The 57,671-nt window shown below is 38.9% G+C and carries 54 protein-coding genes (1 of these 54 running past the window's edge); 25 read left to right on the top strand and 29 right to left on the bottom strand.

The genetic code is table 11. From position 1 onward, the window contains the following. Both ACIQXP_RS02905 and ACIQXP_RS02900 read right to left on the bottom strand, forming a co-directional pair. Positions 1-591, bottom strand: the 5' portion of a protein-coding gene (locus tag ACIQXP_RS02905) for a glycosyltransferase family 4 protein (protein WP_387504095.1). Its footprint begins 519 nt before the window's first position; the window shows 591 of its 1,110 coding nt (coding positions 1-591); the start codon lies at positions 589-591; its stop codon lies beyond the left edge, outside the window. A gap of 78 nt (positions 592-669) precedes the next feature. Then, positions 670-1,488: a 2,3,4,5-tetrahydropyridine-2,6-dicarboxylate N-succinyltransferase gene (locus ACIQXP_RS02900; protein WP_186462435.1), complete on the bottom strand. Its 819-nt coding sequence runs from the start codon at positions 1,486-1,488 to the stop codon at positions 670-672. Between the two features lie 184 nt (positions 1,489-1,672). Here ACIQXP_RS02900 and ACIQXP_RS02895 point away from each other — a divergent pair, with 184 nt between their 5' ends. Beyond that, positions 1,673-2,071 (top strand): RNA-binding S4 domain-containing protein, encoded by a 399-nt coding sequence (locus ACIQXP_RS02895; RefSeq protein ID WP_387504096.1) that lies wholly within the window; start codon positions 1,673-1,675, stop codon positions 2,069-2,071. Here the strand turns inward: ACIQXP_RS02895 and ACIQXP_RS02890 are convergent, their stop codons facing one another. Beyond that, complete coding sequence (locus tag ACIQXP_RS02890; protein WP_387504097.1) at positions 2,072-2,857, bottom strand: EcsC family protein; 786 nt, start codon at positions 2,855-2,857, stop codon at positions 2,072-2,074. Between the two features lie 98 nt (positions 2,858-2,955). Here ACIQXP_RS02890 and ACIQXP_RS02885 point away from each other — a divergent pair, with 98 nt between their 5' ends. Next, complete coding sequence (locus ACIQXP_RS02885; RefSeq protein ID WP_387504098.1) at positions 2,956-4,878, top strand: redoxin domain-containing protein; 1,923 nt, start codon at positions 2,956-2,958, stop codon at positions 4,876-4,878. Between the two features lie 47 nt (positions 4,879-4,925). On the opposite strand, the gene ACIQXP_RS02880 is transcribed toward ACIQXP_RS02885, so the two are convergent. Both ACIQXP_RS02880 and ACIQXP_RS02875 read right to left on the bottom strand, forming a co-directional pair. After that, positions 4,926-5,402: a nucleoside deaminase gene (locus ACIQXP_RS02880; protein WP_293741721.1), complete on the bottom strand. Its 477-nt coding sequence runs from the start codon at positions 5,400-5,402 to the stop codon at positions 4,926-4,928. Positions 5,403-5,504: 102 nt separating this feature from the next. Continuing rightward, positions 5,505-6,104, bottom strand: a complete 600-nt coding sequence (locus ACIQXP_RS02875) for an OmpH/Skp family outer membrane protein (RefSeq protein ID WP_090982809.1) — start codon at positions 6,102-6,104, stop codon at positions 5,505-5,507. 650 nt (positions 6,105-6,754) lie between these two features. Between ACIQXP_RS02875 and gyrB the strand changes: the two genes are divergently transcribed. After that, positions 6,755-8,713 carry a DNA topoisomerase (ATP-hydrolyzing) subunit B gene (gene gyrB / locus ACIQXP_RS02870; RefSeq protein ID WP_293741719.1) on the top strand — a complete coding sequence of 653 codons (1,959 nt, stop codon included), beginning with the start codon at positions 6,755-6,757 and terminating at the stop codon, positions 8,711-8,713. A 338-nt stretch (positions 8,714-9,051) separates the two neighbouring features. On the opposite strand, the gene ACIQXP_RS02865 is transcribed toward gyrB, so the two are convergent. The 11 genes from ACIQXP_RS02865 to mdh form a co-directional block, all read right to left on the bottom strand. Beyond that, positions 9,052-9,978, bottom strand: a complete 927-nt coding sequence (locus ACIQXP_RS02865) for a bestrophin family protein (protein WP_293741718.1) — start codon at positions 9,976-9,978, stop codon at positions 9,052-9,054. 24 nt (positions 9,979-10,002) lie between these two features. Further along, a complete protein-coding gene (locus tag ACIQXP_RS02860; protein WP_293741717.1) occupies positions 10,003-10,500 on the bottom strand; it encodes a hypothetical protein in 498 nt (165 codons plus the stop codon). Between the two features lie 250 nt (positions 10,501-10,750). After that, positions 10,751-12,103, bottom strand: a complete 1,353-nt coding sequence (locus ACIQXP_RS02855) for a sensor histidine kinase (RefSeq protein WP_293741716.1) — start codon at positions 12,101-12,103, stop codon at positions 10,751-10,753. Beyond that, complete coding sequence (locus ACIQXP_RS02850) at positions 12,104-12,781, bottom strand: response regulator transcription factor (RefSeq protein WP_387504099.1); 678 nt, start codon at positions 12,779-12,781, stop codon at positions 12,104-12,106. A 500-nt stretch (positions 12,782-13,281) separates the two neighbouring features. After that, a complete protein-coding gene (locus ACIQXP_RS02845) occupies positions 13,282-13,809 on the bottom strand; it encodes an SRPBCC family protein (protein WP_387504100.1) in 528 nt (175 codons plus the stop codon). Between the two features lie 64 nt (positions 13,810-13,873). Continuing rightward, entirely contained in the window at positions 13,874-14,269 is a 396-nt protein-coding gene (locus ACIQXP_RS02840) for a group III truncated hemoglobin (RefSeq protein ID WP_293741713.1), read from the bottom strand. Then, positions 14,253-14,693, bottom strand: coding sequence for a hypothetical protein (locus ACIQXP_RS02835; protein WP_293741712.1), 441 nt, complete (start codon positions 14,691-14,693; stop codon positions 14,253-14,255). The genes ACIQXP_RS02840 and ACIQXP_RS02835 overlap by 17 nt, the downstream gene beginning before the upstream one ends. 65 nt (positions 14,694-14,758) lie before the next feature. Beyond that, positions 14,759-15,184, bottom strand: coding sequence for a retropepsin-like aspartic protease (locus ACIQXP_RS02830; RefSeq protein WP_293741711.1), 426 nt, complete (start codon positions 15,182-15,184; stop codon positions 14,759-14,761). Between the two features lie 59 nt (positions 15,185-15,243). Then, entirely contained in the window at positions 15,244-17,049 is a 1,806-nt protein-coding gene (locus ACIQXP_RS02825) for a S41 family peptidase (protein ID WP_387504102.1), read from the bottom strand. A 69-nt stretch (positions 17,050-17,118) separates the two neighbouring features. Beyond that, positions 17,119-17,925, bottom strand: coding sequence for a helix-turn-helix domain-containing protein (locus tag ACIQXP_RS02820; protein WP_387504103.1), 807 nt, complete (start codon positions 17,923-17,925; stop codon positions 17,119-17,121). 207 nt (positions 17,926-18,132) lie between these two features. Beyond that, on the bottom strand, positions 18,133-19,071 hold the full coding sequence (gene mdh, locus ACIQXP_RS02815; protein ID WP_387504104.1) for a malate dehydrogenase: 939 nt from the start codon (positions 19,069-19,071) through the stop codon (positions 18,133-18,135). Between the two features lie 143 nt (positions 19,072-19,214). Here mdh and ACIQXP_RS02810 point away from each other — a divergent pair, with 143 nt between their 5' ends. The 9 genes from ACIQXP_RS02810 (at position 19,215) to ACIQXP_RS02770 (ending at position 31,983) form a co-directional block, all read left to right on the top strand. Next, entirely contained in the window at positions 19,215-19,667 is a 453-nt protein-coding gene (locus tag ACIQXP_RS02810; protein WP_293741707.1) for a lipocalin family protein, read from the top strand. A 580-nt stretch (positions 19,668-20,247) separates the two neighbouring features. Then, entirely contained in the window at positions 20,248-24,681 is a 4,434-nt protein-coding gene (dnaE, locus tag ACIQXP_RS02805) for a DNA polymerase III subunit alpha (RefSeq protein ID WP_387504105.1), read from the top strand. 166 nt (positions 24,682-24,847) lie between these two features. Beyond that, positions 24,848-25,168, top strand: coding sequence for a thioredoxin (gene trxA, locus ACIQXP_RS02800; RefSeq protein WP_039482143.1), 321 nt, complete (start codon positions 24,848-24,850; stop codon positions 25,166-25,168). A 126-nt stretch (positions 25,169-25,294) separates the two neighbouring features. Continuing rightward, entirely contained in the window at positions 25,295-26,509 is a 1,215-nt protein-coding gene (locus tag ACIQXP_RS02795) for a PQQ-dependent sugar dehydrogenase (protein ID WP_387504106.1), read from the top strand. Between the two features lie 438 nt (positions 26,510-26,947). Next, the gene (locus ACIQXP_RS02790) at positions 26,948-27,478 is read left to right on the top strand and encodes a hypothetical protein (protein WP_387504107.1); all 531 of its coding nucleotides are present in this window, start codon (positions 26,948-26,950) and stop codon (positions 27,476-27,478) included. A 269-nt stretch (positions 27,479-27,747) separates the two neighbouring features. Continuing rightward, the gene (locus ACIQXP_RS02785) at positions 27,748-28,665 is read left to right on the top strand and encodes a DUF58 domain-containing protein (RefSeq protein ID WP_387504108.1); all 918 of its coding nucleotides are present in this window, start codon (positions 27,748-27,750) and stop codon (positions 28,663-28,665) included. Positions 28,666-28,732: 67 nt separating this feature from the next. Continuing rightward, positions 28,733-29,194, top strand: coding sequence for a redoxin domain-containing protein (locus tag ACIQXP_RS02780; protein WP_387504109.1), 462 nt, complete (start codon positions 28,733-28,735; stop codon positions 29,192-29,194). Between the two features lie 5 nt (positions 29,195-29,199). After that, positions 29,200-29,718, top strand: a complete 519-nt coding sequence (locus tag ACIQXP_RS02775) for a DsbA family protein (RefSeq protein WP_387504110.1) — start codon at positions 29,200-29,202, stop codon at positions 29,716-29,718. Between the two features lie 528 nt (positions 29,719-30,246). Then, on the top strand, positions 30,247-31,983 hold the full coding sequence (locus ACIQXP_RS02770; RefSeq protein WP_387504111.1) for a thiamine pyrophosphate-dependent enzyme: 1,737 nt from the start codon (positions 30,247-30,249) through the stop codon (positions 31,981-31,983). 116 nt (positions 31,984-32,099) lie between these two features. Here ACIQXP_RS02770 and hppD read toward each other — a convergent pair whose 3' ends face one another. Beyond that, complete coding sequence (gene hppD, locus ACIQXP_RS02765) at positions 32,100-33,230, bottom strand: 4-hydroxyphenylpyruvate dioxygenase (protein ID WP_387504112.1); 1,131 nt, start codon at positions 33,228-33,230, stop codon at positions 32,100-32,102. A gap of 227 nt (positions 33,231-33,457) precedes the next feature. Next, entirely contained in the window at positions 33,458-34,618 is a 1,161-nt protein-coding gene (locus ACIQXP_RS02760; protein WP_293741698.1) for a homogentisate 1,2-dioxygenase, read from the bottom strand. 355 nt (positions 34,619-34,973) lie between these two features. Between ACIQXP_RS02760 and ACIQXP_RS02755 the strand changes: the two genes are divergently transcribed. From ACIQXP_RS02755 to ACIQXP_RS02740, 4 genes are all read left to right on the top strand, one after another. Further along, the gene (locus tag ACIQXP_RS02755; RefSeq protein ID WP_387504113.1) at positions 34,974-35,969 is read left to right on the top strand and encodes a fumarylacetoacetate hydrolase family protein; all 996 of its coding nucleotides are present in this window, start codon (positions 34,974-34,976) and stop codon (positions 35,967-35,969) included. A 150-nt stretch (positions 35,970-36,119) separates the two neighbouring features. Next, entirely contained in the window at positions 36,120-36,518 is a 399-nt protein-coding gene (locus tag ACIQXP_RS02750) for a four helix bundle protein (RefSeq protein WP_387504114.1), read from the top strand. A gap of 164 nt (positions 36,519-36,682) precedes the next feature. Beyond that, positions 36,683-37,570 (top strand): flavin reductase family protein, encoded by an 888-nt coding sequence (locus ACIQXP_RS02745; RefSeq protein ID WP_387504115.1) that lies wholly within the window; start codon positions 36,683-36,685, stop codon positions 37,568-37,570. A gap of 23 nt (positions 37,571-37,593) precedes the next feature. Further along, the gene (locus tag ACIQXP_RS02740) at positions 37,594-38,199 is read left to right on the top strand and encodes a YdeI/OmpD-associated family protein (RefSeq protein ID WP_387504116.1); all 606 of its coding nucleotides are present in this window, start codon (positions 37,594-37,596) and stop codon (positions 38,197-38,199) included. Here the strand turns inward: ACIQXP_RS02740 and ACIQXP_RS02735 are convergent, their stop codons facing one another. The 9 genes from ACIQXP_RS02735 to ACIQXP_RS02695 all read right to left on the bottom strand — a co-directional run bounded on the left by ACIQXP_RS02735 (position 38,200) and on the right by ACIQXP_RS02695 (position 47,322). After that, entirely contained in the window at positions 38,200-38,745 is a 546-nt protein-coding gene (locus ACIQXP_RS02735; RefSeq protein WP_387504117.1) for a C40 family peptidase, read from the bottom strand. Positions 38,746-38,863: 118 nt separating this feature from the next. Beyond that, the gene (locus tag ACIQXP_RS02730) at positions 38,864-39,238 is read right to left on the bottom strand and encodes a DUF4870 domain-containing protein (protein WP_145856115.1); all 375 of its coding nucleotides are present in this window, start codon (positions 39,236-39,238) and stop codon (positions 38,864-38,866) included. A gap of 46 nt (positions 39,239-39,284) precedes the next feature. Then, complete coding sequence (locus tag ACIQXP_RS02725) at positions 39,285-39,986, bottom strand: SDR family oxidoreductase (RefSeq protein ID WP_145856113.1); 702 nt, start codon at positions 39,984-39,986, stop codon at positions 39,285-39,287. A 185-nt stretch (positions 39,987-40,171) separates the two neighbouring features. Beyond that, a complete protein-coding gene (locus ACIQXP_RS02720; protein WP_293741692.1) occupies positions 40,172-41,953 on the bottom strand; it encodes an aromatic amino acid hydroxylase in 1,782 nt (593 codons plus the stop codon). 676 nt (positions 41,954-42,629) lie between these two features. Continuing rightward, positions 42,630-43,139 (bottom strand): GtrA family protein, encoded by a 510-nt coding sequence (locus ACIQXP_RS02715; RefSeq protein ID WP_145856109.1) that lies wholly within the window; start codon positions 43,137-43,139, stop codon positions 42,630-42,632. Between the two features lie 79 nt (positions 43,140-43,218). After that, positions 43,219-43,908, bottom strand: coding sequence for a CAP domain-containing protein (locus ACIQXP_RS02710; protein WP_387504118.1), 690 nt, complete (start codon positions 43,906-43,908; stop codon positions 43,219-43,221). A 173-nt stretch (positions 43,909-44,081) separates the two neighbouring features. Then, positions 44,082-44,846, bottom strand: coding sequence for an SDR family oxidoreductase (locus ACIQXP_RS02705; RefSeq protein WP_293741690.1), 765 nt, complete (start codon positions 44,844-44,846; stop codon positions 44,082-44,084). 86 nt (positions 44,847-44,932) lie between these two features. After that, positions 44,933-45,340, bottom strand: coding sequence for a helix-turn-helix domain-containing protein (locus tag ACIQXP_RS02700; protein ID WP_387504119.1), 408 nt, complete (start codon positions 45,338-45,340; stop codon positions 44,933-44,935). Between the two features lie 338 nt (positions 45,341-45,678). Next, a complete protein-coding gene (locus ACIQXP_RS02695) occupies positions 45,679-47,322 on the bottom strand; it encodes a glycine--tRNA ligase (protein WP_293741688.1) in 1,644 nt (547 codons plus the stop codon). Positions 47,323-47,830: 508 nt separating this feature from the next. On the opposite strand from ACIQXP_RS02695, the gene ACIQXP_RS02690 reads away from it, so the two are divergent. The 9 genes from ACIQXP_RS02690 (at position 47,831) to ACIQXP_RS02650 (ending at position 56,016) form a co-directional block, all read left to right on the top strand. Next, complete coding sequence (locus ACIQXP_RS02690) at positions 47,831-48,751, top strand: glycerophosphodiester phosphodiesterase family protein (protein WP_387504120.1); 921 nt, start codon at positions 47,831-47,833, stop codon at positions 48,749-48,751. A 94-nt stretch (positions 48,752-48,845) separates the two neighbouring features. Further along, complete coding sequence (locus tag ACIQXP_RS02685; protein WP_134203941.1) at positions 48,846-49,553, top strand: ATP-binding cassette domain-containing protein; 708 nt, start codon at positions 48,846-48,848, stop codon at positions 49,551-49,553. 5 nt (positions 49,554-49,558) lie between these two features. Then, the gene (locus tag ACIQXP_RS02680; protein WP_293741686.1) at positions 49,559-50,101 is read left to right on the top strand and encodes a hypothetical protein; all 543 of its coding nucleotides are present in this window, start codon (positions 49,559-49,561) and stop codon (positions 50,099-50,101) included. A gap of 73 nt (positions 50,102-50,174) precedes the next feature. Continuing rightward, positions 50,175-50,900 carry a gliding motility-associated ABC transporter permease subunit GldF gene (gene gldF / locus ACIQXP_RS02675; RefSeq protein ID WP_293741685.1) on the top strand — a complete coding sequence of 242 codons (726 nt, stop codon included), beginning with the start codon at positions 50,175-50,177 and terminating at the stop codon, positions 50,898-50,900. Then, positions 50,900-52,585: a gliding motility-associated ABC transporter substrate-binding protein GldG gene (gene gldG, locus ACIQXP_RS02670; RefSeq protein WP_293741684.1), complete on the top strand. Its 1,686-nt coding sequence runs from the start codon at positions 50,900-50,902 to the stop codon at positions 52,583-52,585. Before gldF ends, gldG begins: the two co-directional genes overlap by 1 nt. A 33-nt stretch (positions 52,586-52,618) precedes the next feature. After that, complete coding sequence (gene dnaN / locus ACIQXP_RS02665) at positions 52,619-53,743, top strand: DNA polymerase III subunit beta (protein WP_090988080.1); 1,125 nt, start codon at positions 52,619-52,621, stop codon at positions 53,741-53,743. A gap of 83 nt (positions 53,744-53,826) precedes the next feature. Next, positions 53,827-54,504: a DUF4397 domain-containing protein gene (locus tag ACIQXP_RS02660; RefSeq protein WP_293741683.1), complete on the top strand. Its 678-nt coding sequence runs from the start codon at positions 53,827-53,829 to the stop codon at positions 54,502-54,504. A 57-nt stretch (positions 54,505-54,561) separates the two neighbouring features. Continuing rightward, on the top strand, positions 54,562-55,263 hold the full coding sequence (locus ACIQXP_RS02655) for a DUF4397 domain-containing protein (protein ID WP_387504121.1): 702 nt from the start codon (positions 54,562-54,564) through the stop codon (positions 55,261-55,263). A gap of 66 nt (positions 55,264-55,329) precedes the next feature. Beyond that, a complete protein-coding gene (locus ACIQXP_RS02650) occupies positions 55,330-56,016 on the top strand; it encodes a DedA family protein (RefSeq protein WP_090988086.1) in 687 nt (228 codons plus the stop codon). On the opposite strand, the gene ACIQXP_RS02645 is transcribed toward ACIQXP_RS02650, so the two are convergent. Together ACIQXP_RS02645 and ACIQXP_RS02640 are read right to left on the bottom strand one after the other, a co-directional pair. Further along, positions 56,017-56,973, bottom strand: coding sequence for a zinc dependent phospholipase C family protein (locus tag ACIQXP_RS02645; RefSeq protein WP_387504122.1), 957 nt, complete (start codon positions 56,971-56,973; stop codon positions 56,017-56,019). A gap of 319 nt (positions 56,974-57,292) precedes the next feature. Beyond that, complete coding sequence (locus tag ACIQXP_RS02640) at positions 57,293-57,652, bottom strand: endonuclease domain-containing protein (protein WP_387504123.1); 360 nt, start codon at positions 57,650-57,652, stop codon at positions 57,293-57,295. Positions 57,653-57,671 lie beyond the last annotated feature (19 nt).

The following is a 57,671-nucleotide window of genomic DNA, read 5'->3' as shown; positions in this document are numbered from 1 at the left end:
ATCTGGTAGTTTATAGGTTGTCTTAATCCTGCTTAATTTTTCTTTTGGAAACGCTGTTTTAAAACTATCATCGCAGCTTTGGTAAATTACTTCAATCTTTTCAGGGTTAATCCCGTACAGATTGATAATATCTTCTTTTGTTTTTTCGCTGATTGCGATAATTTTATCGGCCCGTTTGCAGGCAGATTTACTTTTCCATTCGTATAATTTCCGGTCGATCAATTTATAATACTGTGGAAAGCGAAGAAAAATTAAATCATGTATGGTTACGATGGATTTAATCCTGGTGTGCTGGATGGCCAATGGAATTTCATGACTAAGACCATGAAAAATCTGGCATTCGTCTTGGGTTAAATCTTTCAGAATATTTAACGTCCTCCATAAAAAAGGCCCGCTTTTAGGAAGCTTTAATTTGATGTTTTCCTTTTCAAAAAACGCATCGATCTGTCTGGCGGATTTTACTTTTGGTGCATAAACCAAATACTCGTGTTCAGGAAACTGATCCGCCAGATGTTCAATTAAAGAACGGCTGTAATTACCAAGTCCGGTTAAGTTATTGGCAGCACGCTTGCCGTCGTATCCTATTTTCATTAGAGGTTTATGGTTTGAGGCATAAGGTGTAAGGTCCTGATGTTACCTTACACCCTAAACCTTACGCCTTTTACCGTTTTAAACGGCTACATTATTTTCTCTCAACGCATCGTTAAGTGAAGTTTTCTTATCTGTACTTTCTTTACGTTTACCGATAATTAAAGCACAGGGAACCTGAAATTCGCCAGCAGGGAATTTTTTAGTATAACTTCCTGGTATTACCACTGAACGGGCCGGAACAATACCTTTATATTCAACAGGGGTTGGGCCGGTAACATCAATAATTTTGGTTGATGCTGTTAAAACCACATTGGCACCAAGAACGGCTTCTCTTTCTACTTTAACACCTTCTACAACAATAGCCCTCGAGCCTAAAAAGGCATCATCTTCGATAATAACCGGAGCAGCTTGTACAGGCTCTAAAACACCACCAATACCTACACCACCACTTAAATGTACACGTTTACCAATTTGTGCGCAAGAACCCACGGTAGCCCACGTATCAACCATGGTACCTTCGTCAACATAAGCGCCAATATTTACATACGATGGCATCATGATTACACCTTTTGCCAAAAACGAACCGTAACGGGCGCTTGCCATCGGCACCACACGAACACCGGTTGTTTTGTAATCGGTTTTTAATTCCATTTTATCATGGTAAACAAACGGACCGCTTTTAATTTCCTTCATCTCGCGGATCGGGAAATATAAAATTACTGCCTTTTTTACCCATTCATTAATGCCCCAAGAGTTTAAAACTGGTTCAGCTACACGGATTTCACCCTTATCTAAACCTTGAATTACCGTTTCAATGGCTTCGCAATAGTTGCTATATTGTAAAAGTGTTCTGTCTTCCCAAGCGGCTTCAATTAATTTCTTTAAATCTGAATACATGATGTTTTTTAATTTTACGCAAAATAAATCAATTTTTGTTTATTAAAGGGTTTAATGTATAAATTGTTTTGTTCCTGGGTTAACCGGTTAATTGTTTCAATCGGTTAACTGTTGAAAGCCGTATCTACAATTAACCGATTAACCAGTTTATACAGTTAACCTAATTACGTATTTTTGTATTTTTATGACAGAGACAGAAAAACTTCGGATAGATAAATATTTATGGGCAATCAGGTTGTTTAAAACAAGGAGCCTGGCTACCGATGCCTGTAAAGCGGGTAGGGTGAAACTCAAGGGGCAGAATATTAAACCCTCGGCTATTGTGAAAGTTGGCGATGTTTACCAGGTTTCAAAAGGCATTGAGAAAAAAATTATAGAGGTGGTTGAACTCTCGTATAACAGAACAGATTCGCCAACCGCTTTAACCAAATATAAAGATCTTACTCCGCCAGAAGAAACGCGTGCTTTTAAATCAGCTTTTCATGCGCCAACACTTAAACGCGATCGGGGAACAGGACGTCCAACTAAGAAAGACAGAAGGGAAACAGATGATTTATTGGATGGGATGTTTGATGAAGAGTAGTTAGTTTCCAGTTTTCAGTTTACGGTTTTCAGTTTTTTCTGAACTGGAAATTGCATACTGCAAACTGAAATACCTCATTCTATAACTCATCATGGCTGTCTTACCTAATTTCTCAATTAATTTATAATTGGCAATGGCGCCAACTGCTGCACCCACAAAAGGGAGCATCTGGGCCAGTTTAGCCAGATCGATGTAATCACGGTACTGTTGCTGAAAAGTGAGCCAGTCAAATTCATCAATATTGGTCGGCAATAAATGCGCTTGTTCATCCCAAGCCAGCATTTTGCTGAAAACATGCTGACTTTCTTCTTTACTTGAAAAGGCCAGCTGAAAGATGTGTAAAATATATAAACGTTCGCGGTAATCTTTAACATCATATCCGTAAATTGCCGCTATATCGAAAAGCATTTTCATTTTGATGCCCAATAATAACGGGAAATCAGCCAGGCTCATCAAAAAACCACCCGCACCTGTAATTCCACCTTCTGCAGCACCTGTTTTTTTATAATTTTCGATCTTTTGCTTAATTAATGCCTCCCGGTGCATCAAAGTCAAATCGGTAACGGGTTTCGAAGTGGTAAAGGTAGAACCAAAAAGTACCGCCTTAACCATTTGTTTTATGGCTGAGGTTATGGCGTCATGAACCTTATCGGGTATATAGCTGTTTATTTTCTTTTGAACTTTGTCAGTCACCTTGTTTAATAGTGAAGGTTGTTGCAAAGTTTTAAACTTCCAGAAATCCAGTTCATTCTTTATTTTTTGTTCGTAGGTCATGATGATGTTCATACAATAATTATTCCTTAAAATTTAACAAAAAATAACTAGGAATAACGGCGAATAAACTATATATTTAGTTTACCTAATTAAAATCTAATCCTTTCATTATGAAAACCTTAAAATTGTTCTCTTTACTGGTGTTGGCTGCGGGAGCGGTTAATGCTCAGGGGGTAAAATTTTCTGCTGTTCAACCAGCTGCAGGGAGTACCGTTAAATTTACCTACGATCCAAAAGGAACTAACCTGGAAAACCTGGCCGATGTAAAATGTACCGGTTATACTTTTTTTAGTACAACTAATCCAAAAAGCAGGAAAGTTGAGCTGGTAAAAGAAGGGATGGTTTACAAAGGGGAGATTTCAACTCCGGATAGCGTTACTGTGGTTGGGCTTTCCTTTTCTGTTGGCGACCAGAAAGATGAAGCACCCGCCGGTTACGTCATTGAATTTACCAAGGGTGGGAAAGTATCTGCTGAGGCTTATCTCAACGAAGCCTTTTTATATGGATTAGCCGGAAATTATTATCTGGGACTTACCATTGATCCTGAAAAGGCACTATTATTATACAATCAGGCATTTGCGCTAAAGCCAGAGTTGAAAAAGAAAAACCTGCAGCAATACCTTTCGCTCGAGTATAAAGCAGATAAAGATAAGGGAACAAAGCTCATCAACGAGAACATTTCGGCGTTGTCTAAACTGAAAGAACCTAAAGAAGAAGATTTAAGCACTGTTATCGGACTGTATTCGCTGCTAAAGAAAAAAACACAGGCCGATTCAGTTAAAGGGATTGTGCTCAAGAAATATCCAACCGGGAATTATGCCTGGAATGATAAAATGAATATACTTTACGGTACAAAAGATTTTGCTGTACAAATACAGAAAGCGGAAGAACTGATCGCAGGATTTAAACTCGATCAAAACGAAAAGGCTGATGTGGGCAAACTAAATGCTGTTTATGGCATGATGGCAAATAGCGCGGTAAAAGCCAAAGATCTGGATAAGTTTCAATATTATGCGGGTAAAGTAACTGATAAAATGACAAGGGCAAGTCTTTATAATAATTTTGCCTGGCCAGCTGCTGAAAAAAAGGAAAATATAGATTTAGCCTTAAAGCTTTCCAGGCAATCGCTCGATCTGATAGAAGCATCAAGAAGTGTTGAGCTGCCAAAATATTACAATACTAAAGAAGATTATCTCAAATATTTAGATGGTGCTTATGGCATGTATGCCGATACCTATGCGTTATTGCTTTATCATCAGGGCAAATTTAAGGAAGCATTGGCTGCACAGGAAAAAGCTTTACCGATGTATGCTAGTGTTCCGCCAGATGTTTCCGAGCGTTATGTTACCTACCTGATTAAAGATGGGCAGAACAATAAGGCCTATACAGAGGCGGAAAAACTCATCAAAGATGGTAAAGCAACCGATTCGTTAAAAGCTGATTTTAAAAGGCTTTATACCACTTTAAAGAAAGAAGGTACTTACGAAACGTATATCGCCAGTCTGGAAAAAGCAGCTTTAGAAAAAGAAAGAGCGGAGTGGACCAAAAAAATGATTAATATCCCTGCACCTGCATTTTCACTGATGAATTTAAAAGGTGAAAAGGTTAGCCTAGCCAGCTTAAAAGGTAAAATAGTGATTTTGGATTACTGGGCAACCTGGTGTGGCCCATGTGTAGCTTCTTTTCCCGGTATGCAAAAAGCCATGGCAAAATATTCAGCCAACCCCAATGTGGTATTTCTGTTTGTAAACACCTGGCAAAATGAGGATAACAGGGAGAAAGTGGTTACCGATTTTATTGCTGAAAAGAAATACAATTTTAATGTGCTTTACGATACTAAAAACGCTAAAGATCCCTCAAAATTCGATGTTGTAAGTGCTTATAAGGTGGATGGAATCCCTACTAAATTTGTGATAGACGGCGATGGTAATATCAGGTTTAAAGCCGTGGGTTTCTCAGGAACTGATGATGGTGTAGTGAAAGAGATAGATGCTATGGTGGGGTTGTTGGCTTCTAAAGAATCGGGTAAATAAATGTCAGTTTACAACAAAGGTGCTGAGTGATCGGCACCTTTCGTAGTTTAATAATTAATCCGCATCTGCGATGTTTCCCATAGCTTAAATGCCGACAACGCTTCATCGCGCATCAACTGGATTACAGGCAGGCTTCTGTTTTCCATTGGTTTGTCAAGTTCATCATAAATGAATTTGTCGCTAAAGCCGATATACTCAGCATCTGCTTTGGTATTTGCGTAATATATGGTATCAATTTTTGCCCAGTAAATAGCCCCCAAGCACATCGGACAAGGCTCGCAGCTGGTGTAAATAACACATCCACTTAAATCGAAGGTATTTAATTCGGCACAGGCCAGTCTGATGGCCGAAACCTCTGCGTGTGCGGTTGGATCATTGGTTAAAGTAACCTTATTGGCTGATTTAGCAATGAGTTGTCCATCTTTTACCACTACCGCGCCAAATGGTCCGCCAATGCACTCGCTTACATTTTGTACCGATAGGTCGATGGCCATCTGCATGTATTCCTGATGTTGTTTTTCCATATTTATTTTATTTGGGTAAATGGCTTCGGTGCTGATTTTCAATGTAGCACAAAAAAAATGCCCCGATTTTGTCGGGGCATCCAGTTTTCAATATCTTTTGGTTTATTTTTTACTGTATTCTGCATTTAAGCCTTTTATTACTTCTGAAGTCACATCTAAACTTTCATCGGCAAATAAGATGGCACTGTTACCTTTTGAGTACGTTAAAACCATTTTATAACCTTTTTCTTTAGCATAACCTTTCAGGTAATCAGCTACTTTATCGTAAAGTTTTTCATTTTCGGCAGCCTGCTCATTCTGTAAAGCGCCACCAGCGTTTTGTTGGTAAGTTTGAAGTTCTTGTTGTTTACGTGCCAAACGCTCTTCAGTACTTTTGCGTTGATCGGCTGATAAGGTTTGTGCCGATTGCTGGTATTGTGCTACCTCTCTTTGAAAAGCCTGACCTTTTGCCTGGATATCTGCCTGAGCACTTTTGCTTTTACCTTCAAATTTTACTTTAAGATCTTTGAAGTATTCATATTTTGTAAGTAACGAGTCGGAGTTTACAAACACAATTTTCTCAGTTGCAGAAACCGGTGCAGTAGTACCCTCTGTTTTTTTAGGTTCAGTAGTTTTAGTGTCTTTGTTCTGACATGCAGAGAAAGCAGTTATCAAAGTTGCAGTTGCAAGTAAACCAAAGGTTTTAAAGGTTCTTCTTTCCATTCTTGTTTAATAAATTTTAGCAAACTTATATAAATTAGTTTTGATATGCAATTTAAAGAAAAGCCTATTGTCATCGAAAGGTGTTTTGCGTTTGGCGCGGAGCATAAAGCGTTAATTTTACTCGTCGCTAAGCCCCTTGCCGGCCGCTCAAACCAGATAGCAATGATTTGAAAAGCAATACCTGTGTTTCAAGCGGTTGTTTGCCCTGCTGTCCGCTTTATTGCATGCCCGCTTCCATCAGGTTTAGGTGGCGCAGAATGTGCTGCTATTGGGGTTGTATGGCGCCTGGCAAATTGGCAATAGCAACGATCCTACGGAAAGAAAACACCAATTGACTATTGACTACCTACGAATCGTCCCTAACCGGACGTTTTTTCTCAAAATGAAGCTTCTGATATTGGGGATAATACTCGAAAGAAAAACTAAATGTTCTTTACCTGCTGTAAGCCCAAACGGAATGGGGGTAAAACCGGGATCAATAGAAGGAGAGAGACAACGCTGCTGGTGATATATGATTTACATTTCAAATCCCTGTTAACTCAATGAAAGAGGCTTTTGCATCAATCTCTTAACAGCCCAAAAATTATCCACATATTAGTTTAAGTGGCAAAATTTCCGTATTTTTGATACTTATTGTTTTTAATTAAAATATGAGCGAAGAACAGGATTTAAAGTCAAATTATTCGGCAGATAATATACAGGTTTTAGAAGGTTTGGAAGCGGTGCGTAAGCGCCCTTCGATGTATATAGGTGATACTGGTGTAAAGGGTTTGCATCACTTGGTTTACGAGGTTGTAGATAACTCTATTGATGAGGCTTTAGCCGGTCATGCAGATACCATTGACGTTCGCATTTTAGAAGGCAACTCCATCAGGGTTGAAGATAACGGACGTGGTATTCCGACGGGAATTAATAAAAAAGAAAATAAATCGGCGCTTGAAATCGTAATGACGGTTTTGCACGCAGGTGGTAAATTTGATAAAGATACCTACAAAGTATCCGGAGGTTTGCACGGGGTAGGGGTAAGTTGTGTTAATGCCTTGTCTACAGATTTAAAAGCAGAAGTACACCGCGAAGGTAAAATCTGGATGCAAGAGTATAAAATTGGTGTTCCGCAGTATGATGTTAAAGAAGTCGGAAATACAGACAAACGTGGTACGATTGTGACATTCACTCCTGATCCTACCATTTTTACCCAAACTACCGAATACAAATACGATACTTTAGCTGGCCGTTTGCGTGAATTATCTTTCTTAAATAAAGGGATTAAATTAACGTTAACTGATGAACGTGAGAAACTGGATGATGGTTCTTATTTTTCTGAAACTTTCCATTCAGAGGGTGGTTTAAAAGAGTTTGTAGCTTTTTTGGATGATACCCGTACTTCTATTCTGGCCGAGCCTATCTATATCGAAGGAATTAAAAATGGTGTTCCTGTTGAGCTGGCATTCCAGTATAATGACAGTTATGCAGAAAATGTTCACTCTTACGTAAACAACATCAATACCCACGAAGGCGGTACGCATATTGCCGGTTTCCGAAGGGGATTAACCCGTACTTTAAAAACCTATGCTGATAAGGAAGGTTTATTAAAGAACGTAAAAATGGAAATCACCGGTGATGACTTTAGGGAAGGTTTAACTGCAGTAGTTTCGGTAAAAGTACAGGAGCCACAATTTGAAGGACAGACCAAAACCAAACTCGGAAACAGTGAAGTGATGGGATCGGTTGATGTTGCGGTAGGAGAGGCTTTAGGTAATTATCTGGAAGAAAACCCTAAGGAAGCTAAAATGATTATCAATAAGGTAATCTTAGCGGCTACTGCACGTGCTGCAGCCCGTAAAGCACGGGAAATGGTGCAACGTAAAAGCGTAATGGGCGGTTCGGGCTTACCGGGTAAATTAGCCGATTGCTCAGATAGTGATCCCGAAAGATGCGAAATTTTCCTGGTTGAGGGAGATTCTGCGGGTGGTACTGCTAAACAAGGTCGTGATCGTAATATTCAAGCGATTTTACCTTTAAAAGGTAAGATTCTGAATGTGGAGAAAGCAATGGAGCATAAGATCTATGAAAACGACGAGATCAAAAATATGTTTACCGCTATTGGGGTAAGTATCGGTACACCAGAGGATAATAAAGCTTTAAATTTAACCAAACTCCGTTATCATAAAATTGTAATCATGACGGATGCTGATATCGACGGGTCGCACATTACCACGTTGATTTTAACGTTCTTCTATCGTTATATGCGTGCCTTGATTGAGGCCGGATATGTTTACATTGCATCTCCACCACTTTATCAGGTTAAAAAAGGTAAAGATTTTGAATATTGCTGGAATGATGTACAACGCGATGCCGCTGTACAGCGTTTAAAAGGTGCAGGTAAAGAAGATAGCGTGCATATACAACGTTATAAAGGTTTGGGTGAAATGAACGCTGAGCAACTTTGGGATACCACCCTAAATCCTGCTACACGTACCTTAATGCAGGCTACCATCGAAAGTGCAGCGGAATGCGATCATACTTTCTCGATGTTAATGGGTGATGAAGTTGCACCACGCAGGGATTTTATTGAGCGTAATGCGAAATATGCAAAAATTGATGCTTAATCCTTAGATCCCCTCAGGGGAATTTAGTATACAAACCCTCTACAAGTCAAAACTTGGGAGGGTTCTTTTCTTAGCGGGGTTATCGGTGGCGTCAGTTGTTTCAACTGACGTTGGAGGTATAGTACTGTAAAATGATATCAGCTTAAGCAAATTTTCTTATCAATAAGGGGTGTCAGATAATGTTTGATTACAGCCCAAAAAACAAAGCCATTCAAAAAAAATGAATGGCTTTTGTATTATACAACTATCGCAAATGGCCATGCTTTATCCAAAGAAAAACCATTGCGCTTAACTAACCATCTCAGCAAAGAGATTTATTTTAGGCTTCCTGGGGTGATTTACAAAATGTAATATGATCCCACCTGGGCCAATTCGGTTTGAGGTTTATCCTCATAAATTTTATTATCATCCAACATCTGGCAAAGATCTCGTTCAATGGTTCTACAGATGGTAGTAGTTGGTGTATCTGTAGGTTTATTCTCAAAAGGATCCTGAAGATGAACAGCCATTTTTTCAACCAGCAAAAAGAAGGCAGCAATGGCCACCACTAATGGAACTTCCATGTAACCAAAGTATTCCAGCAATCCGAAAGGCAACAAGACTATGAATAAATGGATAGACATGTTGATATACTTGCTATAAGTAACCGGGAAAACGGTGTTTTTAATTCTTTCCGATCCGCCCATATGGTTACATAAACCGGTTATGGTTTTGTCTATTTCTATCTGTTGATATTTATTGATCCAGCCTTCCTGCAGTGCTCTTTTTAAAGCCATGGCATGCAACTCTAAAATGCTGGCCGTTACATTTTTGCGTTTCTTGATGAATTCAAATTCTTCAACCGAAAGGTATTCTTCTAAACCTTTTCGAGGATTAAAACCTCTCAATGCCTGACTTAAGGCATAACACCAGGCAATTTGCCGTTTTACAAAGCTTGCCTTAAATTCCTCAATTTCGTCTATTTCATAGGGATTTTCAACGAACGACAAGATCTGGCGCGACAAGGTTCTCGAATCATTAACTATTGCACCCCAAAGAATCCTAGCTTCCCACCACCTGTCATAAGCCTGGTTAGAACGAAATGCCAATAAAAGCGAAATGATTGTTCCTAATAAAGCAGGTACTGCAACAGGAATGGAAATACGGGTAACATGAAGGTTCTCATATAATATCACAATACCTATAGAGTAACCGATAACAAACAGAAGCTCTTTTTTGATCTTTCCGAATATATAAGTGAGCGGAATATTATTTCGTAATAGCATAGTATAAAGTTTAATGGTTGGTAACTAAGAATTTGCTTCCTGCAGCTGCGTTTCGTGTATTTTCGTATCGATTAAATTTTCGTTGGCATGAACGGTTAAAGTATTTAGTAAAATTACTTCACATCCTGCCCGTTCTGTCAGTATTTTGGGGTCGATGCTATATTTATTGATTGGCGTAAAATTGTATCCCTTTAAGTAGGCAATGCATTTTACATCAAAAGCTTCGATGAAATTTTTAAAAGCCGCTACTGTACTTCCGTAGAAATATTCAATCCCAATGGTGTTGATCTGAGTAGGATATTTTGCCTTGGCCTGATTGATTTGCTGATAAAATTCGTCGCTGACGTTTTCATAATCGCGGCTGCGGCGACTCAACATTAACATATCAGTTATGGAATCAGACAATTTAAAAGCATGTACGAAAATGATGTTTAATATTTCGTTTTTTTGATGTTGAACAAGTGCATCAATAATTTTTATACTTTCTACTTTGAAGTCGGTTGGAATTAATACTGTTTTCATCTCTTTATCTTGTTTAAATGAATTAAAATATTATTTATACAAGTTTAACCGCATATTATTATAGCGAAATAAGAGCGAGATTAAAACGAGATTAGAATGCACTCCTTTTTAGAATAGCTAATTAGCGCGTTAGGCATTAGTTCATCTGTGCAGAAGTCGAAAGCATAGTTTAAAGTACTTGACGAATTATTATGTAGTTGATAATTATTAAGGCCGATTTACAATTAACCAGTTTAAACGATGTAAACAATCAACCTGATACAGGTAACAATACTTTAATTTCAGTACCAACTCCTTCCTGCGATTTGATGGCAATACTGCCCCTGTGCAAACGGATAATATTTAATGAAAGTGGCAAACCAACCCCATAACCTTTAAAATCATTGGTGTTTGATGCCCGGTAGAAAGGCTCAAATATATGCTGGATATCGGTTTGTGGGATGCCGATACCCCGATCGGTTACCGAGATCGAAAGCATATTGACGTTACTTTCTATACTAATGCTTACCAATTTCTCATTAGAATATTTGCAGGCATTATTTACAATATTACTGATGGCCAGTTTCATCAGGTTTTTATTTACCCGCAACGAAAGCAATTCATCATCATCTGGAAGTTTACTAAAATCGATTTCTATTTTACTGTTCGGATGAACCTGGTTTACCGAATCTTTAATTTCCCATAACAATTCATCCATTCGTATTTCTTCCCAGGGCTGGTTTTTTCCGTTGAAACCCGATTGTGCCAGGCCTAATAAACTGGTTAAAATATGCTCCAGCCGTTCTGCTTCATTCTTGATTTTTGATAATGCCTTTTCCTGTTTGTCCGCATCTGCAATGTTTTTCATGGCCAGCTCAACCTCTCCGCTAATGATGGTTAAGGGTGTTCTCAGCTCATGTGAGGCATTGCTGATAAAGTTGTTCTGTGTTTCAAAAGCCGTTTCCAAACGGTTAAGCATATTATTAAAGGTTTGCGCCAGTTGCGACATTTCATCATTACCTTTTTTAACATCCAGCCTTAGGTGCAAATTTTCGGCCTTTATCCTTTTTACACTTTTAATGATATTTCGCAGGGGCATCAACATGTAATTGGAAAATTTCCAGCCTACCACAAATGATAATATGACCGAAAGAAAAAAGCCAATAATTAATATTCTTTGCAGGTCTTTTAACTCGCGGAAACCGACAGGATCATTTGCAGAAACAATAACAATATATCTTCCATTCGGATTTTTAAAATATTTGCCGGCATAAAAGTGGTTTTCCGTGCGATAGCGGGCTACGTAACCTGCATTTATCCGGTTATAAAAACTAGCTGGTAATTCGCGATCCAGTTTATTGGCTGGTTTTCCTGCTTCAATGATATATTCCTTTTCAGAAGGCAACCGCTCCAGGTATCTGTTGCGCATTTTAGCATAAACCTTATTGTTGTCGTCTTTGTAAAGTTTAATCTGGGCAGCAATATTAACCCTTGCTTCCAAGCGTTTGTAAAAATCTTCAAAGGCAAATTCGTTAGAAAAATACCAAACAAAACCACTTAATAAGGTAATAATAACTGCCGATAAAATGGCAAAAAGTAAAGTGATTTTCTTGGCGATCTCCATCTATTTTTCTTTCAATATATAACCTAAACCTACCGCAGTATGGATCAGCTTTTGATCAGCATTCTTATCTATTTTTTTACGAAGATAATTAACATAAACATCAACTACATTGGTGCCCAGGTTAAAATCGATATCCCAGACGTTTTCCAAAATATCTATCCGGGATAAAATTTTGGATTTGTTTTTAGCCATATACTCCAGTAGCCGATACTCTGTTGCCGTAAGAATGATTTCCTGTTGGTTTCGCTTTACGGTTTTTGCGCTTAAATTAATCTGCAGGTCGCCTACAGCAATAATCTGATCTTGCGAAACCACGCCATGGTATCGCCTCAGCAGCATTCTGATCCTCGCGAAAAGTTCAGCAAATTTAAATGGTTTGATCAAATAATCATCTGCGCCATTATCCAGTCCGTTTACCACATTTTCGGTAGTACCTAAGGCTGTAAGCATGATAATGGGCGTATTGGGTTTTTGCTCTTTAATGATTTTGCAGAGTTCCAAGCCATTTATTCCAGGTAGCATAATATCAAGGATAATCAGATCAAACTGATTATCCAAAGCCATCTGTTTCCCGATTAAGCCATCAGGAGAAATACTTACGGTGAATCCCTCGTCTGTTAAACCCCTCGAAATTACAGATACAACACTTGGTTCATCTTCTACAAGTAATAAATTCATTTGATGGAAAAGTAATCTAAAAAACAGGAAATTACAAAATATTAATTGATGGTTAGACCACTTTTGATACTTTTTTAACCCAAAGCTGGGATAATTGTTTGGTTGGTACATTCAAAGAATAAAAAAGGCTCTTTCCAAGAGCCTAGAAATATGACTTGCTTTTTTAAGCACAAAGATCATGAAGTTAAGGCACAGAGAATGCAAAGTTTACAGGGTGCACGTCCTCGACTATAGCAAAGCGGAATGAAGAGATCTTTGAATCACAATAGGGTCTTCAACTTCTTTATCATTGACAGATTTAAACAAAAAAGGGTTGTCATTGCGGCACGAAACAATCTTAATACACCCGCTGGTAGCGATCGTTGTAAGATTGCTTCGTCAGCTGAAAAATCCTTCTCCCAATGACGGACGCTAACAGCCCACCATTTGGCAAAAAAAACGGCCATTTTATATTGATTTTAAACAATAAATTATCTCTCAGAATGACAATGCAATTAAATCTACTTCTCTGATTTCTCTTTCAGGGATTTCAATCCATCTTCAAAATCTTTACCGATCATTTTATCCATAAACAAGCAAAACCATTTGTTGATGATGCCTTTGCTATCTCCACTCATGGTCCACGTTACTTTATTTCCATTTTCAGCTTTTTCGATGTCAAAGCGGGTGTTTGCTATGCTTTCCATGGGTTTGATGAATTTTAATTCCATATCGACCATTTTATTTGCTTCTGCTTTATTGATCAGCATTTGTCCGGTACCACTTTTTTCACCATTCCATTGGTAAAGGTGACCCGGCTGAGCAGCTGTACCGGTAATGGTAATCTTCGCTTTTGGATCCATTTTAGACCAGGCGTTCCACCTGTAAAACTCATGATAATCGGCAATGTTTTTATAAATAATACTGTCTGGAGCAAGAATGGTTATAGTTCGATTAACGGAATAGCTCTTTGGAAGAAAGAAACTACCTCCAATAATGATTACTGCCAGTACGGCGATAATGCCTAAAAAGATTTTGAGAAATTTCATAACATAAATTTAGTTTGGTTAACTAAATTTATAAAGAAAGCAATTGAAATCAAAGCGGATTGAACTAAACAATTTTGATCTTCGATAAGGGGGCATTGATTTTAAAGTGCATTAAATCAGCAATAGATTGGGCTTTCTGTTTAATCAGTTCTGCATTAGGTCCCGTAAACAAATCGTCTACGTTTTTGAAAAAGAGATTTTTCCATATCTCAAATTGTTCCTGCTGCAATGGCGTTTGTTTATTCAGTGCAAAATGGCTTAGCATCGGATTTCCCTTATAAATGGCTTTGCCGAAAAGGATACTTTCCCAAAAATCGTACATTTTAGGTAGGTGGTGTGTCCAATCCACTCTGGCAACATCGGTAAATATCGGGCCTATACGCGGATTGATCGCAACATTTTCGTAAAAAGTATCCACTAAAACGATAATATCTGCTCTATTATCAATATCCTTTTTCATGGTTTAATGATTTTAAATTTGAGAAACCCAGTGTAATCAATATCAGGAATTTAATGGTGTCGGCAATGATATATAAGATATGATGGTAACTTCTTACCGGGGCATGACCAGCCAAAACCAGTTTTGCCCTTTCATCAAGTAGTGGCAATAACCAAAAAGTATCGATCATCAACAGGATGGTAACCGAAAAAAGTAAGATACTGCTGATGTTTTTTAACGGTGCCGGCAGGGAGCAGGCTAAAATAGCAATAAGTAATATAACCTCTATTTTATTGAGTGCCTGAAAAACCAACTGCCCGATACCTAAACCAAGCGGGATGGTAATTCCTGGCGCCTGAAATTTTAGCGGGGCTTCCAAAAAGCTAATTCCAGCAATTAATCCGGCCCAAAAAATAACACAAAAGATTGCGATTAACTTCTTCATTAAGGTCAAATATCACTTAAAATGGCTTTGTTAAAAATGATCGGTGTCATAAAGAAAAATTATCTTTATCTATAAAGCCTCAGCATCATTTTGTGGTAATTAATCACAGCCTTGTACTGCATTAAGATATCTCCGCCAATAATCCCCATAATAGGCGGGTGACCAAACTGCTGGTAAGTTTCGCTTACCGACTGCAGATCAAAAGCTACTGTTTCATAATTATTGATCTTTAAGGTACCGATTTTTAATTGAGGAAGGGTAGCCTGTATGGTAGTGGTGGTGGTAAAAAGTGTAGCAGCATTAATTTCATCGGAAACCTGAAGTGTTTCTGATATATGTTTTTCGATCAATGATTTATCGAAAACACTACGTGAGGCGCCGGTATCTAAAACGGCGAGGTGTTTTTCCTTAAAAACAATAACTTCCACTAAAAGGTGGAAGCCATCGTCTTGTAAGTTTATTATTTTTAAGGGAATGGAAATGGCTTTCATAACAAATGTTTAGAAGCCTAAATTAGGCTAATTAACCTAAAAACCATGTCAGGTAAGGGTTATTTGTTTTTGATCAGGTTTTTTACAAATTCCATTTCTGTATCATATCCGCTTAAGTACTCTTCAATTTTTGGCTGCACTTCGTTATCGGGCATTACACCGCGACCAAATGGAATATTGTTTTGTTTTTCTTTAACAACAAATTTAATGAGTGGGATCCGGCCGGTTAATTTGGAGTTGGGTAAGGTATAATTGATGAAAAAACCACTGGTATTGCCATAATAACCTCCGCCTGTTTCTTCACCTATAAAACGTGCGTTCGTATAATTTTTTGCTAAAGCAGCAAATTCTGATCCTCCGGAAAAAGATAAACCGCTGATGAGTATATACAAATCGCCTTTGAAACGGTTGGTTTGGGGTGTATCGCTTTTATATTTTCCGGGAAGATCCAGGTAACGCCCGTCGGTACTGCGATAAAATTCGGCTTTTAACTCTTTTTCAAAATCATCCTGCGATTCTTTATTCCGGTAATCGGTATAATCTAAAAAAGAATAGGTAAAGGACGGAATTTCAGCATATTGGTATTTTGGATATTCTTTGTCGACCAGGTACGACATCAAATGATCTTCCATGGCCTGCGCACCACCTTCATTTTTCCTGACATCAATAATCAGGTGTTTTATTTTACGTTCGGCAATGTTCTGAAAACCCTTGGCTAAAAATTCTTTAAAACCCTGTCTGCCACCCGTGTAACTGTTGGTGGAAAATGTATTCACCGTTAGTGTTGCCGTGCTGTTCAGCGTGTCGATCTTCAATCCAGCCGGTTCTTTATAGCTGTAATTTGGGATAGATTTTGTTTCTTTTGATACAAATTTTCCATATTGTTTAAAACTTAATGCCGGTATTCCATTATAATGAATCTTATCGTTGGTTGTTGGATTAATCAGTTCGATATCGAAAATATTAGGATGCTGTTCGAAAAAACGCAGGTAATATTTAGAGAACGCTGTTTCTACCCAGCGGTATTTGCTTGTGGTATTGTAACCATCCGCCGGTTCAATAGTTAAAAACTTCTCCAGAATACTTTCAATGCTATTGCCATTAATCTTAGAAATTAACATTCCTTTGGTTTTGTAATTGTTCAGATCGTTCAGGATATAAACTTTTTTATCCAGAATTTTTACTAGGAAAGGGAAGTACCGACCATGTTGCCTGATGTAATTATTTGTTTCTTCGGAAGGCTGGATTGCACAATGGCCTTCTTTGGTGTAGGTAACCACTGACGCAACGACCTGATAAAAATCCAAAGCATTCATCTGATCTTTTATCTTGCCTTTCTGCACATTGCATAGGCTATCAAATTGCGCGTATGTATTGTACCACAAGCCAATGTGTGTTTCAATGAAAGCATTTTTCAGGATATCAAAATCCTGTTGTAGGGCTTTATAGCTGATCTTTTTTAATTTTTTTGGCGGACTTTGTACCACAACCGAGTATTGCCCCTCTTTTGAATTGGTACTTTCCGATAACGGTTTAACCGTAAGGATAAAATAGTCTGTAGTATCCGGCGAGAAGACGATTTTTTCACTACCGAACCGGCCATTTGGCGAATCTACGTTTTGTATAGTTTTCCCCTTGTGGTCTTTTAATCCTACTGTGACATCTATTCCTTTCTGTTCAACAGTGATTGAGTAGTAAAGATCTTTTTTTAACTGGAAACTAAATGAAGTTTCTTCGCCCTGCTTGATATTTAAATCGGTAGTCGTTCTATCTATTTTGATCGGAATGAGGTGTTGAACTACTTGCGCCTGTACTGTGAGACTGAAAAATAAAATAATTAGGGTGATAAAGCTATCTTTTTTCATTTTTTGTGAGATATGATAGCAAAAATAAAGCTTACATGCCGGGATCTGTTGTACGATATTGCAATCGGGTTAGGCCCTTTTATATTCAGAGGGTGTTACACCGGTAAATCTTTTGAAATGCCTTGATAGGTGTGCCACATCATAAAAACCCGTTTTAATGGCAACCTCCATCAAATCTGTTTCTTTAGTGAGTAACTTTTTGCAATTTTCTATCCGCTGTAAAAGGATGTAATTATTTGGCGTTAAACCAGTCTCGTGTTTAAATAAATGCAAAAATTTGTATTTATCCAATCCGAAGCGTTTTGCGGTATCTGTTAATGAAAATTTTTCTGAAAGGTTTTCGCTGATAAAATCCTTAAACAATACCGTTTTCTGATCACTAAAATACATACTGGAGGCATAACGGGCAACCAGTTTTTCTAAAACAGATAGTAACGCTTTTTCGAGATTAAGCGCTGGATGGTTAAAGTGTTCTGCCAAATAGTGTAAGCGGTCAACCAGATCATGATCATAAATGATTTTATCCTCAAAAAAAACATCATGGCCCTTGTTTAAGGTTTTAAGTACGTCTGGAGCAACGTAAAACGTAAAAAAAGAATTGCCTAGCTTACTATCGCAGGGAGTTGCATGTACTTCGTTTGGGTTGGTGATTGAAATTGTACCGATCGGTGCCTGTAAAAATTTATCGTTGAGTTTTGTATAAAAAGTCTGATTTAAAATCAGCGTAATATTAAAATTATTGTGCGTGTGAAAGGGAAAATCAATGGTGTGTTTTTTAGCATTTAACAACTCCAGACCATCTAAAATAGGGATTTTATGGTAGGTACTGATGTTATGTGTATCATCTACTATTTTGTCTATGCCTTTGATGTTCAATGGTTAAAGCTTCTTTAATATCCTGAAAAATAATCTTCATCTCGATTCGAAGATCCTGAAACAAGTTCAGTGTGACGATAGGCCAAGGAAGAACGAGGAAGTAATCTTCAAGCGTTGGCCGGTATCGATCGTTTTAAGATCGCTCCCCCGAAAAGTCGGGATAGGCCGTCGGCCAAAAAAGCCTTCCCGCAATGACGATTTATCGTTTTAAACCAGTTTCATTTCTGCCAGTACGCTGTTCATGTTCCTCACTGCATCAGCACTTTTATTAAATGCCGCCTGTTCATCTTCTGTTAATTTAAAATCGACGATTTTTTCCCAACCATTGCGACCGATTATTACCGGTACACCTAAACAAATATCTTGTTGTCCGTATTCTCCCTCCAGGGAAACGCAGCAGGTAAATAGTTTTTTTTCATCGCGTAAAATGGCTTCAACCAATGCTGCACCTGCCGCACCCGGAGCATACCAGGCTGATGTTCCGATTAAACCAGTTAAAGTAGCGCCGCCAACCATAGTGTCTGCCGCCACCTGATCAAGCGTGGCTTTATCCAATAAATGGCTTACTGGTAAACTTTGGTAAGTAGCTAAACGGGTCAATGGAATCATTGTGGTATCGCCATGTCCACCAATTACAAACCCTTGTAAATCATTAGGACTGCAATTTAAAGCCTGTGATAAATAAAATTTGAAACGAGCGCTATCTAACGTTCCACCCATACCAATAATACGGTTTTTCGGCAGCCCTAAAGATTTTAAGGCCAGATAGGTCATCGTATCCATAGGGTTGCTGATTACGATGAAGATGGCTTTAGGAGAGAATTTTAAAATATTTTCGGCAACACCTTTAACAATACCTGCATTAATGCCAATCAGTTCTTCGCGGGTCATCCCAGGTTTACGTGGCAAACCCGAAGTAATTACCACCACATCAGAATCAGCGGTTTTGCTGTAATCGCCAGTTACTCCCGTTATTTTGGTATCGAAGCCCAAAAGGGTAGCGGTTTGCATCATATCGATTGCCTTACCTTCGGCAAAACCTTCTTTAATATCTAATAGAATAAGTTCGTTCGCTAATTCTTTGCGGGCAATATGATCTGCACAAGTGGCACCAACTGCGCCTGCGCCAACAACGGTTACTTTCATATATCTATATTTTTGGTTCGCTTTCGTTAAATACCTATCGAAGGTATAAATAAATATAAGGTTAAAAAATGCTTTTTAAAACTTTATAATTTAATCGTGGTTTAATTAGTCAACAATAAACTACAATTTTTGTGCTGATAAATATGGAAAACAAACCCATTTCAAATATCGATTATAAAGCCTTTGAGGGTAAATGGTATTCTTTATATTCTATCCCAACTTTAATGGATAAACACTGGAAGCAGACTACCGAAACTTACACCTTGGCAGACGATGATTATTTTGATGTCTATACTACTTACCACAAGGACGGCAAACCCGAAGAAAAATCGATCACCTCAAAACTATTTTTTGACGAGGAGAAAGCTGATGGCGATATGAAAGCACAGTTTTTATGGCCTTTTAAAATCGGCTATTGGATTATAGAACTAGCTGATGATTATAGTTATGTGGTTGTAGGGCATCCTGATGAAAAATACCTCTTTATTATGGCCCGTGAACCAAAAATGGAAGCCGATTTATTGGTACATATTATTGAAAGGTGCAGGCAAAAGGGATATGAAGTAAGTGAGTTGGTGAGCCAGGAGCATTTTTAGATAAGTTTGCAATTGGCTGTTTTTTAGTTTACGGTTGCATACCGATAAAGTGTTTTTCATTCTGAGACCAGCGAAGAGTCTTATCATTGTTCTAAGTGCTAAGATTTATTAATGTGTTATGGAAAGCATGTGCAGAAACGTTTAGGTTTATACAGTCCCGCCATTCGCTATAGGCCCGATGAAGAATCGCGCGCTGCCGCTGCTGTCGGGTTTAGGTGGCGCCGACTATGCTACTATCTTTGGTAATTAAACCCGATTGCAGTGAACATTCCGATCCTTTATCGGAATAAAACGGAAAGCGGGACAGAAATCCTCCATGAAAAACAGAGCCCTACATTTCCAAAAAATAAATATTTCATTTAATAATTTGACTTTAAAAACGATAGCATCGTTTCAATATGGATGTACTCGTGAGGAAACGATGATAATCATCTTTCTATTTTAAACCTTACAGGTTTTGAAAGCCTGTAAGGCTTGTCGAACGATTTTGTTGATAAAATCCTGACAACTTCGCCCTTCAAATTCCTTATTTTTGAAAAACCGTTACTATTCTACAACGGTTAATTCTTTGCCGCACAATATGTACTTAATTTTTGATACTGAAACTACGGGGCTGCCCCGCAATTACAATGCACCTATTACCGATACAGATAACTGGCCGCGTTGTATACAGATTGCCTGGCAGCTGCACGATGAGATGGGGAGATTGGTTGAACATCAGGATTATCTGGTAAAACCAGAAGGCTTTAACATCCCATATGATGCAGAACGGATCCATGGAATTTCTACGGAACTGGCAACGGAACAAGGTATAGGTTTCAACGAAATGTTGGCCAGGTTTAATGAGGTTTTAAACAAAGCCAAATTTATTGTTGGGCAAAATGTCGGTTTCGATGTGAATATTATGGGCTGCGAGTTTCACCGCTTTGGTGTGGCTAACCGCCTTGCAGAAATGCCCGTTTTAGATACCTGTACCGAAGTTACCGCACAACTTTTGCAATTGCCCGGAGGTAGGGGCGGTAAATTTAAATTGCCAACCTTGACAGAATTACATTCTTATTTGTTTGGTGAACCCTTTAATGAAGCCCACAATGCTACAGCCGACGTTGAAGCGACCACGCGTTGTTTTCTGGAACTGATAAAAAGAGAGGTATTCAAAAAAGAAGAACTGCTTGTTGATGTAGAATATTTTCCCCGCTTTAGGGAAGTAAACCCAGGCTTAATTCAGGGCATAGGATTAAAGCATATTAATTTAAAGGCTGCATCTGATGAAATCCGTAAACGCCAGCAAAAAACCGAAGGCAGTGGAATTTCTAAACAGGAACTTGCCGATAACAAACAAGAACTTGCCGCTGCAACATTTGTGCATTTGCATAACCATACGCAGTTTTCGGTATTACAGAGTACCATCAGCATTCCTGATCTGGTAAAGGCCGCTGCCGCACAAAAAATGCCCGCTGTAGCCATGACCGATCATGCAAATATGATGGGGGCTTTCCATTTTGTAAACAACGTACTTAATCACAATAAAGCAGCCGAAGCCAAAAATGCTGCGGCAATAGAAGCCGGTGAACGTCCTACCGAGGTGGTAATGACACCGATAGTAGGGGTGGAATTTTTCGTATGCGCAAACCATTTAGACCGTACCGCAAAAGACAATGGCTACCAGATGGTATTGCTGGCGAAAAACAAAAATGGCTATCACAACCTCGCCAAAATGTCGTCGATTGCCTATACAAAGGGTTTCTATTATGTGCCTCGTATCGACAGACAGATTATAGAGCAGTATAAGGAAGATATCATTGTTTTATCCGGTAACCTGGGCGGTGAGATTTCCAGCAAGATCTTAAACATGGGCGAAAGCCAGGCGGAAGAAGCGCTGATCTGGTGGAAGGAAATGTTTGGCGACGATTTCTATCTCGAAGTGATGCGCCACAACCAGGAAGATGAAGACCGTGTTAATGAAACATTAATTGCTTTTGCCCGTAAACATGCCGTTAAACTGGTGGCAACCAACAATACTTATTATGTAAATAAAAAAGATGCCAATGCGCACGATATTTTACTTTGTGTAAAAGATGGTGAAAAGCAGGCTACACCAATAGGCCGTGGCCGTGGTTATCGCTACGGTTTACCTAACCAGGAGTACTATTTCAAATCGGCTGATGAAATGAAGGCACTTTTTGCTGATCTGCCCGAAGCGATTTTAAACATTCAGGATATTCTGAACAAAGTTGAAACCTATAAACTGGCCCGTGAGGTACTGTTACCTAAATTTGATATTCCTGAAGAATTTTTGGTGGCTGAAGATGAAGTTGATGGTGGTAAACGTGGTGAGAATAAATTTTTAAGGCATTTAACTTACGAAGGTGCGAAACGCCGTTACGGAACATTAACCGATGATGTAATTGAACGTCTGGATTTTGAATTGGCCACGATTGAAAAAACCGGCTATCCGGGCTATTTTTTGATTGTACAGGATTTTATTGCAGAGGCACGTAATCTTGACGTATCAGTAGGGCCTGGGAGGGGTTCAGCTGCAGGTTCAGCAGTGGCTTATTGCCTGGGTATTACCAATATCGATCCGATTAAATACGACCTCCTTTTTGAGCGTTTCTTAAATCCCGACCGTGTATCCATGCCCGATATCGATATCGACTTTGACGATGAGGGGCGTGGACGTGTAATGGATTATGTAATTAATAAATATGGTGCCAACCAGGTAGCGCAAATTATTACTTATGGTACCATGGCGGCCAAATCGTCTATCCGCGATACAGCACGTGTATTGGATTTGCCCCTGTTTGAGGCCGATAAAATTGCCAAGCTGATCCCGAATATGAAGCTGGCTAAAATATTTAACCTCGACGAGAAAAGCTTAAAAGATGCTTTACGTCCTGATGAATATGAGAAAGTTGTAGAACTGAAAAACCTGGGCAGCCAGAAAGATTTAAGTGCCGAAACCATCCAACAGGCGCAGGTTTTAGAGGGATCGTTGCGTAATACAGGTATCCATGCCTGTGGTGTGATTATTACCCCGAGCGACATTACTAATTTTGTTCCCGTATCGGTAGCCAAAGATTCAGATTTATATGTTACCCAGTTTGATAACTCGGTTGTAGAAAGCGCCGGTTTATTAAAAATGGACTTCCTGGGGCTAAAAACCTTAACCCTGATTAAAGATACAGTGAAACTGGTTAAGAAAAGACATGGTATTGATCTCAATCCAGATAATTTCCCCATTGATGATGTGATGACCTATGAACTTTTCCAGCGCGGTGAAACCATTGGTATTTTCCAGTACGAGAGTCCGGGTATGCAGAAATACATGAAAGAGCTTAAACCAACGGTTTTTGATGACTTGATTGCCATGAACGCCTTGTATCGCCCGGGACCAATGGAGTATATACCCAGTTTTGTTCGCCGTAAAAATGGAGAGGAAGAAATTAAATACGATCTGGATGCCTGTGAGGAATATTTAAAGGAAACTTACGGGATTACCGTTTACCAGGAGCAGGTGATGCTTTTATCGCAAAAACTGGCTGGCTTTACCAAAGGTGAGGCCGACGTTTTGCGTAAAGCAATGGGTAAGAAACAAAAAGACGTGTTGGATAAGATGAAACCTAAGTTTGTAAAACAAGCTTCGGAAAAAGGCCATGATGCTACCGTTTTAGAAAAAATCTGGAAAGATTGGGAAGCCTTTGCATCTTACGCCTTCAATAAATCGCACTCTACCTGTTACGCATGGATTGCTTATCAAACGGCCTATTTGAAAGCACATTATCCTGCCGAATATATGGCTGCAGTACTGTCCAATAACATGAGCGATATTAAGCAGGTGGCTTTCTTTATGGAAGAGTGTCGCCAGATGAGTGTTACCGTATTAGGCCCTGATGTAAACGAATCTGATCTTAAATTCTCGGTAAATGCCAAAGGTGAAGTCCGTTTTGGGATGTCGGCAGTAAAAGGAGTGGGCGAGAAAGCGGTAGAGAGTATCATCGAAGAACGCACGGCCAACGGACCTTATGCCAGCGTGTACGATTTTGCCAAGCGTTCCAATACGCGTATCGTAAATAAAAAAGCGTACGAAAGTTTTGTATACAGCGGTGCTTTCGATGCATTTGGTGGGCATCGGGCACAGTATTTTTATATCGGCCCTAATGATAAAATGAACGGTATCGAAAAGATTATTAAATATGCCAATGATTTTCAGAACAATGAAAGCACTTCGCAGGCTTCACTTTTTGGAGGTTCAAAGGCCGATCTGATTTTAGAGCCAAGTTTACCCGTTTCGCCAGAGTGGGCTTTAATGGACCGGTTGAAATATGAAAAAGATGCAATCGGGATTTTCCTTTCCGGTCACCCGTTGGATAACTATAAACTCGAACTCGATAAATTCTGTACCAATAGTGTCCGTCAGCTCAGTATCATCAATAAGGTGCGTATGGGTGATAGCAGTGAAGAGGTTTTGGCCGAATTTGAAAAGCTAAAAAACCGCGAGCTTTGTGTAGGCGGCCTGGTGGTAACGGCATCGCAGCGGATTACCAAAACCGGTAAACCTTTCGGAACTTTTGTTTTTGAAGATTATGACGATGCCTGCGAAATGGCTTTGTTTGGTGAAGATTTTTTAAAGTTTAAATCATTTTTAACCGAAGGATATTTCTTACAGATCAGGGGAAGGGTAGGCGAACGTTTCGGGAAAGCAGGCGACTGGGAATTTAAAATCACGGCAATTAACCTGATGTCTGAACTGCGTGATAAATTAGCAAAGAGTTTAACGATCCAGGTGCCTATTGAGCGGGTCAACGATCAGTTAATGAGAGAAATTGAGGCCATATTAGCAGACAATAAGGCAAACTCAGAGCAGCAAAACTGCCAACTCAACTTTGCTGTTTTTGATAGTGAAAAGCAGATTATGCTCGATTTACCTTCTAAAAATTTAAAAATTAACCCAAACAACAAGTTCTTAGAACAATTAATGGGGATGAATGTTGTTAATTACAAGCTGAACTAAGGTTGAAGGCGGAAGGTTTAAAGGTTGAAGCGCATAAAACCTTCCACCCTTTACCTTTATACCCTCTACCTCTATACCCTCTACCTCAAAATAATGTCAAATTGGCATTACAGAATTGGTGGCATTACAATTGAATACATATATTTGAACATAAAAAAAATTAATTATGGCATTAGAAATCACAGATGCAAACTTCGAGGAGCTTGTATTAAAATCAGATAAACCCGTATTAGTAGATTTTTGGGCAGAATGGTGTGGCCCTTGTCGCATGGTTGGTCCAGTTGTAGAAGAGATCGCTAAAGAATATGATGGTAAAGCGGTAGTTGGAAAAGTAAACGTTGATAACAATCCACAAATTTCAATGCAGTTTGGTATCCGTAATATCCCTGCTTTATTATACTTTAAAGGTGGTGAAGTGGTAGACAAACAAGTTGGTGCTGTTCCAAAATCGGTGTTGGCAGAAAAATTAAACAAGCAACTTGCTTAGTTTAAGCTTAAGCAAAAAGATTAGCCTAAGGGCTTGTAACATATTTAAAACCCAGGTTCATAACAAGAATTTGGGTTTTTTAATGCAAACATAATTTTGTTTCTTTAATAAAAAAAATGAACAATCATGTCTAATCACTTATTAAATAATAAAACTTTATCGATCTTATTAGCTGGTTTAGCTTTAAACTGTGCTAATATTGCTTGTGTATCGGCCCAAAATCCGGTTGAAACTAACCCGCCATCTGCAGATTATAAACCAGCCTTTACCGGGCAGACCCGTATTGCTGGTGTAAAAACCAAAACCCCTTTGGATATTACGGTAATCAATGAGAAACTGGAGAATCCCTGGGCTATTTCGGTACTTCCTGATGGTCGTTTTTTAATTACCCAGAAACAGGGCAACATGGTTATTTTAAATGCCAACGGGGAACTGAGCAAAAAGATTACAGGTTTACCAAAAGTAGATCCGTCTGGTCAGGGTGGTTTATTGGATGTAACTTTAGATCCCAACTTCGCTAAAAACAGGATGATTTACTGGGCTTATTCAGAGCCACAGGATAAAGGCGTATTATTGGCCATTGCGAAAGGTAAATTGGCGTCAAGTGAGACTGCGATAGAAAATCAAACCGTTATTTACCGTGCTACACCAGCTTATTCCGGTAAACTACAGTACGGATCAAGAATTGTTTTTGATAAAAACGGAAATTTATTTGTAAGTACAGGCGAACGTTCCGGCAACGACATCAGGATACAGGCACAATATTTAAATTCTTCGTTAGGCAAAATTTTGCATCTTACTCCAGAGGGAAAAGCTGTGGCAAATGGCCCTTTTGCCGGTAAAGCCGATGCCCGACCTGAAATTTATGCTTATGGCCTTCGCAATCCGGATGGCTTGGCTATCAATCCACAAACCGGGGATTTATGGGAAGCAGAATTTGGGCCTAAAGGTGGTGATGAAGTAAACATCATTAAGCCCGGCAAAAATTACGGATGGCCAATTATTACTTACGGAACAGAATACAGCGGTAAAAAAGTGGGGGATGGCATTCAGCAAAAAGAAGGGATGGAACAGCCCGTTTATTATTGGAATCCGAGTATCTCGCCCGGTTGTATCGCTTTTTATAATAGCAACAGCATAGCCGAGTGGAAAGGAAATTTATTTGTAGGCGGCTTAGGTGGTTCGCACATTATCCGATTGGTGATAAAAAATGATAAAATTGTAGGCGAGGAGAGATTACTGGAAGGTAAAGGCGAACGTTTCAGAGATATGGTAGAAAAAGATGGGGCACTTTATTCGGTAACCGATAACGGACATTTGTATAGGATTGCGAAGAAGTAATTAACTTTAACTTTTGTTATTCAGACCTCACAGGTTTTCAAAACCTGTGAGGTCTTTTTTGTTATATGTCGAAAAAAGAAAGATTTTGCGTTAGTTGTTCAAATTGATTTTATTGTTTTAGGAAATGTACGTTTATTTTTTCATCGCATTTCAGTCCCGCTGTCCGTTTGTAGTGCCCGCGCGAGGTCGGCAGCTACCACTACCATCGGGTTTATTTACCACGGATTGTAGCGCTTCGGTACCCACTTAAACCCCTACTGTTGCAGGAGCACGACCTTAGCGAGATGCCGGTTTTTTATGGACAGATATTGAATATATGTAGTGATTAATTACTCTATATCTTAAAAGTTTGGATTGTTAATTATTTGAAGCAATAAGAATTTTTGATTATTTTAAGCCTGCTAAGCGTATTAATTTTTTAATCAGATTTAAAAAAAAATGAAAAGTAGCTTAAAAAGATATTTAATATTGCTGATAGCTATTATTTGCAGTAGCCATAATACTTTTTCGGCTGATAAAAATTCAGTTGACGCTACTATAGATAGTGTTACTGTGATCAAGAAGATTAAATCAGATTTTACATTAATCAATAATCAACTGAAATTTTATAAAAAGAAAACGAAAGATGCATTCGGCATGTCGGCAGAAGGTGGTGTGGTAACTGGCTACTATAATAAAGGTGCGCTTAAAAAAATACATTGTGTTTTTTATGGTGAAACAGGAAATACTGTGGCCGATTACTACTTTAAAAACAAAAACTTATTTTTTCTCTATAAAAAAGAAACGGTTTACGATAAGCCGATTTCTTTAAAAGGGTTTAAAATTAAAAATACTACAGAAGTCCGGTATTATTTGTCTGGAAATAAGGTGATTAAAGTCATAATAAAGCCCAATACGTCTTTGGTACTGTCATATGAAGAAATAAAGGCCGAACTTAAGCCAATTCTGGACGTTTTAAATGAAAAGTAGGTTTCGTTAACCTGCGGTTTTTTTAAGGCGGTAGGTTTTGCGTTAGGGATTGTAAGGGTTCAGTACCGATCCTTCATCGGTACCGGAGCGCAGCGCAGCCCTGAAAAGCCCGCCCCTTGCTTAGCTTGGGGAACGCCCTAATCAGTTTGCAATTTACAGTTATCAGTTTGCAATTTTCGGTTTACAGTTGACTGGTGTTTTGCCTTTAAAACTTCGCAAGTCCTAGCTAATTTTTAATTTTTTAATAAATCTTTTATTAGCTTTACCATATGCAGGCTGTAAACTACGAGAACGAAACAAGCTATGGTAATTTAGAATTGCTCGCGCAGCAAGTGGTAGAGGGTTTTATTACAGGCTTGCATAAAAGCCCTTTTCATGGTTTCTCGGTTGAGTTTGCCGAACACCGCCAGTACAATAATGGTGATAACGTTAAGAATATAGATTGGAAATTATACGCCAAAACCGACAAACTTTACAGCAAACGTTTTGAAGAAGAAACCAATTTGCGTTGTCAGTTTGTGATGGATGTTTCCTCGTCCATGTACTTTCCCGAGCCTAAAAACAACAAATTGATATTTTCTATACAGGCTACAGCATCGCTAATGTACCTGTTAAAGAAACAACGTGATGCTTTCGGGCTTAGCTTGTTTGCAGATGAGATATTGTTCAATTCTCCTGCAAAATCGACCACAGTACATCAGAAGTATTTATTTACCCAATTGGAAGAGCTGCTACAGAAACCAAAGGTAAACGCAAAGACCAATTTAAGTGAGGCACTGCACCAGGTAGCAGAACTGATCCATAAACGTTCCCTGGTGATTATCTTTAGCGATCTGTTCACTACCCAAATAAGTACAGATAAAACCGATCAGTTTTTCGACGCCCTGCAGCACCTGAAATTCAACAAACATGAAGTAGTGGTTTTTAACGTGGTTGATAAAAGAAAAGAGGTCAATTTCAATTTTGAGAACCGTCCGTACCAGTTTATTGATATGGAAACCGGAGAGATGATTAAAGTACATGCCAATCAGGTAAAGGAGAATTATATAACAGCAGTTTCTGCTTATCGACAAGAGATTGCGCTAAAATGTGCTCAATATAAAATCGATTTAATCGATGCCGATATGAATGAGGGTTTTTACCCGATTCTTCAGTCTTATTTAATCAAACGGCAAAAATTAGGTTGATATTTGTTACAAAACAAGAAGGCATTAGTACTGTTTTATTCATGATTTAAATTTTAAGCTTCCTACTATGTTACAACAAGGCGATACTGCACCAGATTTCGAATTAAACGCCACACCCGACCAAAAAATAAAACTCAAGGATTTTAAAGGTAAAAATGTTATCCTGGCTTTTTATCCTGCAGATTGGAGTCCGGTGTGCAGCGACCAGATGGCACTTTATAACGAAATGTTAAAGTATTTTAATAAATATGACGCACAGATTTTTGGAGTTTCTGTAGACAGTGCATGGTGCCACTTAGCCTTTGCAGAAAATAGAAAACTTCATTTTCCGTTACTGGCTGATTTTGAACCGAAGGGCGCGGTTTCTAAAGCTTATGGCGTATATGATGATGAAGTTGGCGAAAGTAAAAGAGCACTGTTTGTGATTGATAAAGAGGGTAAAATTGTATGGAGCTATTTATCACCTGTAGCCGTTAATCCTGGTGCGGATGGTATTTTGGATGCATTGGAAGAATTAAGCAAGAAATAAAAACGATGAGTACATTAAAACCTGAAATAAGTAGTCTGGATCATATTCAAGGGGATGATACAGCTAGTATTACCATTGTGGAGTTTGGCGATTATCAGTGTCCGTATTGTGGTAATGCCTTCCCGATTATGAAAGAAATTGAGGAGACTTTTGGCCATCAGATCAGATTTGTTTTTCGCCACTTTCCTTTAGCAAATGCACACGAGTTCGCGTTTCCGGCTGCTGTAGCTGCAGAAGCGGCTGGATTACAAGGCAAGTTTTGGGAGATGCACGATGCACTTTATGAAAATCAATACCGCCTAAATGTTGAGCTGTTTGACGAACTGGCCGAAACGATTGGTTTAGACTTGGAGCAGTTTCAACGAGACAGTGCTTCAGAAGAGATTAAACAAAAAATAGAAGATGATTTTGATAGCGGCGTACGAAGTGGCGTAAACGGAACGCCTTCATTTTATGTTAACGGAACCAAGTTTGACGGCGGTGCAACCGATTTGTACCAGATGCTTAAGGAAAGTGCGGAGTGATTTAGAGGAGAAGCCGGGTCATAAATTGTAATTCGCTTAGCATTTGTCAGGTCGAGCCTATCGAAACGCCTCATGAGACATCTCAAATAGATCCTTCGACAAGCTCAGGATGACAATTTTATATTTATGATACAGCTTTGACGACTATTATTACAAATATCGTCATGAAACCTTCAAATATTTCATCATTCGAAATGGAGGTTTTTGGGCTAATTTAACAAAAAAACCTCATGTATTTTGCAATACATGAGGTATCAGATAAGGGTAACCGGAAAACTAAAAAACTAATTATGAGTTTTTAGAATTTAACAAAATTGAAATCGCTTCGTGTTTTGTTATTTCAAAGGTGCACTTCATTTATGAAGTTTTAGTGAAGAAACATCATTCAGCTATTGTTGGTTACAGATGTTACAATCGATCTAAAGTCTTTTCAAGGTCAGATTGGTTCTTTTTGCTTTTAGCCTAAAACAATCCACCAGCTTCTACTATTTAATAGGTATATCAAATCCATCATTAAAAAGTATTTTCATGGGTAAAAATGTTGCAGAACAACTGGTAGACATGCTGGTTGAGGTTGGTGTAAAAAGAGTTTACGCCGTTACCGGAGACAGTCTGAATTATTTCAACGACGCTGTAAGAAGAAATGGCAAGATAAAGTGGATCCACGTACGCAATGAAGAAGTGGGAGCTTTTGCTGCCGCCGCCGAAGCCGAACTTGACGGAATCGCCTGTTGTGCGGGTAGCTGTGGTCCCGGGCATGTACACTTAATTAACGGTCTTTATGATGCACACCGAAGTCATGTTCCGGTTATTGCCATTGCATCAACCATTCCAACAGGCGAATTTGGAATGGACTTTTTCCAGGAAACGAATACCATAAAATTATTTGACGATTGTAGTTACTATAACCAGGTAGCCACCACGGCCGGGCAGGTGCCCAGAATGTTTCAAACGGCTGTTCAGCATGCCATTCATAAAAAAGGCGTTGCCGTTTTTGGTTTGCCCGGCGATGTGGCACAGTTGGATGCTGTTGAAAGCATTACTTCTATGCAACTATTCAACAATAAACCGATGATCCGTCCATCCGATCAGGAGTTGAGAGATTTATCAGACCTGCTTAATGGTGAAAAGAAAATTATGATTTATTGTGGTATCGGTGCAGCCGAAGCACATGATGAAGTAGTAGCATTAGCAGCCAAATTAAAGGCACCGGTGGGATTTTCTTTCAGAGGGAAAATGGGCATACAATACAATAATCCTTATGAAGTGGGAATGACAGGCCTGTTAGGACAGCCATCAGGGTACCATGCCATGCACGAGGCTGATGTAGTACTTTTATTGGGAACAGATTTTCCCTATGTAAACTTTATGCCGGTTAAGAACAAAATTGTGCAGATTGATGAAAAGCCTGAACGATTGGGTAGAAGGGCTAAACTGACCATGGGTTTATGTGGAAACATCAGTGATTCCATAAAAGCTTTATTGCCAGTCATCTCCGAAAAAAAAGATGATAGTTTCCTGAAATCTCAATTAGAATTTTATCAGAAAGTTAAGGAAAGGCAGCAGGTTTATGTTAAAGATCAGGGTGAGGAAAATAAAATACAACCCGAATTTGTAGCTGAAACCTTAAACTGTTTAGCGGCTGATGACGCTATTTTTACGGTAGACACCGGGATGTGCTGCGTTTGGGGTGCACGTTTTATAGATGGAACGGGTAAACGCAAGATGCTGGGTTCTTTTAACCATGGCTCAATGGCGAATGCGATGCCCATGGCTATTGGTGCTGCATTGGCGCATCCGGCACAACAGGTCATTGCGCTGTGTGGTGATGGTGGCTTATCGATGCTTTTAGGGGATCTGGCTACCATCAAACAATATAACCTACCTATAAAACTGATTGTATTTAACAACAGGGCTTTAGGCATGGTAAAACTGGAAATGGAGGTTGATGGTTTGCCTGACAATGAAACAGATATGATCAACCCTGATTTTGCCTTGGTGGCACAGGCGATGGGATTTAAGGGAATGACTGTTACCAAACCTGAAGAAGTGGAAACAGCCATTAGTCATGCGCTGAACGAAGATGGTCCTGTTTTGTTAAATATCATGACCAATCCTAATGCTCTGGCCATGCCGCCAAAAATAGAATGGGCACAGGTTAAAGGCATGACCGAATCGATGGCGAAATTAATGCTCGGTGGAAAAATGAGCGAAGTTCTGGATACAATAAAATCGAATTATAAACATTTGGGGGAGGTGTTATAAACGAAGAAAACGTCATCTCGAGCGGAGTGCAACGTAGTCGAGAGATCTGCCTGGATAGATCTCTCCATTCCACTGCGTTTCAGTCGAGAGGACGGATTCCTTTGAGTATTGAACTGCTATAAATTACCTCTTAATTCCTGCTCGCGCTCCAACGATTCGAATAGTGCTTTAAAATTACCTGCGCCAAAGCTTTGTGCACCTTTACGTTGAATAATCTCGAAGAAAAGGGTAGGGCGGTCTTCAACCGGTTTGGTAAAAATCTGAAGGAGGTAACCTTCCTCATCACAATCGACTAAAATGCCCAGACGCTCTAATAAAGATATTTCTTCGTCAATTTTGCCTACACGCTGCGGCATCATGTCGTAATAGGCTTCTGGTGGGGCACTTAAAAATTCAACACCACGTGATTTTAGTTCTTTAACTGTTTTAACGATGTCTTTTGTAGCTACGGCAATATGCTGAACGCCTTCTCCTTCATAGTATTCCAGGTATTCTTCAATCTGCGATTTCTTTTTACCTTCTGCCGGCTCATTGATCGGGAATTTCGAATATCCATTCCCGTTGCTCATCACTTTACTCATCAAGGCAGAATATTCTGTATTGATCTGCTTATCATCAAAAGAAAGAATATTTACAAAGCCCATCACATCCTCATACCATTGTACGGCTTCGTTCATGCGGTTCCAACCCACATTTCCTACACAATGATCAATGTATAAAAGGCCGGTATCTGTGGGTTGATAATCGCTTTCCCATACACGGTAACCTGGCATAAAAGTGCCATTATAATTTTTGCGCTCAATAAACATGTGTACCGTTTCGCCATATGTATAAATGCCGCTCATTTTCACCTCACCATGTTCATCTGTTAAGGTTTTTGGCTCCATGTAAGGTTTGGCACCACGTTTTGTAGTTTCTTCGAAAGCACTATAAGCATCATCAACCCAAAGCGCCAGTACTTTTACACCGTCTCCGTGCTTTTTTACATGCTCGGATATTGGATGATCTGATTTTAGTGCTGTGGTTAAGATCAGCCTGATTTTACCCTGTTGGAGTACATAAGATGCACGATCGCGTACGCCGGTTTCTGGTCCCGCATAGGCTAAGCTTTGAAAACCAAATGCGGTTTTATAATAGTGAGCGGCCTGTTTGGCGTTACCCACGTAAAATTCGATATAATCTGTTCCGTTAATAGGCAGAAAATCAGGTGCTTTTGATATTTTCTCTGCGAATGTTTGTGTCTCCATCTGTTTATTATTTAAGTCCGATGTCGGAGGTCCGAAGTCGGATGTATGTTGTTATTATTTAGTGTAAATATCGTTTTAAGTCCGATGTCAGAGGTCCGAAGTCGGATGGGAAATCTCTATTGTTAAAATATTTATTAAGGCTGATTATGATTTAGCGCTTATTTGATCTGCACTTTATCTTCGGTTTCCAGACTTCCGACTGAAGGCTAAGGACTCAAGACTCCCGACTATCCTTCCTGCCAGCTTTTATGGTAGTTTTCATCTTCAATATCCAGGGCTTCCTGAGTAAGCATCAAAGGCTTAAAAGGATCGATCATTACCGCCAGCTCATCAGTTTTTTCTTTTCCGATTGATTTTTCTACCGTACCCGGATGTGGCCCATGCGGAATACCGCCCGGGTGTAGCGTAATCTGTCCTTTAACTACGCTTTTGCGGCTCATAAAATCACCATCAACGTAATAAAGCACTTCATCACTATCTACATTACTATGGTTGTAAGGCGCAGGAATCGAATCAGGATGGTAATCGTATTTACGCGGAACAAAAGAGCAAACCACAAAATTGTGCCCTTCGAAAGTTTGATGGACCGGAGGTGGCTGGTGTAACCGGCCTGTAATCGGTTCAAAATCGTGTATAGAAAAAGCATAGGGATAATGATAACCATCCCAGCCTACATAATCAAAAGGATGTGTGCCATACGTATAAGGATATATTAAGCCCTGCTTTTTAATGAGTACTTTAAAATCACCATACTCATCATGTGTTTGCAGGTTTTCTGGTAGTCTCAAATCGCGTTCACAATAAGGCGCATGCTCCATTAACTGCCCATATTGATTTAAATATCTTTTTGGCGGCCTTAGCGGACTAAAACTTTCTACAATGAACAACCTGTTTTGTTCCGTATCAAATTCCATCTGATAAATAGTGCCCCTGGGGATAATCAGATAATCGCCATAAGCGAATTTAATTTCTCCGAATCCTGTTTTCAGCTTTCCGGAACCTTCGTGTATGAAAATCATCTCATCGGCCTGACTATTTTTATAAAAATAATCGGTCATTGACTTTCTTGGCGCAGCCAGAACGATATGCAGATCACTATTTACCAGAACAGCTTTTCTGCTTTGTAGAAAATCATCTTCCGGTTTAGTGTTAAAACCGATTAAACTGGTGTGTTTCAAGTGCTTTTCGCGCGCTATTTTTGGCTCAACACTATAAGGCTCGCCTAAGTGTTTTACAATGGTTGGCGGATGGCAATGATAAACCAATGAATATAAACTGGAAAAACCCTCGGTTGATACCAGTTCTTCGGCATAAAGATTCCCATCAGGCTTACGAAAAACCGTGTGACGTTTAGCTGGAATCTGCCCCATTTTATGATAAACAGGCATAATTAAATGATGTTATGGTTAGAAAGAAAAATCCTAATAATTGAACAATTAAAACGGCAATGCGTTTCAAATAAAAAGAAAGGTAGATAAAAGTTACAGCGAATACTGAGCCATGATCAGCTTGGATAGCATACTGTAGCGACGGGCCGCAATGGCGTCGTTTACCAGATTAATATGTAATGCTTTTAAGATCATGGTTTTAATGGTACCAAGGTAAGTATTTTATTTAAAAGTTAAAATTTTAATTATCTTTAGTTACATCTTCACAACAATACCTTATTAAAATAATCACGCTTAAGTTTTATTTTGAATGGGCTAATTGCTTAGCTTTACCGCGTATTTAACCAAATCATATATGAAATTAGTATCTTATAAAACCGAAGACAGGGAGCATCTGGGCATATTTATCGAGGGACATATTTATAACTTAAATAGCTGCGATAAATTGCTTCCGGATAATATGAATATGTTCCTACAAGGTGGCGAAGTGTTAATGGAAAGAGCAAAAAAGATAGATGACCAGATAAAAGAGGGTAGTTTAGCCGCTAAAGAAGAAATTTTTTACGAGATTTTAGCACCTGTTCCGCATCCTACCAGTTGCCGTGACGGTTACGCTTTCAGGCAGCATGTTGCTGCGGCACGCAGAAACAGAAAAGTCGATATGATTCCTCAGTTTGATGAGTATCCGATCTTTTATTTTACCAATCATAATGCTATTCAGGGAACAGGTGAAATTGAATGCATGCCAGATCATTTTGACAAGCTGGATTTCGAACTGGAACTCGCCGTTGTTATTGGTAAAAAAGGTAGAAACATTAAAGCTGCCGAAGCAGATGAATATATTGCAGGTTACATGGTAATGAACGATATGAGCGCCCGTACTTTGCAAATGGAAGAGATGTTGTTGAATTTAGGTCCTGCAAAAGGAAAAGATTTTTCCACCGTAATTGGTCCGTGGCTGGTAACACCAGATGAATTGCTGCAGTATAAAGTTGCGCCTAAAGAAGGACATGTGGGTAACGCTTACGACCTTAAAATGACCTGCAGGGTAAACGGAATTGAGGTATCAAAAGGAAACGCCGCCGATATGGACTGGACTTTTGCCGAAATTATAGAGCGTTGTGCCTACGGTGTAGATATTCTTCCCGGAGATGTAATTGGTTCAGGAACAGTTGGGACAGGTTGTTTCCTGGAGTTAAACGGTACCGGTTTACTTAACGATCCGAATTATAAAGTGCAATGGCTGCAGCCCGGTGATGTGGTGGAGATGGAGATAACGGGTTTGGGTGCATTAACCAATACCATTACGAAAGCTGATACAGATTTTTCGATCCTGGCGTTGAAGAAGTAAGAAGGTCAAAAGTTGAACGTTTAAAAGTTGTAAAGTTGAAATGTTTTTGGTGTATATCGAATTACAATTAAAGGAATCTTAATTTGTAAAGATTAAATATGTTGGTTATAGTTTGATTATATTTTGATATTACACTTATACAATTTGATAATGGCAAAAATTGAGAAATTTGAAGATTTAGAGATTTGGCAATTAGCTAAAGAGGTAGGGGTTGAGGCTTACCGGATTTCAGATTTGGAGCCCATGAAATCTGATTTTGGGTTAAAAGATCAATTTAGGCGAGCAGCGATGTCTATGTCTGATAATGTTGCTGAAGGATTTGAATACAATAATAATCCAGATTTTATTCGATTTTTGGTTTATGCAAAAGGTTCTTCAGGTGAGTTCAGAAATAAAATTATTGTGCTGGAAGAGGCAAAAAAACTTTCGATTGACGATTTTAAATTTCTTTATGCTAAATGCGTCGAATTTTCTTCCAAGACAAAAAGATTTATCGATTATTTAAGAGATTTTGAAAAGAAAAAGAAAGTTTTGAAAAAAGGGACATAGTCTTTTGTTCTGCTGTTGAAAAATGTTAAAATCGAGGTAATTAATGCGCCAATTTTCGTATTCAGAGACATTCAACTTTCCAAAATTAAACAATCAATGAATTTAATTTTCTTACATAAAACATTTCAACTTTTCAACCTTCCAACGTTTAACCCAATTAAACCATGCTGACCTTAAATACCTCCGATTTAAACCCGGTAGAACTACAAAACTACCTGCAATACGCCATCGCTCCGCGGCCGATCTGCTTTGCCTCTACTATTGATGCTGAAGGAAATATAAATTTAAGCCCTTTCAGTTTTTTTAATATGTTCAGCACCAATCCTCCGATCTGTATTTTTTCGCCATCGAGGAGAGTGCGCGATAATACCACTAAACATAGTCTGGAAAATGTTCTGCAGGTTAAAGAATGTGTGATCAATATTGTAAATTACGATATGGTGCAGCAGATGAGTTTGGCAAGTACTGAATATGCCAAAGGCGTAAATGAGTTCGGGAAGGCGGGATTTACGATGTTAAAATCTGATTTTGTTCGGCCACCAAGAGTTGCAGAAGCGCCAGTGCAGTTTGAGTGTGTGGTGAATGAAGTGATTGCTTTAGGTGATCACCACGGTGCCGGAAACCTCGTACTGGCTGAAATAAAAGTGATTCATATTAATGAGGCGGTTTTAGATGAAAATGGCAAAATAGATCAGCATAAAATGGATCTTGTTGCCCGTTTGGGTGGCGATTGGTATTGCCGGGTAACCAGTGATAATTTATTTAAGGTGGCTAAACCTTTAGCTAAACTGGGTATTGGTGTTGACAGTTTACCACAATCAGTCCGTTTTTCGAAAGTATTAACCGGAAACGATTTGGGTATGCTCGGCAACGTGGAGCAATTACCTACTGATGAAGAAATTGATTTGATCAGCACAAACCCCGAAGTAAAAGAAATACTCGATGCAACCATTGGCGACAGTACCAACCGAGAAAGAGAGCTGCACGAACTGGCCAGGAAATTTTTGAATGGAGGAGATGTAGATCTTGCTTTAAGGATTGTTCTGTTGTAAATTTATTTATAAAATCTTATCCTATGCATACCAGTGTTCAAGTAGATCAGTACATTATCAACGCTGCAGAATTTGCCATTCCTATCTTGGATCATTTAAGAAATCTGGTACATAAAGCCGATGCAAGAATTGAAGAGAAAATTAAATGGGGGATGCCGTTCTTCGATTATAAAGGTACGGTTTGCCATATGGCTTCTTTCAAACATCATTGTGCTTTTGGTTTCTGGAAAGGTGCATTAATAAGCGATGATTATGGTATTTTTAAAGAACGGTCTGAATCCATGGGCTTATTGGGCAAGATAAAATCTTTTGACGACCTGCCTTCAGATGAAATCCTGATCGCTTACATTCAACAGGCAATTCAGTTAAATGAAGACAACATAAAGCTCCCCTCAAAGCCAAAATCTACTGAGAAAAAAGAGATTATTGTACCGGAATATTTTGTAGAGGCCTTAAATGAAGCACCCAAAGCATTAGCAGTATTCCAGAATTTCAGTCCTTCCAATAAAAAAGATTATATATTATGGCTGGAAGAAGCCAAAACCGAAGCTACCAGATTAAAAAGATTGGAAACCACTTTAGCATGGCTTGCAGAGGGCAAGACAAGAATGTGGAAGTACAAAAAGTAATTAAAGGATACTTACAATTTTCATGAAACGATCTTTATAATGGCCGTTAAGATCGGTGATGGTTACCTGATGTGCTTTACCCGAGGAAGCATGGATAAATTTAATTCCGTTCTCATCAATCGAATAAACAATACCTACGTGACCGATCCTTCTTATTCTGGAATTAGTGCCGGTAAAAATCAACACATCGCCTACTTTTGCATTTTCTAAACTGGTTTCCTTCCCGGCATAGCTAAACTCTCTCGAAGAACGTGGAACTTTGAAACCGAAATTACTAAATACATAACTCACGAAGCCGGAACAATCAAAACCGACTTTTGGGTTGCTTGTGGCATAACGATAGGGTATACCCAGCATACTTTTGGCAAAATCGATAAGCGTAGTCGAATTTGTGGAAGAACTTTTCTCTGTAACCGTAGTATTTTTTGGAAGATTGGCCACTAACTTCTTTACCAGTTCCTGATACTGTGCGGGTAAGATTGTTTGGGCTTTTCCTGCCGTGGCAGACAAAATGAAAAACAAAATCGGGACTATTATTTTCTTCATATGTTGGAGCCAAAGATATGAAAAATATATAAAGTGCATTAAAATGTTGAAAACCAGCTAAAACAAAAAAAAAGTCCGGGTGCATTAACCCGGACTTAAATTAAATATTTAGCTTCGATTAAATATTTGGGAACATGGTTTGAGCTTTGTCACCAATTAAAGGAATTGGTTTCTTTTCTCCCTGAATGGCGGCAATTAATCCGATTATCCACAATACGAAAAGTCCGATCTGAACGATACGCAGAATATAATAACTGCCTCCAAAGCCTGTTGAAAAAATTAATGGAATTAACAGTAAACTTAATGCCCAGCTTAATACGGTTGACACCAGATGGAACAACAGTGTTTGTTTTAAATGGTACCTGCTTAGTTCAGTCTGGTTGTCTTTATACATGGCAAAATAGGCAATTAACCAGCCGATAAACCAAAAGTAGCTTACTATTGCCGCGTTCTTGCCGCTATCTGCTGTTTTAAAAGGAGAATTTGTTTCCATAGGTTTTTTAGTTTTTCGATCTTGCAAATTACTAAAAAATATAAGATTACGGTGTGGTAACCGCTACAGGTAAAATTTTTCCGTTAAAAAATTTATGCCCGGTTTTGGCAAAATCAGCAACATATTTTCCCATTTCAAAAGCCATCACAGGGCTTTGGTATCCAGGAAAAGCTGCTTCCAGCATTTCTGTCTGTGCAGATCCCAGGGCAAGGCAATTCACTTTGATTCCGGTTTCTGCCAATTCAAAAGCCAGACATTCTGTTAGGGTGTGTAAGGCTGCCTTACTAGCTGAATATGCTGAAAGTCCGGGGAATTTAACACTCCCTTGAAAACCACCCATACTGCCAATGTTCACAATGTGGCTTCCGCTTTGCATTAACGGTAAAATGTTTTGTATCATTCTGAAATGGGAAATCACATTGCTCTGTAACATCTCGCCCAGATCAATTTCAGTAGTTTCTAAAAACGGTTTGTTGATTAGAGCTCCTGCATTGTTGATCAGGATATCTACCGTGCCTAAACGCTCTTTCAAAAAAGGAATCAGTGCGGCATAGTCATCGTTTACAATGTCAAACTCTACCGGTAAAAGTGTGCAGTCGGGATTAATGCCACGGGCAATCTCCAGCAGTTTACGCAGCTTATCTGCCGAACGGGCAATAGCAACAATCTTGTTTTCTTTCTGTAAGCTAAACTCTAAAGCGGTTTCGAAACCAATTCCGCTGCTGGCACCTGTAATTATAATGTTCATTAAGAAATGTTAAAAATTTTTGTAAAGTTAAAGGGTTCTTTGTCATAGTCCTCGTTTGTAACGAGGTTTATTGAAACTGGCGATTGTATCGCCAATTAGTAATTAAAAAATACTTTTTAAATGGTGTTAATCACATTACAACTGTGATTTTTACTTCAAGCTTATCATTAAAGAATTGCCAACATTCAATCTTCCACAAGCAGCTGACTTACCGGATTTTTAATCACATGTAAACCATCATTGATTAATTTGGTATGATCTGGTTCTTTACCGGCCTTAATTTCAAGGTAGACCTGGATTTCCTTTTCCAGCTGAGGATAAATCGCTTTATGGTAAATAATCTCCAGAATTTCCAGGGCGCAAAGCCAGTCTTGCCTGTGGCTTGTTTTTAGTGTTAAGAAGATTTCGCCAAGCTGATCCAGGTTTTCACCACTTTCCCTAATCGCCCTGACTGTCCGGTATAAACCATGCAGTTTTAGCGTTTTATCATCATAAGTAATATGATGCGTTTTTTCTTTACTGATTAAGGTAATCTCCTCATAAGCATCCTTATCAGCAGCGCCATTAAAAACAGATACGATTTTTTCCCCAACAGCCATGTCGTAAGTACCCCATTCTGGTTTAAATAATATATTTCCGTTATTTTCGGTAACCGTACAATCGTTAAAGGCAATTAAAAGGAGCTTATTGTTTTCTATAATCATATCTTTAACCGTGCCCCTTACGCTGATGCCGCTTTCAAATGTTAATACGGTTTTCTCACCTTTGCTGATGTTCAGTGATTGTAGTTCCGGTAGACTGTAATCCTCAAACGGTTTTTCTGATCCCCTCAAACGGCCAACAGGTGATGAAAAGCCATCTGCGTGGTAATCTTTTCCATGTCCGGTAAGTTGTTTATTACCAAAGGCCAGTGCAGATGGTCCTGTAGTTTTAACAAAGGTTACTTCATCATTAGGGTTAATGCCCATATCGGTAAAAATACCACTAACCTGTAAGCCGGAACTGTAAACAGCAGTCGCTACATTTTTACAGGCAATGGCTTTCATTATACTTTCAGCGCCACCTTTTCTAAAGGCCATGGTATTGGCAAAGGTTTCCAAAACATCAATCAGGTTTTGAAATGTTTCCGTTACAAAAAGCTGCGGTTGCGGCTTGGTAATATCGTAAGCGTAGTTAACCGTATCAATATTGTACCAAAGTTTTTTTACATCATTTTTCATGCAGGTTGCACTTTCTCCAATAGATGAAAGTAAGCCGGCACCATAAATTTTCGGGTTTTCTAAAGTGCCAATCAAGCCATATTCCACTGTCCACCAGTGTAAGCGGCCTAGTAATGCCATTTCAGAGGGCTCGCCCATATTTTCGCTGATATAGCGCAGTTCCTTTTCTGCCCGGGCAATCTGCAATTCATCCGCATCTACCGCTTCTTTCAGAATGGATAATTTTCTGATGGCCTCGTAAAGCTCAAAATCTTTTGCAGAAAACATGGCTTTCGCACCAATTGAACCAAAATAACTTAAATAATTATTGTAATCGGTATCGGCGATAATGGGTGCATGGCCGGCACTTTCGTGTATAATATCTGGTGCCGGGGTGTATTCGATGTGGTTAATCTGGCGGATATCGGCGGCAATGACCAATACACGATAGGCCTGGTATTCCATAAAAGCTGCGGGTGGAATAAATCCATCAACCGTTACGGCACCCCAGCCAATCTTACCCAGATTATCATTCATCGTTTGCAGATCAGGAATGTATTCGATGCTCAAACCGGCTCGTTGTAAGCCTTTTATATAAGGGTAATAAGCTACATTTTTAAGATAACTATAATTTTGGCGCATTACGTACCGCCATACGGCCTGGTCTACAGGCGTGTATTTCTCGTAATTTTGTGCAACAATAAACTGCTTTAAGTGATTTGGCAATTTAGCTACCTGCGCATTATTAAAATCATTAAAATGGCTCATGCTTTGTTTATGAAATAAGTTGGTCGGCAGCTAAGTTAGGATGTTGTTTTTATCTTAACAAGAAAGCAGCTGCATAAATTAACAGGTTAAGGTAATAAAGGTTTTCTGGTGACTAAAATGAGGGATTGATGATTTGGAAAGGTGCTGTAGCGTTTTATCGGGAAGCTCAGTTCGGGCTGTTCGCTGTATCTCCGATGATACCTGTGATACAAGCAAGTACTCCATAAAAAAACAAAAAATAGTGCTTAAATCGGAGGATGCCGCTTCCATCCCGTTTATTTACAGGTGCTTGTGCAGATGAACCCGGTTTCCTCTGCGATTAGCTATAAAACGAAAATAGCCGTACTATCGTGCCAACCTAAACCCGACTGGTGCATAAAGCCCGGAGCGAGGCACGAGTGAGGACTTGAAGCGAAAGCGGGACTGAAGAAACCCAAATGCTTGTTCAACTGCTTTTCAAAAAGAGTAAATAGATTTATCATTTGAAAAGGTGCTATAATAATTTATCGGTAGGCTCAGGCCGGGCTGTTCACAATATCCCCAATGAAAAAATCGGAGGATGTCGCTCGCATCCCGTTTAGTTACGAAGGACTGTGCTTATCCCCTGAGCTTTATTTTTCGGCAACATTAATTCCGTGCTTTCTGCGTTTCCGTGGCCATTAATTGCTGCGGTTAATTAATCCTGCTTGCCTGTTTTATCTCCGATTTTCTTCACACTGAAAGTGAAATAATGTTGATACAGGTAACTGAAAAGAGCCATTGATACTGAAACGAGTATTCTTGATAAAATGGACAGAGTTGGATAATCTCTTAAAAGTTCCAATAAAAATTTCAGAAAAACATAAGTGGCCAGTATATTGATAAACTGAAGATTCAAAAACCTGAAAAGCTGCACCCTTCCTTTTAATTCGCTATGTGTAAATATAACGTATTTGTTGAGCAAAAAGCTGGTTGGAATGGCAACAACGTAGTCTATTAATAATGAGGCAGTTTCTCTTTGAAGCACAAATGTGCCAAAATTTACTTCCTCTGTTTTAAAAATAACAAAATAGGCAAAATAATAACTCAGGATACCCAGTAGCAAGGTGCCGCCGCCAGTGGCCATATACCTGAAATTATGGAGGGAAATGAACTTTTTAAAAGGGGGGTAAAAAAAATCAATTATGGCTAAAATTGCTTTGCGCATTACTTAAATTATTCGTTATTATTTTTAGGCGCAATTTACAATTAAATTTTTATTGCCCGGGTAAAAGATCATTGATGTATTACTCCTCCTCAACGTCAGCAGAGGGTAGGGCCACAAAATCAATCACTGCACACCATGTGTAAGACGGATGGGGCTGGATACTTACACCAACACTATTTAGTTTGTATTTCTGATCGATCAGGGTGAACCGGTGACCAAGGGAAGGTACGCCACAATCTAACAATAAATGACATACTATGTCCAAACTGTTTGAGAAACCAAAGTCTATATTTTCGCTCATGGCTTTGTTTGGGAAATATTTGGATATACGCTTCGAAAACTGATCTCCATTGCTGCTTTCATGTGTGCTGAGGTTGTTTCGGTTGAGATCCTGCGCATGACTACGGCTCAAATCAGTCAATTTACCGTTGGGGTAAAATACCGGTAGATTTTTTATGCCCTTCAAATGCTTTAATAAAGAAGTATAATAACTATTGTTGCGGGCAATACGTAGTTGGTTGTAATTTCTATATTGCTTTACCTTAGCGTTATAGTTGTTAATGTAATCTTCTAAAAAAGTATAATAAAACTTTTCGCCATCAATGCGGATCAGGTTCATATACATCACCACATTTTTTTCCTCGTTGGTTAAATAATTAGCATTTACTGCGGTATTGGCCCTGCGGAACTCGGCATCTGTCCACTTTTGAGCATTTACGCTGGTAACAAAGAATAAGGATAAAAGAATAGGTAAAAGTATTTTACGCATCAGATGGTTTTCATGAATAACGCCATTTGACGCAGATTATTTTCTGATGATGGATTTGAGGTAATGTTTGGCGTTGACAAGCTATATCGAAAAAATAACCACCAAAACACCAGTTCACAAAAGTTAATTTCTTTGTGGTCTTCCTGCTTTGGTGGTTAAGAATAGTGAAAAATCTATAAAAACATACCGCCTGATGCTTCAATACGCTGGGCGTTAATCCATCTTGCTTCTTCGGTACATAGAAATGCGACCACACCCCCAATATCATCTGGCAAGCCCACACGGCCTAAAGCAGTGTTGGCGGCGATTGCGGCATTAATCTGATCATTATCCCGTACCATTCCACCACCAAAATCAGTTTCAATTGCACCAGGAGCCACAACGTTCGATCTGATTCCTCTTGAACCTAACTCTTTCGCCTGGTATCGGGTTAAGGTTTCTATCGCACCCTTCATTGCAGCATAAGCGGCATAACCCGGGGTTGCGAAACGAGCCAGTCCCGATGAAATATTAATGATTCCACTGCCATCATTTAATAAGGGCAAGGCTTTCTGGGTTAAAAAGAAAGCGCCTTTGTAATGGATATTTACCAGGGCATCAAATTGTTCCTCCGTAGTATCAGCAAATGAAGCGTGGATGCCAATCCCTGCATTATTGATCAGAAAATCGAATTTTTCGGCATTGAAGACAGATTTTAATACACTTTTAACTTCGCTGAAAAAAGTGTCAAAAGTTTTGGTATCGCCAACATTTAACTGAATTGCTGCTGCCGGTACACCCAGTGCTTTAATTTCGTTTACGGTAGCATCTGCTTCCTCTTTTTTAGATTGATAGGTTAAAATTACACCGATTCCTTTTGAGGCGATTTTTATTGCTGCGTTTTTTCCCAGTCCGCGGCTACCACCGGTTACCAGGGCAATTTTATTTTGTGTTTCCATTTTCTTTTTATTTGTTAAACAAAATTAGATGGAAAACGGCTGTAAAAATGGTGACAGCTTAAGTAAAAATGGTGAGTGTTTAAGTTTTATGTGTTGGCAATTTCCTTACTGGTAGCTAAAGACTCTAAATAAGCCTCGCGATACTGTTTTGGCGTTTGGCCTGCAAAGTGTTTGAAAAACTTGGTAAAGTTGGACGGATCGTAAGTTAATATTCTGGCAATTTCGGCAATAGGCACGCTTACCTTATGTAACATCGATTTGGAAATTTCCATTAAGCGCTCTTCGAAAAAATAACAGGGCGAGTGTCCGGTAGCGGCTTTTATGGTATTACTTAAATGTGTAGGGTGAACATGAATAAGCTCGGCAAAATCTCTTACCTCAAACATTTCTGTAGCACGGCCAGATACAATGTCGTCAAGGTGTTTGTCTAATTCTTTTAAATAATGTGCCGCAATTTCATGTCGACGGGCAAAAAACTTCTGTGGAATTTTCATATCTATGCTGTTGATCGCTTAACAAATATACCATTCCTTAAATGACTTTATTCACTATGCGGCATAAACAGAACGAAATTTAGTCAAAGTCAAATAAAAAGTTATGGAGCTTTTTCACATGTTTTTCCCGCTCGTACCAATCGTTATAAACCAGCTCAACCTGTTTACTTTGAATAAAAAAGTCGCAGGGGTAAAACCTGCGACTGAATAAAATGACGTCATCTCGACCGAGGCATCGCGGACTGGAGAGATCTATTCCAATGCAGATTTAGCTTCCCAGCGTAGTTACTTGGTTCTCGACTTTGTTGAACTCCGCTTTATATGACGAATTTATACTTTTAAGCCAATAATGCCTTCCAGCTGGTTGCTTTACCAATAATACCAGTTAAATCGGCAATGGCTACACGCTCCTGCTCCATGCTATCGCGGTGGCGAATCGTTACCGTATTGTCTTCTAAACTTTGGTGGTCAACTGTGATACAGAATGGCGTTCCTACTGCATCCTGACGGCGATAACGTTTACCAATGGCATCTTTCTCTTCGTAAATACAGTTGAAATCGAATTTAAGTTCATCCATAATTTCACGAGCTTTTTCCGGTAAACCATCTTTTTTGGTCAATGGGAAAATAGCTACTTTGTATGGTGCCAAAGCAGGGTGTAAACGCAATAAAGTACGGCTGTCTTGCTTATCTTCAGTGCTTAAATCCTGCTCTTCAAACGCATTGATCATTGTTAACAAGAACATACGGTCTAAACCGATAGACGTTTCGATTACATATGGGATATAATTGCCGTAAGGTTTACCTTCTTCGTTTAAATCGTTATCGAAATACTGCATTTTTTTGCCGGAGTATTCCTGGTGCTGCTTCAAATCGAAATCTGTACGACTGTGGATACCCTCAACTTCTTTAAACCCGAATGGGAATTCGAATTCAATATCGGTAGCGGCATTGGCATAGTGCGCCAGTTTAACGTGGTCATGGTAACGGTATTTTTCTGGGTTTACGCCTAAAGCCTTATGCCATTTTAAACGTGCTTCTTTCCAGTATTCGAACCATTTTTTGTCTTCACCCGGACGAACAAAAAACTGCATTTCCATTTGTTCAAACTCACGCATACGCATAATAAACTGGCGGGCAATTACCTCATTTCTGAAAGCTTTACCAATCTGCGCAATACCGAAAGGAATTTTCATCCTGCCTGACTTCTGAACATTCAAAAAGTTTACAAAAATACCCTGGGCGGTTTCCGGGCGAAGATAAACCTCGTCACTGCCTTCGGCCATAGCACCAAATTGTGTGCTGAACATCAGGTTAAACTGACGGACGTCGGTCCAGTTTGAAGTTTTAGAAATCGGGCAGATTACTTTATAGTTTACGATTAAATCTTTAAGCTGTGCCAGGTTTTCAGATTTAAGTGCAAGGTTCATTTCTACTTCAAGCGCCAAACCCTTTCTAACAAATCTCCAGCTGGCCTCATCAACAAATGGATATTTAGTATTGTCTAAAATCGTTTCCTCATCTTTAAAACCAGGGATCCAGGCAGCTTGTCCTTCGTCACTTAAACCCAATATCTCCTGTTGAAACGATTCAAATTTGGATTTGTTTTCCGCACTGAAACTGGCTAATTCCGAATATAGTTCATCAATTTTGTTTTCCAGTAACTGATCTGCGCGGTAACGTTTTTTCGAATCTTTATTATCAATCATCGGATCGTTAAAACCATCCACGTGTCCGCTGGCCTTCCAAACTTTTGGGTGCATAAAAATTGCAGAGTCAATCCCTACAATGTTCTCGTGCATTTGCACCATGGCTTTCCACCAATAGGTTTTTATGTTGTTTTTTAACTCGGCACCCAATTGGCCGTAATCATAAACAGCACTTAAGCCATCATATATTTCGCTGCTCTGAAATACGAAACCGTATTCTTTAGCATGTGATATTACATTTTTAAATTGTTCGTCGTTATTCTTTTGAGCCATAATGCAGCAAAGATAATAAAAAGGCGGAGGGTTTAAAGGTATAAGGTTGAAGGTTTTTGATCAACGCAAAGGCAATGCTATCGTGATGTTGGTTTAATAACCATCAGAATTCTTTCCTCATCTTTTTAAAGAATCAGATGCTTGGCCAATCAGCTCATATTTTCTTAAATCACCTATATGGTTTAGGTATTTTGGAAAGCAGGGTCAGTGCTAATCGGTTTCAGATGCCCTGTTTTCTGCTCTATTTCTGTTGATGAAAAATCGGGATTGTGTCCGCTGCATTAGGTTTAGATGGCCAATTTGTGGCCATAATTTTTTAACTATCAATTACAAAAGGATACTTATCATTAAATGCAATACTAATTTTATCAATGGGTTAAAGGGTAATCCAATTAACCGATTTCAACAATTAACCCATTAACCCTTTAATAGCTATTCATTTAATCCAGTAGATATTTAACATGCTATTTTACCGCTTCTATCTTTCATTTTTTCCTACTTTTGAATCATGAAATTCCATCATTTGTTATTACTGGTTATCGTTATACTGTTTACCTCATGCGCGCCAAAGGAGAAAAAGCATCACTACATTAAATTCAATGCCATTACGGAGTTATATCAATTCTTGAAGTGGACACCAGAGAACCGTTTTCCGCTAATTAGCGCGCACCGCGGAGGGCCAATGCCAGGTTATCCCGAAAACTGCATCGAAACATTCGATAATGCCACCACTTATAATCCGGTCGTAATTGAATTTGATATTGCTTACAGTAAAGATTCCGTAATGGTGATTATGCACGATGATCTGCTCGACCGCACTTCTACAGGGAAAGGTCCGATTGGCAGTTATACTAATGAAGAGCTGAAAGCCTTTAACCTCAAAGATAATGAAGGAAAAGAAACAAAATTTAAAATTCCCACTTTAGATAGCGTACTCAGCTGGAGCAAAGGAAAGGTGCTATTGACTATTGATTTGAAAAAAGGCGTTTCTTATGCAAAAGTGATTGAAAAAGTTAGACACTATAAAGCAGAAAGTAACTCCATTATCATCACCTACACAGCAGATCAGGCAAAGGAGGTGCATCAGTTGGCGCCAGAATTAATGATTTCGGCATCTGTTCAGAAAAAAGCAGAATTGAAACGGTTAAATGGCATGGGGATCCCGAGTAACCGCATTGTAGCCTTTGTGGGTGTTTCCGCACCAGATAAAGAATTATATCAATACTTACACAATAAAGGCATTACCACTATTTTAGGTACCATGGGTAATATTGATAAAAGTGCCATAGCCAGTCCGGTAAAAAATATTTATTATCATTTGGTTAATAATGGTGCAGATATATTATCTGGCGATAATTTACCTCAGGCAGGAGAAGAGCTGGATAAGTTCAGGTATAATAAAAAGTTAAGTTCAGCGCATATTAATTAGTTTGTTCGTCATTATAAGAGTTCCTCCTCGCAATGACGATATTTCTTAATTTAACTTCAATAACTTGCAGAAAATTTGGTTTTAAACATGCATAATGAGTATTTCAGTTAAAAATCTTTCTAAACATTACGATAAGCAAAAAGCAGTAGATGCCATTAGTTTTGAGGCCAGACCGGGACGTATTCTTGGCTTTTTAGGACCAAATGGCGCTGGTAAATCGACCACGATGCGTATGCTCACCGGTTATCTGGCACCTACATCAGGCGAGGCTGAAATTGCTGGTAAAAGCATTTTTTCTGATGCGATTGAAGCCAAGAAGCATATTGGCTACCTTCCTGAAAATACGCCTCTTTATCCCGATATGTATGTAAAGGAATTTTTAAGTTTCGTTGGGCAAACCTATAAAATTGTCAATTTACCTGCCCGGATTGATGAAGTTGTTAAAATGGTGGGTTTAACGCCAGAGCAGCATAAAAAGATAGGTATGTTATCGAAAGGGTATCGTCAAAGGGTAGGCCTGGCCCAGGCGATCATCCATAACCCGTCGGTTCTAATTTTAGATGAACCCACTTCCGGATTAGATCCTAATCAACTTGTGGATATCAGGCAGCTTATCAAAACGCTAGGTACAGCTAAAACAGTTGTGATTTCTACCCACATTATGCAAGAAGTTGAAGCCATTTGTGATGATATTATTATTATGAACAAAGGTAAAATGGTAGCAAACGATTCGTTAGAGGGACTTAAAAAAATGCACCAACAACAATCATTAGAAGATATTTTCAGAAAACTTACCGCTTAAATTCTATGCGTAGCATCAACATCAAAACAATACTTATTGGCTTTTTATTCTTAAGCCCATCACTTTTAAAGGCTCAAAATAACGCCAGCATTGGTGTTGCGGCAGAAATTGGTTTACCATCAGGCAATTTCTCTAACCTGTCCGGTATTGGCCTGGGCGTTTCGGTAAAAGCTGATCTGCCGGTTGCAGAAGATCTCGCAGTAACATTAAATGCAGGTTTTATGAATTTCTTTGGCAAAAAAAATCAATTGTTTAGTGTACAGGATTTAACTTATATTACTGCAAAAGCCGGATTAAAATATCAGTTGAGCGAAAGCTTTTATGCTGAAGGTCAACTTGGTGCCTCACTGCCTTTAAATGACGAACAAAAAAAACTGTTCATTTGGTCGCCTGGCATTGGTAACCAGTTTAAATTATCAGGAGGTAATAAACTCGATCTTGGCATCAGATACGAAGGCTGGACGGGTAAAAGCGATATTTTTGGCCTTAGTAAAACCAATACCAAAGGGTTTGTAGGCATTAAGTTTGCCTATTTATTTAGCATCTAAGTAAAGTTGAGCGATGTTGTCCCGGATAGCCTAACGAAAAAATATTTCTTAACTTCGGTATTTAAATTTAACTATGTACGCAGTTTTTAAACGCGAGTTATTCAGTTTCTTAAGTTCGATGGTGGCTTACATCACTATTGGAATTTTTCTGTTGGTTTCTGGTCTGTTACTTTGGTTTTTTCCTGATACTTCGATACTCGATTATGGTTATGCCGAACTTGATGGCTTTTTTAGTTTAGTGCCTTATCTTTTTATGTTTCTCATTCCGGCCATTACGATGCGCGCTTTTGCTGAAGAAAGGAAAGAGGGCACTTTTGAACTTTTGATTACCCGCCCCATCCACATTTGGCAAATCGTTGTGGCAAAATATTTAGCGAGCCTGGTTTTGGTGTTATTTGCCCTGATCCCAACCTTAATTTATTATTACAGTATTTCAAAGCTGGGTTTTCCCGAAGGAAATATCGATTCAGGATCAGTTATTGGCTCATACATTGGCTTGTTTTTATTAGGCGCTGCCTTTACATCAATGGGGATTTTCTCCTCTGCATTAACTAAAAATCAGGTTATTGCCTTTGTAATCAGCGCGGCCTTATGTGCATTCGCTTTTTTAGGCTTTGATTACAGCAGTCAGCTGGCTGCATTTCAAAGTATTGGGAATATCATTAGGAATTTAGGGATCAATCAACATTATACTGCGATAAGCCGTGGTGTTTTAGATACCAGGGATCTGATTTACTTTATAACTTTTTCCGTTCTGTTTTTATTAATCACCAAATTGATGATAGGAGGGAAAAGGTAATGAGACTAAAGCATAAATGGGGTAACTCCATCATCGTTATAGCGGCATTGATCATTTTAAATATTGTAGGGCAATACGCTTTTTATCGTTTTGATTTTACGGCCGATAAACGTTTCACACTAAGCGAAAAAACAAAAGCCTTGCTGGAGGGTAACGAAAAGCCGGTGATGATTACCATTTTTTTAGCCGGGGAACTGCCACCTGCGTTTAAGCGCCTCCAGGCTGCAGTTTCTGATATCTTATCTGACTATCAAGCCTATGCCAAAAAAGACGTAAAGGTGGTTTTTGTCGACCCCTTAGCCGGCCTTAACCAGGCCGATCAGGATACGGTGATCAATAATTTGTATGAAAGAGGCATAGAAGCCACCAATTTAAGTGTTAAAACAGAAAGTGGCTTAACGCAGAAGCTTGTATTTCCAATGGCCATGATGGAAAGCGGAGGCAAGGAATTCCCGATTAAACTTTTCCAGAATTTAGATACCCGGGGAAATTATGAAGACAATATCAACCGTGCGATTGAAAATCTGGAATATATATTTACTTCAGGTTTAAAAAAGGTGATATCGGGTGATAACCCCAGGATTGGGTTCTCTGAGTCAAATGGTGAGCTTTCTGATCTGCAGCTGGCAGATGCGATCCACACCCTGTCAAACAGTTATTTGGTGGGCCGTATTGATTTAAATAGTATCGACAAAGCAGGACTTGATAAATTGAAAATGCTCATCATAGCCAAGCCCGGCAAACCTTTTACTGAAGCGCAGAAATACAAAATCAACTATTTTGTAATGAATGGTGGACGGGTGTTGTGGAGTATCGATCAGGTAAATGCCGAACTGGATAGTTTGCGTGGTAAAAGCGGGCAAATGGCCATTAATAACAACCTTAACCTGGACGATATGCTATTTATGTATGGCTCAAGGGTTAATTATAATATCATAGCTGATCCTGCGAACAGTGCAGAAATTCCGGTCTCAACGGGAGTTGTAGGGGGACAAAACCAGATGCAGCTGGTTCCATGGATTTATTTCCCGATTTTATTGCCCGATACGGCTGAAAGTGTGGTGAAGAAGCTGGATGGAGTAAAATCCGAATTTCCGAGCACGGTAGATACGATCGGAGTTAAAGGAGTAAAGAAATCGTACATTTTAAGTACTTCTCCTTATAACAAAGTATTTAATGTGCCGAAGCTGTTCAGCCTGCAAATGTTAAGCGATCAGTTGGATCCACGTTCTTTTCAAAGTAAACCACAGCATGTTGGTTTGATGTTGGAAGGTAATTTTCCGTCGGTTTTTGCCGGGCGCCCCTTACCGGCTACGATTAAGCAGCCCTATACCTCAGCCAGTGTAGGAAAACCCGCTAAAATGATTGTGATAGGCGACGGCGATATCTTTAAAAATCAGGTATCTGAACAGAACGGAACACCCTTCCCCCTGGGTTTTGACCGATATTCGCAGCGCACTTTTGGTAATAAGGCCTTGTTACTTAACATCGTTGATTATTTTACGGATAATGATAACTTAATTGCGCTGCGGAATAAAGAAGTAAAAATCAGATTATTGGATAAAGCCAAAATTAAGCTTGAAAAAACGAAATGGCAGTTTATAAATGTTGTGGTGCCCTTGCTATTGTTAATATTCTTTGCGATTTTTCAACATTATTACCGCAAATACAAGTACGCTAAATAATTTTTATATTTTTGAAGAATACTAAATAATATCATGAGATTTATTGTATCCACATCAACGCTGTTAAAACACTTACAAACCGTAAATGGTGCATCAAGCAGCAGTACGGTTTTGCCTATATTAGAAAATTTTCTCTTCGAAATTAAAGATGGAAACTTAACGATCTCTGCTACCGATCTGCAAACCAGTATGACAACCGCTTTGGCTGTAGAATCAAAGGAAGAAGGTAAAGTGGCCGTTCCGTCTAAAATTTTACTAGATACGTTAAAAACGTTACCAGATCAACCGATTGCATTTAATATTGATGATAGTACCTTTGCCATTGAGATCAGTGCGGGTGATGGTAAATATAAATTAAGTGGTGAAAACGGCGATGACTTTCCGAAGATTCCCGTAGTTGAAAATGCATCTTCTGTAAATTTACCAGCATCGGTTTTAACCGAAGCCATTACCAAAACTATTTTTGCGGTAAGTAACGATGAGCTGCGCCCGGCAATGACAGGAGTATTTTGTCAGCTGTCTCCTCAGCACATCACTTTTGTGGCCACCGATGCACATAAACTGGTAAGATACCGCCGTATGGATAGCAAAGCTGATAAAGCCACCTCATTTATTCTTCCCAAAAAAGCTTTAACACTTTTGAAAGCTGCATTGCCTTCAACTGATATAAATGTATCAGTAGATTATAATGCTACAAGTGCTTTCTTCAAGTTCGAAAATATAAACTTAGTGTGTCGTTTAATAGACGAACGCTATCCAGATTATGAGGCAGTTATCCCAACCAATAATCCTAATAAACTGGTTATTGACAGGGGCTTGTTTTTAAATACGCTTCGTAGGGTTGTCATTTTTGCCAACAAAACGACGCATCAGGTAAGGTTAAAAATCAGCGGAAGCGAATTAAATATTTCTTCCGAGGATTTGGATTTTGCGAATGAGGCACATGAACGCTTAAGTTGCCAATATGATGGTGAAGACCTTGAGATTGGCTTTAATGCCCGTTTTTTAATTGAAATGTTGAGCAATTTAAGTGGTGATGAGGTTACTTTAGAACTTTCTACTCCGAACAGGGCAGGGCTTTTAATTCCGCAAACCAATGACGAAAATGAAGACGTTCTAATGTTGGTAATGCCGGTGATGCTGAATAACAGTTACTAAAATAACTAGTTTATAGTTTTGATAAGAAAATGGCTTGGTTTTTGATCGAGCCATTTTTGTTTTATATCAACGAACCAAAACCAATGAAAATCTATAACCAACGCTCTATAGTATTGATTTTGCTCATTGCTGCCTGCAGCATAAGTTTATCATCATGCAAAAAGGATAATCCGGCTGAAGTGGCAAAGGGGCAAGCCAAGTTAAAAATGGTTAATGCCTCGACAGCCGATGTTCATCAGGATTTCTATATAGATAATGAAAAACTCACCACCTCGGCTCTGGCTTTTGGTGAAACCAGTGATTATGTGAAAATTCCTTCAGGTAATAGAAGTGTTTCTTACACCGGAACGAATAGTACGACTACAGATACTTCGCTAAACTTTACACCATCTATTACCTATACTGCTTTTTTGGTTACCAATAAAAAAGGTGAACTGGAAATTGTCAATTATGAAGATAACCTGAGCAATACAGAATCAACCAAGGCAAAGATTAAATTAATAAATCTTACCCCTGCTTTTGCCACAGGGATAAATGTGACGGTGCAGGGCGGCACACAATTTGTTAATGGCCTGGCTTTTAAAGAAGCATCGAATTATTTTACGGTTGATCCTGAAGTAAATCTGAGGTATTCGGTGGTTGGTTCAGGCAGTATCAAAACCATTGATGCCAAAAGCCTGGAGGCAGGGAAAATTTATACCATTTGGTTTAGTGGTGCCGCCGCTGCAACTTTGACGGCACATATCATTACCGATAATTAATTTCGCAGTTTTTGCGCTTTCTGCTATCTTTACATTTTAGTAGCATTGGTAATTTATATGAAAAATACAGTATTGTTTTCCAGAATATTCTTTCTTGTTGTATGCGCCTTTTTAGTTAGCTCCTGCATCAAAAACAATAATTTCATTAAAGGTGATGCTAAAATCCGCTTTTTTCAGGCAGCTTCTACCGATACCACTCAAAATTTTTATTTAAACGGCAGGCAGATCGGCGCTTCTGTAGCTTATAATAGCAATACAAGTTATGTAGTTATACCTGGCGATTCTATCATTAATATCACAAGCAAAAATGTTGGAACTGGCGTAGATGCGGCATCTCTGACAGAACAAAAATTTAAAATCGGTCAAAATTATTCGGTTTTTTATCTGAAAGAAGCAATTGATAAGCCTGCAAAGTTAAAAGTTTATCAGGATGATGTAAAGCCTGATCTGGATTCAGCGAAGCTAACTTTTTTAAACTTGGGTTATACACTAGGTTCTAAAGTAGTAATTACTGATAGTACCAATATAACAAAGCCAACTGAATCATTATTGGGATACGGCGAGAGTAAAACTTTTAAAGTACCAGTGAATAAGAACACAAGGTATGCGTTTAAATTGGCTAATCCTACCGCTACAAATCCACCACCTGTGGTTACGCGATTGGATTCTCCTACGCTCAGTAAGGGAAGAGTTTATCTCATCTTATTTGATGGTGATAAAAAGGGAGAACTTAAAAATCGCATCATTCCGGCAAACTAATTATTTATTAAAATTTAAAGCATATTATTCTTTTACTATGCTTACTTTTGCCCAAAATCAAATAAATTGGAATTACTACAGCAGCTTTTAGATTTTATTCTCCACATTGATGTTCATTTGGCCCAGATTGTTAACGAATATCGTACCTGGACTTATCTTATTTTATTCCTGATCATTTTTGCCGAAACCGGTTTTGTGGTAACTCCATTCCTTCCTGGCGATTCTTTGCTTTTTGCCATGGGTGCTTTAATTGCGGGCGAACATGAAACAGGTTTAAATATCTGGATTATGCTCCTGATATTAATTGTAGCTGCGATTTTAGGAAATACCGTTAATTATAAATTAGGAAGCGTGTTGGGGGCGGGAGTATTTAAAGAAAAAAACAAAATTTTAAAACTCAAATATTACCATCAATCTCACGAATTTTTCGAAAAACATGGCGGTAAAGCCATTATGCTGAGCCGGTTTTTACCGATTTTCAGGACAATTGCTCCTTTTGTTGCCGGTATAGCTAAAATGCCTTTCGGCCGCTTTACCTATTACAACATTATTGGTGGGGTTGCCTGGATTTTTGCCCTGTTAATTGGTGGTTATCTGTTGGGACAGATTCCGGCAATTAAAAATAACTTCGAATTGGTTATCATCTTTATTGCCGTAGTTACATTTGTTCCTGCCATTTGGGCTGCTATCAGAAGTCGCTTACAGCCTAAAAAGGTGGAAAAAATGATTGAAGGGGAGGAGCCGAACGCTTAACTAAAGTTCTCTTCCGATCAGTATTCCTTTTTGATATTGCTTTTCAATCTTTTTTTCTGCGCTTTGCTCATCAGGCAATAGTTCGGTTTTGATCAGGTTTTTAAGTACTGGTTGTCCGGCATCTACCCAGGCTGAGTACCAAAACGAACCTGTGGTTAATATGGCAGCACGCATTTGTTTTTCGACCATATTGTTCATCTTATCGTGATAGGCTTTTGCATATGCTCTGGAATATTGTTTAAGTACGGTATGGTTTCGTTCTGAAAAACTAAACTTTTCGCTAGCGGGAAATGATGCATTTAAAGTTGCTTCAAAGCTAAGTACCGTATCAACCAAACTATGGGTGTGTTTAAGTACTTTCCAGATTTCCTGCAATGGGTTTTCGATATAATGAGCCCGGCCTACCACAAAATTGTATTGAGTTGAAAATAATTCGGGCAAACGGCTTTCCCAAAAGGCATGGATGCCTACCTGATTGGTGAGTTGCCCGTTATGGTTGGCGGTAGTGTGTAAGGGAACATGTGCATCGGCAATGTAATGCCCCAGATCTGCAGAATATTTTAAAATTTTTATCGAGTCACGCGTTTTGAAAGCCTTCACTAAACCATAATAGCTTCGCTGTATCTGCCATGGAATGATACCATCAGTATTTAGCTTTTTGAGGCCGTATTTAGCCAGGGCATCATCCCACTTTTCCGGAATGCTATCAATGGTTTGTTCATAGTTCTCCACATCGAGGTAGTGCCGTGGTGCTTCCAGGGTATCCGCATATCTGCGTTTGTCGGCATCAACGGCATGTTCGGTAATGTATTTAATATTCTTTTTATAGAAACCGATCATTTCTGCCGGTAAAGTAAAGACAGCAAGGTTGTTTATCCTTTGGTGTGCAAAGAAGCCCCAGGAGGTACAAAGAAATATAGGGATGATTAACGCGGCTAAAATCGTTAATCTTTTCATATAAACGAATTTAAATAATTTTTTCTAAACTCTTATCGGTAACAGCAAAAATTATAAGTTAGCGTTGTAATGTTAATTCTACAGTTTACCACCCCCCTATCCCTCTTAAAACAGGAGGGGAGTTGGAGCCGCTGAGGCAAATAAGTTCATAATATTAATGGGTATGGGTTAAACCCTTTGGCTAAATATTTTATATATAAGATAGCGCTCCTTATTTACTAAAGAGGATAAAAAGGTTTAATTTTTGATCTAATCTTTTGATACAAATAATTTACAGATGGATTAGCTCCCCTCCTTATCAAGGAGGGGCTGGGGGTGGTTATTTGTTTTCAAAATGGCTTCTCATTGCCTCACACACCAGTTCTTCAGATTCAAAAACTTCAAGATTATTAAATCTGATTATCGTAATTCCTTTACTGTTTAAAAAATTAGTTCGCTCTTTATCGTACACTTCTGCTGAATAATCATCATGACTGTTTCCATCAACTTCAATAGCTAATTTTTCAGATGGGCAATAAAAATCTAAAATATAATTTCCAACACTATGCTGTCGCCTGAATTTTTTGCCATCTAGTTTTGAATTTTGGAGATACCTCCACATATTAGCCTCAGCAGGCGTAAGGTTATTCCTCAACTCCTTTCTTTTATCTTTTAGATATTTAAGATTATGGATTGCCATGATTCAATATACCAATTTT

Origin of the sequence: Pedobacter suwonensis, assembly GCF_044762335.1 — a bacterium.
GTDB lineage: Bacteria > Bacteroidota > Bacteroidia > Sphingobacteriales > Sphingobacteriaceae > Pedobacter.
Note: the sequence above shows the minus strand (reverse complement) of the source record. Positions and strands in the feature narration are given on the sequence as shown.

Bases quoted from the DNA above. Each gene is read 5' to 3' on its own strand.
- ACIQXP_RS02900 (WP_186462435.1), bottom strand. From the start codon at position 1,488: ATGTATTCAGATTTAAAGAAATTAATTGAAGCCGCTTGGGAAGACAGA.
- ACIQXP_RS02895 (WP_387504096.1), top strand. From the start codon at position 1,673: ATGACAGAGACAGAAAAACTTCGGATAGATAAATATTTATGGGCAATC.
- ACIQXP_RS02890 (WP_387504097.1), bottom strand. From the start codon at position 2,857: ATGAACATCATCATGACCTACGAACAAAAAATAAAGAATGAACTGGAT.
- ACIQXP_RS02885 (WP_387504098.1), top strand. From the start codon at position 2,956: ATGAAAACCTTAAAATTGTTCTCTTTACTGGTGTTGGCTGCGGGAGCG.
- ACIQXP_RS02880 (WP_293741721.1), bottom strand. From the start codon at position 5,402: ATGGAAAAACAACATCAGGAATACATGCAGATGGCCATCGACCTATCG.
- ACIQXP_RS02875 (WP_090982809.1), bottom strand. From the start codon at position 6,104: ATGGAAAGAAGAACCTTTAAAACCTTTGGTTTACTTGCAACTGCAACT.
- gyrB (WP_293741719.1), top strand. From the start codon at position 6,755: ATGAGCGAAGAACAGGATTTAAAGTCAAATTATTCGGCAGATAATATA.
- ACIQXP_RS02865 (WP_293741718.1), bottom strand. From the start codon at position 9,978: ATGCTATTACGAAATAATATTCCGCTCACTTATATATTCGGAAAGATC.
- ACIQXP_RS02860 (WP_293741717.1), bottom strand. From the start codon at position 10,500: ATGAAAACAGTATTAATTCCAACCGACTTCAAAGTAGAAAGTATAAAA.
- ACIQXP_RS02855 (WP_293741716.1), bottom strand. From the start codon at position 12,103: ATGGAGATCGCCAAGAAAATCACTTTACTTTTTGCCATTTTATCGGCA.
- ACIQXP_RS02850 (WP_387504099.1), bottom strand. From the start codon at position 12,781: ATGAATTTATTACTTGTAGAAGATGAACCAAGTGTTGTATCTGTAATT.
- ACIQXP_RS02845 (WP_387504100.1), bottom strand. From the start codon at position 13,809: ATGAAATTTCTCAAAATCTTTTTAGGCATTATCGCCGTACTGGCAGTA.
- ACIQXP_RS02840 (WP_293741713.1), bottom strand. From the start codon at position 14,269: ATGAAAAAGGATATTGATAATAGAGCAGATATTATCGTTTTAGTGGAT.
- ACIQXP_RS02835 (WP_293741712.1), bottom strand. From the start codon at position 14,693: ATGAAGAAGTTAATCGCAATCTTTTGTGTTATTTTTTGGGCCGGATTA.
- ACIQXP_RS02830 (WP_293741711.1), bottom strand. From the start codon at position 15,184: ATGAAAGCCATTTCCATTCCCTTAAAAATAATAAACTTACAAGACGAT.
- ACIQXP_RS02825 (WP_387504102.1), bottom strand. From the start codon at position 17,049: ATGAAAAAAGATAGCTTTATCACCCTAATTATTTTATTTTTCAGTCTC.
- mdh (WP_387504104.1), bottom strand. From the start codon at position 19,071: ATGAAAGTAACCGTTGTTGGCGCAGGCGCAGTTGGTGCCACTTGTGCA.
- ACIQXP_RS02810 (WP_293741707.1), top strand. From the start codon at position 19,215: ATGGAAAACAAACCCATTTCAAATATCGATTATAAAGCCTTTGAGGGT.
- dnaE (WP_387504105.1), top strand. From the start codon at position 20,248: ATGTACTTAATTTTTGATACTGAAACTACGGGGCTGCCCCGCAATTAC.
- trxA (WP_039482143.1), top strand. From the start codon at position 24,848: ATGGCATTAGAAATCACAGATGCAAACTTCGAGGAGCTTGTATTAAAA.
- ACIQXP_RS02795 (WP_387504106.1), top strand. From the start codon at position 25,295: ATGTCTAATCACTTATTAAATAATAAAACTTTATCGATCTTATTAGCT.
- ACIQXP_RS02790 (WP_387504107.1), top strand. From the start codon at position 26,948: ATGAAAAGTAGCTTAAAAAGATATTTAATATTGCTGATAGCTATTATT.
- ACIQXP_RS02785 (WP_387504108.1), top strand. From the start codon at position 27,748: ATGCAGGCTGTAAACTACGAGAACGAAACAAGCTATGGTAATTTAGAA.
- ACIQXP_RS02780 (WP_387504109.1), top strand. From the start codon at position 28,733: ATGTTACAACAAGGCGATACTGCACCAGATTTCGAATTAAACGCCACA.
- ACIQXP_RS02775 (WP_387504110.1), top strand. From the start codon at position 29,200: ATGAGTACATTAAAACCTGAAATAAGTAGTCTGGATCATATTCAAGGG.
- ACIQXP_RS02770 (WP_387504111.1), top strand. From the start codon at position 30,247: ATGGGTAAAAATGTTGCAGAACAACTGGTAGACATGCTGGTTGAGGTT.
- hppD (WP_387504112.1), bottom strand. From the start codon at position 33,230: ATGGAGACACAAACATTCGCAGAGAAAATATCAAAAGCACCTGATTTT.
- ACIQXP_RS02760 (WP_293741698.1), bottom strand. From the start codon at position 34,618: ATGCCTGTTTATCATAAAATGGGGCAGATTCCAGCTAAACGTCACACG.
- ACIQXP_RS02755 (WP_387504113.1), top strand. From the start codon at position 34,974: ATGAAATTAGTATCTTATAAAACCGAAGACAGGGAGCATCTGGGCATA.
- ACIQXP_RS02750 (WP_387504114.1), top strand. From the start codon at position 36,120: ATGGCAAAAATTGAGAAATTTGAAGATTTAGAGATTTGGCAATTAGCT.
- ACIQXP_RS02745 (WP_387504115.1), top strand. From the start codon at position 36,683: ATGCTGACCTTAAATACCTCCGATTTAAACCCGGTAGAACTACAAAAC.
- ACIQXP_RS02740 (WP_387504116.1), top strand. From the start codon at position 37,594: ATGCATACCAGTGTTCAAGTAGATCAGTACATTATCAACGCTGCAGAA.
- ACIQXP_RS02735 (WP_387504117.1), bottom strand. From the start codon at position 38,745: ATGAAGAAAATAATAGTCCCGATTTTGTTTTTCATTTTGTCTGCCACG.
- ACIQXP_RS02730 (WP_145856115.1), bottom strand. From the start codon at position 39,238: ATGGAAACAAATTCTCCTTTTAAAACAGCAGATAGCGGCAAGAACGCG.
- ACIQXP_RS02725 (WP_145856113.1), bottom strand. From the start codon at position 39,986: ATGAACATTATAATTACAGGTGCCAGCAGCGGAATTGGTTTCGAAACC.
- ACIQXP_RS02720 (WP_293741692.1), bottom strand. From the start codon at position 41,953: ATGAGCCATTTTAATGATTTTAATAATGCGCAGGTAGCTAAATTGCCA.
- ACIQXP_RS02715 (WP_145856109.1), bottom strand. From the start codon at position 43,139: ATGCGCAAAGCAATTTTAGCCATAATTGATTTTTTTTACCCCCCTTTT.
- ACIQXP_RS02710 (WP_387504118.1), bottom strand. From the start codon at position 43,908: ATGCGTAAAATACTTTTACCTATTCTTTTATCCTTATTCTTTGTTACC.
- ACIQXP_RS02705 (WP_293741690.1), bottom strand. From the start codon at position 44,846: ATGGAAACACAAAATAAAATTGCCCTGGTAACCGGTGGTAGCCGCGGA.
- ACIQXP_RS02700 (WP_387504119.1), bottom strand. From the start codon at position 45,340: ATGAAAATTCCACAGAAGTTTTTTGCCCGTCGACATGAAATTGCGGCA.
- ACIQXP_RS02695 (WP_293741688.1), bottom strand. From the start codon at position 47,322: ATGGCTCAAAAGAATAACGACGAACAATTTAAAAATGTAATATCACAT.
- ACIQXP_RS02690 (WP_387504120.1), top strand. From the start codon at position 47,831: ATGAAATTCCATCATTTGTTATTACTGGTTATCGTTATACTGTTTACC.
- ACIQXP_RS02685 (WP_134203941.1), top strand. From the start codon at position 48,846: ATGAGTATTTCAGTTAAAAATCTTTCTAAACATTACGATAAGCAAAAA.
- ACIQXP_RS02680 (WP_293741686.1), top strand. From the start codon at position 49,559: ATGCGTAGCATCAACATCAAAACAATACTTATTGGCTTTTTATTCTTA.
- gldF (WP_293741685.1), top strand. From the start codon at position 50,175: ATGTACGCAGTTTTTAAACGCGAGTTATTCAGTTTCTTAAGTTCGATG.
- gldG (WP_293741684.1), top strand. From the start codon at position 50,900: ATGAGACTAAAGCATAAATGGGGTAACTCCATCATCGTTATAGCGGCA.
- dnaN (WP_090988080.1), top strand. From the start codon at position 52,619: ATGAGATTTATTGTATCCACATCAACGCTGTTAAAACACTTACAAACC.
- ACIQXP_RS02660 (WP_293741683.1), top strand. From the start codon at position 53,827: ATGAAAATCTATAACCAACGCTCTATAGTATTGATTTTGCTCATTGCT.
- ACIQXP_RS02655 (WP_387504121.1), top strand. From the start codon at position 54,562: ATGAAAAATACAGTATTGTTTTCCAGAATATTCTTTCTTGTTGTATGC.
- ACIQXP_RS02645 (WP_387504122.1), bottom strand. From the start codon at position 56,973: ATGAAAAGATTAACGATTTTAGCCGCGTTAATCATCCCTATATTTCTT.
- ACIQXP_RS02640 (WP_387504123.1), bottom strand. From the start codon at position 57,652: ATGGCAATCCATAATCTTAAATATCTAAAAGATAAAAGAAAGGAGTTG.